58 protein-coding genes (2 of these 58 only partly in view) are annotated in these 55,222 nt (G+C 59.4%); 22 read left to right on the forward strand and 36 right to left on the reverse strand.

The genetic code is table 11. From position 1 onward, the window contains the following. Both K3819_RS14270 and K3819_RS14275 read right to left on the reverse strand, forming a co-directional pair. A protein-coding gene (locus K3819_RS14270; RefSeq protein WP_085611690.1) for a nucleobase:cation symporter-2 family protein crosses the window boundary here: on the reverse strand, positions 1–435 show its 5' portion. It extends 1,032 nt beyond the left edge of the window; the window shows 435 of its 1,467 coding nt (coding positions 1–435); its start codon is at positions 433–435; its stop codon lies beyond the left edge, outside the window. A gap of 99 nt (positions 436–534) precedes the next feature. After that, positions 535–1,434 carry a LysR family transcriptional regulator gene (locus K3819_RS14275; RefSeq protein WP_221399619.1) on the reverse strand — a complete coding sequence of 300 codons (900 nt, stop codon included), beginning with the start codon at positions 1,432–1,434 and terminating at the stop codon, positions 535–537. 99 nt (positions 1,435–1,533) lie between these two features. Here K3819_RS14275 and K3819_RS14280 point away from each other — a divergent pair, with 99 nt between their 5' ends. The 6 genes from K3819_RS14280 (at position 1,534) to K3819_RS14305 (ending at position 6,549) form a co-directional block, all read left to right on the forward strand. Then, a complete protein-coding gene (locus K3819_RS14280; RefSeq protein WP_221399620.1) occupies positions 1,534–2,625 on the forward strand; it encodes a polyamine ABC transporter substrate-binding protein in 1,092 nt (363 codons plus the stop codon). A gap of 26 nt (positions 2,626–2,651) precedes the next feature. Then, a complete protein-coding gene (speB, locus tag K3819_RS14285; RefSeq protein WP_221399621.1) occupies positions 2,652–3,611 on the forward strand; it encodes an agmatinase in 960 nt (319 codons plus the stop codon). A gap of 89 nt (positions 3,612–3,700) precedes the next feature. Beyond that, positions 3,701–4,417 (forward strand): YafY family protein, encoded by a 717-nt coding sequence (locus K3819_RS14290; RefSeq protein WP_221399622.1) that lies wholly within the window; start codon positions 3,701–3,703, stop codon positions 4,415–4,417. Between the two features lie 51 nt (positions 4,418–4,468). Next, positions 4,469–4,810 (forward strand): nuclear transport factor 2 family protein, encoded by a 342-nt coding sequence (locus K3819_RS14295; protein WP_007957516.1) that lies wholly within the window; start codon positions 4,469–4,471, stop codon positions 4,808–4,810. A gap of 22 nt (positions 4,811–4,832) precedes the next feature. Next, entirely contained in the window at positions 4,833–5,951 is a 1,119-nt protein-coding gene (gene zapE / locus K3819_RS14300; RefSeq protein ID WP_221399623.1) for a cell division protein ZapE, read from the forward strand. Between the two features lie 16 nt (positions 5,952–5,967). Next, the gene (locus K3819_RS14305) at positions 5,968–6,549 is read left to right on the forward strand and encodes a DinB family protein (RefSeq protein ID WP_221399624.1); all 582 of its coding nucleotides are present in this window, start codon (positions 5,968–5,970) and stop codon (positions 6,547–6,549) included. A gap of 121 nt (positions 6,550–6,670) precedes the next feature. Here the strand turns inward: K3819_RS14305 and K3819_RS14310 are convergent, their stop codons facing one another. The 4 genes from K3819_RS14310 to K3819_RS14325 all read right to left on the reverse strand — a co-directional run bounded on the left by K3819_RS14310 (position 6,671) and on the right by K3819_RS14325 (position 11,598). Beyond that, positions 6,671–6,877: a hypothetical protein gene (locus tag K3819_RS14310; protein ID WP_085603949.1), complete on the reverse strand. Its 207-nt coding sequence runs from the start codon at positions 6,875–6,877 to the stop codon at positions 6,671–6,673. A 185-nt stretch (positions 6,878–7,062) separates the two neighbouring features. Beyond that, positions 7,063–9,309, reverse strand: coding sequence for a TonB-dependent siderophore receptor (locus tag K3819_RS14315; protein WP_221399625.1), 2,247 nt, complete (start codon positions 9,307–9,309; stop codon positions 7,063–7,065). A 144-nt stretch (positions 9,310–9,453) separates the two neighbouring features. Next, on the reverse strand, positions 9,454–11,205 hold the full coding sequence (locus K3819_RS14320; RefSeq protein WP_221399626.1) for a phosphoethanolamine transferase CptA: 1,752 nt from the start codon (positions 11,203–11,205) through the stop codon (positions 9,454–9,456). A gap of 210 nt (positions 11,206–11,415) precedes the next feature. Beyond that, the gene (locus K3819_RS14325; protein WP_007957508.1) at positions 11,416–11,598 is read right to left on the reverse strand and encodes a DUF6026 family protein; all 183 of its coding nucleotides are present in this window, start codon (positions 11,596–11,598) and stop codon (positions 11,416–11,418) included. A gap of 273 nt (positions 11,599–11,871) precedes the next feature. Between K3819_RS14325 and gnd the strand changes: the two genes are divergently transcribed. The 3 genes from gnd to K3819_RS14340 are packed head-to-tail and all read left to right on the forward strand — an operon-like array spanning position 11,872 to position 15,178. After that, entirely contained in the window at positions 11,872–12,852 is a 981-nt protein-coding gene (gene gnd, locus K3819_RS14330) for a phosphogluconate dehydrogenase (NAD(+)-dependent, decarboxylating) (RefSeq protein ID WP_064596363.1), read from the forward strand. Further along, positions 12,849–14,372: a glucose-6-phosphate dehydrogenase gene (gene zwf, locus K3819_RS14335; RefSeq protein ID WP_221399627.1), complete on the forward strand. Its 1,524-nt coding sequence runs from the start codon at positions 12,849–12,851 to the stop codon at positions 14,370–14,372. Before gnd ends, zwf begins: the two co-directional genes overlap by 4 nt. Further along, positions 14,369–15,178 carry an HAD family hydrolase gene (locus K3819_RS14340; protein ID WP_221399628.1) on the forward strand — a complete coding sequence of 270 codons (810 nt, stop codon included), beginning with the start codon at positions 14,369–14,371 and terminating at the stop codon, positions 15,176–15,178. The genes zwf and K3819_RS14340 overlap by 4 nt, the downstream gene beginning before the upstream one ends. 46 nt (positions 15,179–15,224) lie before the next feature. Here K3819_RS14340 and nhaB read toward each other — a convergent pair whose 3' ends face one another. From nhaB to K3819_RS14355, 3 genes are all read right to left on the reverse strand, one after another. After that, entirely contained in the window at positions 15,225–16,727 is a 1,503-nt protein-coding gene (nhaB, locus tag K3819_RS14345; RefSeq protein ID WP_221399629.1) for a sodium/proton antiporter NhaB, read from the reverse strand. A gap of 74 nt (positions 16,728–16,801) precedes the next feature. Then, positions 16,802–18,091, reverse strand: coding sequence for a hypothetical protein (locus K3819_RS14350; protein WP_064596372.1), 1,290 nt, complete (start codon positions 18,089–18,091; stop codon positions 16,802–16,804). A 284-nt stretch (positions 18,092–18,375) separates the two neighbouring features. After that, a complete protein-coding gene (locus tag K3819_RS14355; RefSeq protein WP_085611679.1) occupies positions 18,376–18,642 on the reverse strand; it encodes a hypothetical protein in 267 nt (88 codons plus the stop codon). A 346-nt stretch (positions 18,643–18,988) separates the two neighbouring features. Between K3819_RS14355 and K3819_RS14360 the strand changes: the two genes are divergently transcribed. Beyond that, positions 18,989–20,314 carry a sigma-54 dependent transcriptional regulator gene (locus K3819_RS14360; RefSeq protein WP_039768186.1) on the forward strand — a complete coding sequence of 442 codons (1,326 nt, stop codon included), beginning with the start codon at positions 18,989–18,991 and terminating at the stop codon, positions 20,312–20,314. 80 nt (positions 20,315–20,394) lie between these two features. Here the strand turns inward: K3819_RS14360 and K3819_RS14365 are convergent, their stop codons facing one another. The 9 genes from K3819_RS14365 to K3819_RS14405 all read right to left on the reverse strand — a co-directional run bounded on the left by K3819_RS14365 (position 20,395) and on the right by K3819_RS14405 (position 28,527). Then, a complete protein-coding gene (locus tag K3819_RS14365) occupies positions 20,395–21,699 on the reverse strand; it encodes a transporter (RefSeq protein WP_011334008.1) in 1,305 nt (434 codons plus the stop codon). 45 nt (positions 21,700–21,744) lie between these two features. Next, on the reverse strand, positions 21,745–22,491 hold the full coding sequence (locus K3819_RS14370) for a hypothetical protein (RefSeq protein ID WP_221399630.1): 747 nt from the start codon (positions 22,489–22,491) through the stop codon (positions 21,745–21,747). A gap of 43 nt (positions 22,492–22,534) precedes the next feature. Beyond that, on the reverse strand, positions 22,535–23,215 hold the full coding sequence (locus K3819_RS14375) for a C39 family peptidase (protein WP_085611677.1): 681 nt from the start codon (positions 23,213–23,215) through the stop codon (positions 22,535–22,537). 62 nt (positions 23,216–23,277) lie between these two features. Continuing rightward, positions 23,278–24,276, reverse strand: a complete 999-nt coding sequence (locus K3819_RS14380) for a heme utilization protein (RefSeq protein WP_221399631.1) — start codon at positions 24,274–24,276, stop codon at positions 23,278–23,280. Between the two features lie 70 nt (positions 24,277–24,346). Beyond that, positions 24,347–24,919: an adhesin gene (locus tag K3819_RS14385; RefSeq protein ID WP_221399632.1), complete on the reverse strand. Its 573-nt coding sequence runs from the start codon at positions 24,917–24,919 to the stop codon at positions 24,347–24,349. Between the two features lies 1 nt (position 24,920). After that, the gene (locus tag K3819_RS14390; protein ID WP_085611676.1) at positions 24,921–25,370 is read right to left on the reverse strand and encodes a hypothetical protein; all 450 of its coding nucleotides are present in this window, start codon (positions 25,368–25,370) and stop codon (positions 24,921–24,923) included. 356 nt (positions 25,371–25,726) lie between these two features. Continuing rightward, positions 25,727–26,251, reverse strand: coding sequence for an AAA family ATPase (locus K3819_RS14395; RefSeq protein WP_221399633.1), 525 nt, complete (start codon positions 26,249–26,251; stop codon positions 25,727–25,729). Further along, positions 26,248–26,811 carry a nicotinamide riboside transporter PnuC gene (pnuC, locus tag K3819_RS14400; RefSeq protein ID WP_221399634.1) on the reverse strand — a complete coding sequence of 188 codons (564 nt, stop codon included), beginning with the start codon at positions 26,809–26,811 and terminating at the stop codon, positions 26,248–26,250. The genes K3819_RS14395 and pnuC overlap by 4 nt, the downstream gene beginning before the upstream one ends. 81 nt (positions 26,812–26,892) lie before the next feature. Beyond that, positions 26,893–28,527: a methyl-accepting chemotaxis protein gene (locus K3819_RS14405; protein WP_221399635.1), complete on the reverse strand. Its 1,635-nt coding sequence runs from the start codon at positions 28,525–28,527 to the stop codon at positions 26,893–26,895. A gap of 303 nt (positions 28,528–28,830) precedes the next feature. Between K3819_RS14405 and K3819_RS14410 the strand changes: the two genes are divergently transcribed. Next, positions 28,831–29,661, forward strand: coding sequence for an undecaprenyl-diphosphate phosphatase (locus K3819_RS14410; protein WP_221399636.1), 831 nt, complete (start codon positions 28,831–28,833; stop codon positions 29,659–29,661). Next, entirely contained in the window at positions 29,658–30,086 is a 429-nt protein-coding gene (locus tag K3819_RS14415; protein WP_039768201.1) for a DUF1294 domain-containing protein, read from the forward strand. Before K3819_RS14410 ends, K3819_RS14415 begins: the two co-directional genes overlap by 4 nt. Here K3819_RS14415 and K3819_RS14420 read toward each other — a convergent pair. Both K3819_RS14420 and K3819_RS14425 read right to left on the reverse strand, forming a co-directional pair. Further along, on the reverse strand, positions 30,083–30,442 hold the full coding sequence (locus tag K3819_RS14420) for an MmcQ/YjbR family DNA-binding protein (RefSeq protein WP_085745773.1): 360 nt from the start codon (positions 30,440–30,442) through the stop codon (positions 30,083–30,085). The two genes, K3819_RS14415 and K3819_RS14420, sit on opposite strands and share 4 nt — an antisense overlap. After that, a complete protein-coding gene (locus K3819_RS14425) occupies positions 30,439–31,347 on the reverse strand; it encodes a LysR substrate-binding domain-containing protein (protein WP_127798053.1) in 909 nt (302 codons plus the stop codon). Before K3819_RS14425 ends, K3819_RS14420 begins: the two co-directional genes overlap by 4 nt. A gap of 127 nt (positions 31,348–31,474) precedes the next feature. Between K3819_RS14425 and K3819_RS14430 the strand changes: the two genes are divergently transcribed. Both K3819_RS14430 and K3819_RS14435 read left to right on the forward strand, forming a co-directional pair. Further along, complete coding sequence (locus K3819_RS14430; protein ID WP_221399637.1) at positions 31,475–32,086, forward strand: FMN-dependent NADH-azoreductase; 612 nt, start codon at positions 31,475–31,477, stop codon at positions 32,084–32,086. Between the two features lie 235 nt (positions 32,087–32,321). Next, entirely contained in the window at positions 32,322–33,359 is a 1,038-nt protein-coding gene (locus K3819_RS14435; RefSeq protein WP_221399638.1) for a dienelactone hydrolase, read from the forward strand. 4 nt (positions 33,360–33,363) lie between these two features. Here the strand turns inward: K3819_RS14435 and K3819_RS14440 are convergent, their stop codons facing one another. Continuing rightward, positions 33,364–34,551: an MFS transporter gene (locus K3819_RS14440; protein WP_221399639.1), complete on the reverse strand. Its 1,188-nt coding sequence runs from the start codon at positions 34,549–34,551 to the stop codon at positions 33,364–33,366. Positions 34,552–34,840: 289 nt separating this feature from the next. After that, the gene (locus tag K3819_RS14445; RefSeq protein WP_221399640.1) at positions 34,841–36,427 is read right to left on the reverse strand and encodes an ABC-F family ATPase; all 1,587 of its coding nucleotides are present in this window, start codon (positions 36,425–36,427) and stop codon (positions 34,841–34,843) included. A gap of 392 nt (positions 36,428–36,819) precedes the next feature. On the opposite strand from K3819_RS14445, the gene lpxO reads away from it, so the two are divergent. After that, positions 36,820–37,719, forward strand: coding sequence for a lipid A hydroxylase LpxO (lpxO, locus tag K3819_RS14450; RefSeq protein ID WP_039768931.1), 900 nt, complete (start codon positions 36,820–36,822; stop codon positions 37,717–37,719). Between the two features lie 42 nt (positions 37,720–37,761). Here the strand turns inward: lpxO and K3819_RS14455 are convergent, their stop codons facing one another. Continuing rightward, positions 37,762–38,622, reverse strand: a complete 861-nt coding sequence (locus tag K3819_RS14455) for a Ku protein (protein WP_085611670.1) — start codon at positions 38,620–38,622, stop codon at positions 37,762–37,764. A 191-nt stretch (positions 38,623–38,813) separates the two neighbouring features. Between K3819_RS14455 and K3819_RS14460 the strand changes: the two genes are divergently transcribed. Next, positions 38,814–39,155, forward strand: coding sequence for a hypothetical protein (locus K3819_RS14460; RefSeq protein WP_085611669.1), 342 nt, complete (start codon positions 38,814–38,816; stop codon positions 39,153–39,155). Positions 39,156–39,205: 50 nt separating this feature from the next. Then, complete coding sequence (locus K3819_RS14465) at positions 39,206–40,351, forward strand: PQQ-dependent sugar dehydrogenase (RefSeq protein WP_221399641.1); 1,146 nt, start codon at positions 39,206–39,208, stop codon at positions 40,349–40,351. 5 nt (positions 40,352–40,356) lie between these two features. On the opposite strand, the gene K3819_RS14470 is transcribed toward K3819_RS14465, so the two are convergent. Further along, on the reverse strand, positions 40,357–41,460 hold the full coding sequence (locus K3819_RS14470; protein ID WP_221399642.1) for a GNAT family N-acetyltransferase/peptidase C39 family protein: 1,104 nt from the start codon (positions 41,458–41,460) through the stop codon (positions 40,357–40,359). Between the two features lie 188 nt (positions 41,461–41,648). Here K3819_RS14470 and K3819_RS14475 point away from each other — a divergent pair, with 188 nt between their 5' ends. Both K3819_RS14475 and K3819_RS14480 read left to right on the forward strand, forming a co-directional pair. Next, positions 41,649–43,127: a RimK family protein gene (locus K3819_RS14475; protein WP_221399643.1), complete on the forward strand. Its 1,479-nt coding sequence runs from the start codon at positions 41,649–41,651 to the stop codon at positions 43,125–43,127. A gap of 7 nt (positions 43,128–43,134) precedes the next feature. Further along, the gene (locus K3819_RS14480) at positions 43,135–44,058 is read left to right on the forward strand and encodes a magnesium transporter CorA family protein (RefSeq protein WP_221399644.1); all 924 of its coding nucleotides are present in this window, start codon (positions 43,135–43,137) and stop codon (positions 44,056–44,058) included. On the opposite strand, the gene K3819_RS14485 is transcribed toward K3819_RS14480, so the two are convergent. The 3 genes from K3819_RS14485 to eco all read right to left on the reverse strand — a co-directional run bounded on the left by K3819_RS14485 (position 44,039) and on the right by eco (position 45,272). After that, positions 44,039–44,377, reverse strand: coding sequence for a DUF2834 domain-containing protein (locus K3819_RS14485; protein WP_085611929.1), 339 nt, complete (start codon positions 44,375–44,377; stop codon positions 44,039–44,041). The two genes, K3819_RS14480 and K3819_RS14485, sit on opposite strands and share 20 nt — an antisense overlap. Before the next feature lie 83 nt (positions 44,378–44,460). Further along, positions 44,461–44,766 (reverse strand): NIPSNAP family protein, encoded by a 306-nt coding sequence (locus K3819_RS14490; protein WP_039768220.1) that lies wholly within the window; start codon positions 44,764–44,766, stop codon positions 44,461–44,463. Positions 44,767–44,786: 20 nt separating this feature from the next. Further along, entirely contained in the window at positions 44,787–45,272 is a 486-nt protein-coding gene (eco, locus tag K3819_RS14495) for a serine protease inhibitor ecotin (protein ID WP_011334035.1), read from the reverse strand. Positions 45,273–45,642: 370 nt separating this feature from the next. On the opposite strand from eco, the gene K3819_RS14500 reads away from it, so the two are divergent. Next, positions 45,643–45,912 (forward strand): DUF1652 domain-containing protein, encoded by a 270-nt coding sequence (locus tag K3819_RS14500; protein ID WP_039768222.1) that lies wholly within the window; start codon positions 45,643–45,645, stop codon positions 45,910–45,912. On the opposite strand, the gene K3819_RS14505 is transcribed toward K3819_RS14500, so the two are convergent. Both K3819_RS14505 and K3819_RS14510 read right to left on the reverse strand, forming a co-directional pair. Next, complete coding sequence (locus K3819_RS14505) at positions 45,909–46,307, reverse strand: hypothetical protein (protein WP_221399645.1); 399 nt, start codon at positions 46,305–46,307, stop codon at positions 45,909–45,911. The genes K3819_RS14500 and K3819_RS14505 overlap by 4 nt on opposite strands. 90 nt (positions 46,308–46,397) lie before the next feature. Beyond that, entirely contained in the window at positions 46,398–46,658 is a 261-nt protein-coding gene (locus K3819_RS14510; protein ID WP_221399646.1) for a DUF2790 domain-containing protein, read from the reverse strand. Here K3819_RS14510 and K3819_RS14515 point away from each other — a divergent pair. Continuing rightward, positions 46,651–46,788: a hypothetical protein gene (locus K3819_RS14515; RefSeq protein ID WP_221399647.1), complete on the forward strand. Its 138-nt coding sequence runs from the start codon at positions 46,651–46,653 to the stop codon at positions 46,786–46,788. The two genes, K3819_RS14510 and K3819_RS14515, sit on opposite strands and share 8 nt — an antisense overlap. A 354-nt stretch (positions 46,789–47,142) precedes the next feature. Continuing rightward, complete coding sequence (locus tag K3819_RS14520) at positions 47,143–47,439, forward strand: hypothetical protein (RefSeq protein ID WP_085611665.1); 297 nt, start codon at positions 47,143–47,145, stop codon at positions 47,437–47,439. 59 nt (positions 47,440–47,498) lie between these two features. On the opposite strand, the gene K3819_RS14525 is transcribed toward K3819_RS14520, so the two are convergent. The 7 genes from K3819_RS14525 to K3819_RS14555 form a co-directional block, all read right to left on the reverse strand. Beyond that, positions 47,499–49,724 carry a lipase family protein gene (locus K3819_RS14525; RefSeq protein WP_085611664.1) on the reverse strand — a complete coding sequence of 742 codons (2,226 nt, stop codon included), beginning with the start codon at positions 49,722–49,724 and terminating at the stop codon, positions 47,499–47,501. 13 nt (positions 49,725–49,737) lie between these two features. Further along, positions 49,738–50,607, reverse strand: a complete 870-nt coding sequence (locus tag K3819_RS14530; protein WP_085611663.1) for a hypothetical protein — start codon at positions 50,605–50,607, stop codon at positions 49,738–49,740. Beyond that, positions 50,600–51,391, reverse strand: coding sequence for a hypothetical protein (locus tag K3819_RS14535; protein ID WP_260329063.1), 792 nt, complete (start codon positions 51,389–51,391; stop codon positions 50,600–50,602). The genes K3819_RS14530 and K3819_RS14535 overlap by 8 nt, the downstream gene beginning before the upstream one ends. A gap of 65 nt (positions 51,392–51,456) precedes the next feature. Beyond that, entirely contained in the window at positions 51,457–52,305 is an 849-nt protein-coding gene (locus K3819_RS14540; RefSeq protein ID WP_221399649.1) for a DUF4123 domain-containing protein, read from the reverse strand. Beyond that, positions 52,302–54,374: a type VI secretion system tip protein VgrG gene (locus K3819_RS14545; protein WP_221399650.1), complete on the reverse strand. Its 2,073-nt coding sequence runs from the start codon at positions 54,372–54,374 to the stop codon at positions 52,302–52,304. The genes K3819_RS14540 and K3819_RS14545 overlap by 4 nt, the downstream gene beginning before the upstream one ends. A gap of 191 nt (positions 54,375–54,565) precedes the next feature. Then, on the reverse strand, positions 54,566–55,114 hold the full coding sequence (locus K3819_RS14550) for a hypothetical protein (protein WP_085646506.1): 549 nt from the start codon (positions 55,112–55,114) through the stop codon (positions 54,566–54,568). Next, positions 55,111–55,222: the final stretch of a lytic transglycosylase domain-containing protein gene (locus K3819_RS14555; RefSeq protein ID WP_064596421.1), read on the reverse strand. It continues 464 nt past the right edge of the window; 112 of the gene's 576 nt are visible here — the last part of the coding sequence; its start codon lies off the right edge, out of view; it ends in the stop codon at positions 55,111–55,113. The genes K3819_RS14550 and K3819_RS14555 overlap by 4 nt, the downstream gene beginning before the upstream one ends.

The following is a 55,222-nucleotide window of genomic DNA, read 5'->3' on the forward strand; positions in this document are numbered from 1 at the left end:
CATGCGCAACTTGCCGATGAACTGGCTCAGCACCACTTCGATGAACGCCGCGAAGAAGCACACGCCGAAGATCGTCGACAGGATTTCATCGGTGCCGCCGCCCCGGGCCTTGACCATGAAGCCGGCGCTGAGAATCACGCTGATAAAGGAAAAACTGGTGCCTTGCAGGCACAGCAGCCCCGAACCGACCGGGCCGAAGCGCTTGGCCTGAACGAAGGTGCCGAGGCCCGAGACGAACAGCGCCATGCTGATGAGGTACGGAATTTCGCTTTGCAGGCCGAGGGCGCCGCCCATGATCAGGGTCGGGGTGATGATGCCGACGAAGCTGGCCAGCACGTGTTGCAGGGCGGCAAACACCGTTGCGGTGAAGTGCGGACGGTCGTTGAGGCCGTAGATCAGATCGTTGTTGCGCGGGGCTTTTTCAGAGACGGTCATGGTGGTCTGCGTGCCGCAATGCGGGGCCGGGTCGGAAAATGGGTGCGCAGGATGCCGTAAGCGGGAGACGAGGGCAACGCATTAAAACTGCCCAAAAGGTCAGGTTCGACCAAAGGCGCAGAGCAGATCCTGCTCAAAGGCTTTCTGCGCCTCGCCGGGTACTTGTGCCCGATGGCGGGCCAGATGGAACGCCACGTCAAAGCTCAACTCGCCTTCGCGGACCGGTCGCAACAGGCCCTTGTCCTGCCATTGGCGGGCGTAATGGTCGGGCAGATAACCGACGTGTTTGCCGGACAGAATGAAGGCGAGGGTGCCTTCGACCTGTTCCGAGCGTGCCGAGCAGACCTTGCCCTGGAACGGCTCGTCACTACGCAGAAACCTGTACGGGTGATCGACCCGGTCGCAGGCCTGCAACGCCGCATCATCGGGCGCATCGTCGGTAAACAGCGGGTGGCCGGGCGCGCAGTACAGATGTTGGGTTTCGCTGAACAGTTCGCGGTAATCGAACGCGCTCTGCACCTGGGAGAAGTAACCTATGGCCAGGTCCAGCCGCTGTTGCAGCAGCAGGCGTTCCATTTCGCCGGGCATGGCGCTGATCAGCTCGATGCGCACCGATTCGTCCCGCTCGCGAAACCGGCGGATCGCATCCGCCACCCGTTGCAGCACCGACTGATCGACCGCTTCCGACAGACCCAGCCGCACTTCACCGATCAATCGTCCGGCGACGCCGTTGGATTGATGGCGGAAGGTTTCGATCGAATCGAACAGCGCCCGGGCGGCAATCAACAGCTGTTCGCCCTTGGGCGTCAGGCTGAAACCGGCCTTGCCACGGTTGCACACCCGATAGCCGAGACGGGTTTCAAGCTTGGCCATTTGCTGGCTGATGCTCGACTGGCTCAGGCCCAGTTCGCCTTGAGCAGCACTGAAACCATTGGATTCGACCACGCCGAGAAACAGCCGCAGAAGCTGAAGATCGACATCGTGGAGCTGACCGAGCATCACATTACTCCGGGATAAAGTCAGGTTAACAAACTTGATATTTCTCGAATGTATCCGACGGCGCATCCTGCCACCACTTCCTTCGGTCAGGTGTTCGTCATGGCTCCCGTCTTCAAGCTGTGTTTGCCCGCGTTGTTGCTTACCGTCTCCATCGCCGCCCAGGCCGAAGAGAAGACGCTCAATCTCTACAGCTGGGCCGATTACGTGGCGCCGGAAACCTTGCAGCGCTTCGAAAAGGAAACCGGCATCCACGTGCGCTACGACACCTTTGATACCTCAGAGGTGTTGGAAACCAAGCTGCTCACCGGTGGCAGCGGTTACGACGTGGTGGTGCCTTCGTCCAGCGTGCTGGCCCGTGGGTTGGCCGCCGGCGCGTTGAAGGAGATCCCCCACGAAGGGCTCAAGGGTTACGCCAATCTTGATCCGGATCTGCTGGAAAAACTGGCGGCGGTCGATCCCGGCAACCGTTACGGCGTGCCTTACACCTGGGGCACGCTCGGCCTGGGCATGAACGTCGACGCCGTGAAGCAGCGGCTGCCCGACGTGCCGCTCAACAGCCTTGATCTGCTGTTCAAACCCGAATACGCCAGCAAGCTCAAGGATTGCGGGATCGCGATTCTCGATTCGCCACAGGAAGTGATCGGCCTGGCGCTGCACTATCTCGGGAAAGATCCCTACAGCACCGACAAGAAAGATCTGGCCGCCGCCGAAGCCTTGTTGCAGCAGTTGCAGCCATCGGTGCTGTACGTCGCCACCGGTCGGCAGATCAATGATCTGGCCAACGGCAGCGTCTGCCTGGCGCTGACCTACAACGGTGACGCGAGTATGGCCGCCGATCAGGCGCGCAAGGCCAACAAGCCGTTCGAAGTCGCTTACCGGATTCCCAAGGAAGGCACGCTGGTGTGGCAGGACAACCTCGCCATCCCGAAAGACGCGCCCCACCCCGAAGCCGCAAGGACTTTCATCGAGTTCATGTTGCGCCCCGAATCCGTGGCGGCGCTGACCAATACGCTGTTCTTCGCCACCGCCAACCAGGCCGCCATGCCGCTGGTGGATGAGGCGGTGCGCAGCGATCCGGACATTTTCCCAAAACCCGAAGTGCGCGAGCGGCTGTACGCCGACCACAGCATGAGCCTCAAGGACATGCGCCAGCGCACACGCCTGTGGACCACTTTCCGTAGCCGCCAATAGCCTTTCATAACAACAGGAGCACACCGATGGACGTGCCAGTGCAAAACGATCAGGCCCTGACCCGTGACAGCCTTTACGGCACTGCTGCCGAAAGCACTTACGCCGGGATCACCAGTTTCATGCGCCGACGCTACAGCCGCGACCTGCGCGGCGTGGACGTGGCGGTCAGCGGTGTACCGTTCGACACCGCCACCAGCAACCGTCCTGGCGCACGTTTCGGGCCGCGCGGGATTCGCGCGGCGTCCACCGGGATTGCCTGGGAACGGCACTGGCCATGGACGTTCGACCCGTTCGATCATCTGGCGGTGATCGATTACGGCGATTGCGACTTCGATTACGGCTCGCCGCACACCATCCCGGAAAGCATCGAGGCTCACGCCGAGCACATCCTCGGTTCCGGCAGCGCCATGCTCACCTTCGGCGGCGATCACTTCATCAGCTATCCGCTGCTCAAGGCCCATGCGCGCAAGCACGGCACGTTGTCGCTGATCCACTTCGATGCCCACAGCGACACCTGGCCGGACGAGGGCGGCAAACGGGTCGATCACGGCACCATGTTCTGGCACGCAGCGCGGGAAGGGTTGGTGGATCCGGCGCGTTCGGTGCAGATCGGTTTGCGCACCACCAATGACGATCATCAGGGCTTTCAGGTGCTCGATGCGCGGCAGGTGCATCGCCGTGGTTGCGAAGCAATTGTTGACGCGATTCGCGCGCGGGTCGGCGATCACCCGGTGTACCTGACGTTCGACATCGATTGTCTGGATCCGGCCTTTGCGCCGGGCACCGGTACGCCGGTGTGCGGCGGCCTGAGCACAGTGCAGGCGCTGGAGATCCTTGGCGGCCTGCGCGGGATCAATCTGGTGGGCATGGACGTGGTGGAAGTGGCGCCGGCCTATGACCATGCGGATGTGACGTCGCTGGCGGCGGCAACCCTGGCCATGGAGATGCTTTGCCTGTACGCGGCCAGGCATAAAGTCGACGCGTGATCCCCTCCGAGCCTGGTGAAAGCTCCTGACAATTTCTGACACCAGGCTCTGCTAAGCTCCGGCAAATTTTCTGCCCAGAGCCTCACACCGTGTCGCGAACCACTCGACTGTTGACCCTGTTGCAAGTGCTGCGTGGCAAGAAGCGCCCGGTCACCGCAGCAACACTGGCCTCCGAGCTGGAAATCTCCGAACGCACCCTCTATCGCGATATCGCCGAACTGACCGCCCTCGGCGCGCCGATCCATGGCGAGGCGGGCATCGGGTATGTGCTGCGCAGCGGTCTGTTTCTGCCGCCGCTGATGCTCAACGCCGACGAGACCGAAGCCATCGTGCTGGGCCTGCGGTATGTCGATCAGCGCGGCGACGAGGTGCTGAGCAAAGCGGCTGCGGATGCACTGGCGAAAATCGCTGCGGTGCTGGACCCGCAGGCCCAGGAGGCGCTGCGCAATCCGACCGTCATGCCCGGGCCGCCGGGTTACGGTTTTCCGCAAAACGCCGTGCCGTTGAACGTGTTCCGCCACGCCATCCGCGATCAGGCCAAGCTGCACATCCATTACGCCGATGCGCAGCAGGTGCAAAGCCAGCGGTTGATCTGGCCGCTGGCGCTGGGCTTTCTCAACGAGGTGCGGATCATCGTCGCGTGGTGCGAATTGCGCGGCGCCTATCGTACGTTTCGCACCGACCGGATTGCCGCCGCCAGCCTGCAGGGCGAGCGCTATCCGGGGCGCCGCAGCGACCTGTTGCGCACCTGGCAGCGGCTGATGCAACTGGACGAAAACGGCCGTTTCACTCCTGACAGGAATTGACGCAGGGCTGTTCTAGGATGGCGACAGAACCCGAAAAAAGGAGCTGCACTCATGTTTCATCCCACCTCGATACTCGCCCCGGCCATCGTTGAGTACATCAATGCTGCCAATGCTCGCGATACGTCCCGGGTCGGCAGTTTTTTTGCCGAGGATGCCCATGTGTTCGATGAAGGCCATCATCAGGTCGGCCCGCAGGCCATCGCCAATTGGATGCAGGACACCGCCCAGCGCTATCAGCCACGGGTCGAAGTGCTCGGCGTCCAGCAGCGCACCGGCAAAGTACTGGTGCAAGGGCTGATCTCCGGAACGTTTCCCGGCAGCCCGCTGGAGCTGCGTTACACGTTCCGCCTCAACGAACAGGGCAAAATCGCTCGGCTGGATATTTCCCTGTAGCCGTCGTGGCATACTGCCGCGCATGACTTTCGACTCCCCCCTGAGCGCCTGGCAATATGCCGTCGACCACAAGGGCTTCATCCAGGATGAAGCCCAGGAACACGCGGTCTGGGCCTTGCAAAAATGCCATGAAGCCCTGCACGCCGGTGCCCGTTCGGTCACCGGCGTTTACCTGTGGGGCCCGGTCGGGCGCGGCAAGACCTGGCTGATGGACCAGTTTCATCAGAGCCTGCGGGTGCCGGCGCGGCGGCAGCACTTTCACCACTTCATGGGCTGGGTGCACCAGCGCTCCTTTCAGTTGACCGGGATCGCCGATCCGTTGCGGGCCCTGGCCCGTGAGCTGGCGGCTGAAGTGCGAGTGCTGTGTTTCGACGAGCTGTTCGTCAATGACATCGGCGACGCAATCATTCTCGGGCGCTTGTTTCAAGTGATGTTCGACGAGGGCGTGGTGGTGGTCTGCACTTCCAACCTGCCACCGGATCAGCTGTATGCCGACGGCTTCAACCGCGACCGCTTCCTGCCGGCGATCACCGCGATCCAGCAGCACATGAAAGTGGTCGCAGTGAATGGTGCCGAAGATCACCGATTGCATCCCGGTGCCATCGAGCGGCGTTACTGGGTCACTCAGCCGGGGCAGGGTAGCGCGCTAAGCCAGGTGTTCGACGCCTTGGCCACCGGGCAAACCGTCAGTGGCGAACCGGTGCCGGTCGGTTACCGTGCCCTGAACGTGGTGCAGGCCAGCGATTCGGTGCTGTGGTGCCGTTACGCCGACCTGTGCGAGCAACCGTTCGCCGCCATGGATTTCATCGCGCTGTGCGACACCTACCGGGCTATCCTGTTGAGCGAGGTGCCGAACCTCAGCGCGAAAAAACGCGAAGGGCGGATCGCCCGTGGCACCGAGGATGGCGCGGAGCGGGTGGTGGCCGGCGATCGCGAATTGCCGCAGTTGTCGGTGCATGACGACGGCGTGCGCCGCTTCATCGCGCTGGTCGACGAGTGCTACGACCGCAAGGTGCCGCTGTTCATCGAGGCTGAAGTGCCGATGGACGCGCTGTATACCGAGGGCTATCTGGAATTCCCGTTCCGCCGGACCCTCAGCCGCTTGCAGGAGATGCAGCTGCAACGCTTCGCCGAGACCTGAAACACGGAGGCGCCACATGACTCAGCCCCTGTCCCACCATTTGCTGACCATGGCTTATCAGAATGCTTGGGCCAACCATCGACTGGCCAAGGCCTGGAGCCAGCTCGACGACACGGAGCTGGCGGCGCCACGGGCCAGTTTCTTCCCGAGCATCCGCCTGACCCTCAACCATATCCTCACCTGCGACTGGTTCTACGTCGACGCGCTGGAGCGGGAGTTGCGCGGTGACGAACCGCATCCCGATTGCTACGTGTTCTTCAACGCTGACGAACCCTTCACCGAGTCACAGGCCTTGCGCCGTGAACAGGCCCATGTCGACCGCAGGCTGATCGCCTACTGCGAGCAACTGCGCGATGCCGATCTGGGGCGCATTGTCACCATCGCCCGCGACACGCCACAGCACGACAGCCGTCTGCGGATGATCTCGCACCTGTTCGAACATCAGATCCACCACCGTGGCCAGGTCCACGCGATGCTCAGCGGCACCTCGGTAAAACCGCCGCAACTGGACGAGTTTTTCTGTGCCGGCGAATCCGGTATGCGAGCCGAGGATTTCGCCGAACTGGGCTGGACCGAAGAGCTTATCTGGGGGCACTGATGTCTTGGATTCTGCCGACCCAGGATCAGCAGGCATAAAAAAGGGCGCCCGCAAAGGGCGCCCAACTGTCATCTGCGAGGCCAGAGCCGGGCCAGCGCAGGTCCATCGGTAAAGCGTTCGCTCAAGGGCGATAGGACTCGGTGACCTGGGCTGTCTGGTCGTCCGGGACCTTGAGTTCGTTGGTCTTCGCCTCAGCCTGCTGGCTCTGTGCGGAATGAACCGGGAAGTTTGCCCAGTAATGTCTCATGCGCTCGGCGCCGCCTTCGGCGAATGCGCTGGCGGATGCCAGGGTGAGTAGACCGGCAAGGATTGCAGTCGTGGTTTTCATGGTGCCTCCTACGAAAAATGTCGGAGCCGTTCATCCATGAATCTAAGCCTCGGGGCGCAGTGTCCGTCGAGGGCATTAACAAGAGGTTAACGCTCGTTCAGTGTAGGTTTTACCGTAAGTTTCCAGGGCGTATCGGATGAACGCTGCACGCGCAAATGACGCGTGCAGGTCGCGGGGGAAGGGCGTCAGAGTTTCCAGTCGAGACTTAGCGTGACGGTGCGTGGATCGCCCCAGTACACGCCGTTATAGAAGCCGACGTTGTCGTAATACTTCTTGTCGAACAGGTTGTCGACGTTGAGGGACGCGGACAGGTGTTTGTCGAACTCGTAGCGCGACATCAGTTTCACCACCGTGTAGGCGTCCTGACTGATTCGCGCACGCTCGGTGATGATCCGGCCATTGGCACCGCGCCCGACCGGGCGGTTGGCGTTGCCGTAGACGTCGCTCTGCCAGTTCACCGCGCCGCCCACGGTCAGGGCATTCCAGTTGCCCGGCAGGCGATAGGCCGTGGACAGGCGGAGCAGGTTCAGGGGCTGGTTGGTGTTGGTGCGGTTTTTCTCGCCGTTGACCGAGTGGGTGTAGGTATAGCCGGCGGTCATGTTCCAGCCATCGAGGATTTCGCCCGAGACCTCGGCTTCGAACCCGTTGACCTTGTTGCCCTTGCCGCCGGACTTGTAGAACTGCTCACCGGTGTCCGGATCGGGCAGCACCGACTCATCGACCTCGGCGACGTTGTCCTGCTTGCTCCAGAACACGGCGGTGGACACGTTCAGGCGCTCCTCCAGCAAGCTACCTTTGAGTCCCACTTCATAGTTGCTGCCAACCACCGGATCGATGTAGTTGCGACTGGCGTCACGCACGGCCTGCGGTTTGAAAATGTCGGTGTAACTGACGTAAACGGTGTACTCCGGTGTCAGGTCGTAGAGCAGGCCGGCGTAGGGCGTCCACATGTCGTTGTGTTGCTGGCTGCTGGCATCGACGCCGGTCAGTTGCAGATTCTGATCGTAGGCGTAGGTCTTGCTCGAGGCCTCCCAACTGCCGTAGCGGCTGCCCAGCACCGCGTGCAGTTCGTCGGTCAGGCTCAGGCGCGTGGCAAGGTAGCCTGCCTTTTGCCGAGTACTGTCCTTGAAGCTCGGCAGGCGGGTGGTGGTGTCGGGGAACTTGTTGATGCCGCCCATGTATTTCCAGTCGCGCACGCTTTCGTAATCGGATGCGCGCGGGCCATCAACGTTGTACGGATCGTTCGAGCGGCGCTCGGCCTCGCCGTAGCCGAACATCAGTTCGTGTTCGCGGCCAAACAGCGAGTAAGGGCCGGACAGATTGAGGTCGTAGGCGCGCATGCTCTGGTCGCCGATCATGTGGCCGATGGTCGCGGTCATGCCGCTGCGGTCAGGCTCCGGGAAGCCGGAGCCGGCGTAGTAGACCTTGCCGTCACCGTCGCTCTTGCGGTGGGTGTAGGCCGCCTTCAAATGCCAGCCGGCCGCCAGTTGCTGATCGAGGGTGGCGAACGCGGTCTTGTCGCGCAATGGCCATGAGCTCCACGAAGTCGCCATATTGGTCGAACGACCGAGACCGGCCTTGCTGCCGTCGGCATTCCAGTACGGCGTGGTGCCCCACGAGGTGCCTTGCACCTGCTTGTCCTGGTAGTCGTAACCGACGGCCAGCACGGTGGAGTCGGTCAGATCCGCTTCGAGGATGCCGTAGCCGACTTCCCGTTGCAGGGCGTACTTGTCTCGGAACGACTGGCTGTCGCGGTAGGCCAGCACACTGCGCCCGCGCAGGCGTCCGTCAAACGCCAGCGGACCGCCCACATCGACGTAGCTGTAGTAGTCGTCATAGCTGCCACCGCTGGCGCCGGCCTGAGCCTGCCATTGTGCGGTGGGGCGTTTGCGCACCATGTTGATGGTGGCAGAGGGGTCGCCTGCGCCGGTCGTCAGGCCGGTGGCACCGCGCACCACTTCGATACGATCGTAGATGATGGTGTCGGCGTCGCTCTTCATGTAGCTGAAGGTATTCAGCATGCCGTCGATCTGGAAATTGTTGATCGAGTAGCCGCGAGACGAATAGTTGACCCGATCCGAATCGTTGTGCTGCACCACGACGCCTGTGGTCTGGCTCATGGCCTCGGACAATGTACCGAGCTTGAAATCATCCATCTGCTGACGGGTGATCACGGACACTGATTGCGGGGTCTCCTTGATCGACAGGTTCAACCGCGTCGCCGTGCTCATCGCGCCAGTGGTGTAGGCGTGGGTGTTTTCGGTGGTACTGCCCAGGCCTTCGGCGGTGACACTGGTGGAGGCCAACTCCAGGGCCGGCGCAGCGGAGGGCGACTGTTTTTCCTGGTCGGTTTCAGCCAGCAAATCCGGGCTCAGTGCAACACTGCACAGACCGAGGGTGAGGGTCATGGAACGGGTGATGGGCGCAAACATCGCAGCCGACTCCTTGTCTTCGAGGGAAAAATTCCGTTTGCTCAAAGACGAAGGCGGGCAGTGCGATTTAGTGTCAAACGAGAAATATTGTTATTTGAAAATGTTTCGCCGATATGAAAAAAGGGCCGTTTCCGGCCCTTTTTGTTACTGCTGCAACACCACTTCCGTGGTCGTGGCCGCGGGTTTTTTCGGCTTCATCAGGCTGAAGTCGATCAGGGCTCGCTGCTCGCGTTCGTAAGGGTTGCCGATCAACAGTGGGCGTGGCTTGAAGCTGTCGCTGACCAGGCTCTTGCTGCGATCCAGTTCATCGAAACTCAAACCGGCCAGGTCCGCCCAGGTGTGGATCAGGTGCGAGCTGCTGTAAGGGCGGCTCAGATCCCCGGCGAAACTCCAGTCGTGGTTTTCACGCCACTTCGGCGACGCCCAGGCCATGAACGGAATGGTGTACATCGGCGCCGTCGGCTTGTTTTCGTTGCGGCCCAGCGTGCTGTGGCCCACCGAGTCGAACACGTCTTCACCGTGGTCGGAGAGGTACAGCAAAAAGCCGTTCGGATCGGATTTGGCGTAATCCTTGATCAGGCTCGAGACCACGAAGTCGTTGTACAGCACCGCGTTGTCGTAGCTGTTGTAGGTCGGCACCTGATCGTCACGCACACCGGCCGGAACGCCGTTGCGATCCTGGAACTTGTCGAAGCTCGGCGGATAACGGTACTGGTAGCTCATGTGCGTACCGAGCAGATGCACGACGATCAACTTGCGCGGCGCCGCGTCGGCCAGGGCCTTGTTGAACGGCTCGATCACGTCGCCATCGTACTGGGCGGCATTCTGATTGCGGTTGTTGTTCAGGTACACCTGCTCGTCGGCCTGTTCGGAGAAGGTCGTGAGCATGGTGTTGCGTTTGGTCATGGTCTGCTGGTTGGTGATCCAGAACGTCTTGTAACCGGCCTGTTTCATCATGCTGACCAGCGACGGCGTGGACAGGTACAGGTCCGGGTTTTCTTCGTCGGCGAAGGTCAGCACCTGTTGCAGCGCCTCGATGGTGTAAGGGCGCGGGGTGATGACGTTGTCGAAAACCGTCAGCTGATCCTTGAGCTTGTCCAGTTCCGGCGTTGTTTTGCGCGGGTAACCGTAGAGGCTCATGCGCTGGCGATTGGTGGACTCGCCGATGACCAGCACCAGAGTCGCCGGCTGATTGGCGGCCGAGTCCTTGAGGTTTTTCAGCGGCGGGATCTTGCTCGCGCTGTGCAGCATGCCCTGCATGTCGGCCAGGGTTTCCTGATAACGGTGATAAGCCACGGCCATCTGCCACGGCACGGCGGGTTCGATGCGGGTTTCGAATTTCTCGAAGCCTTGCTCGAAGCTGCCGGTACGCATTGTCTGCTTGACCAGCGGATAACCGATCACGGCCACCAGGATTGCCATGGCGGCGACGAATGCCCGGCCACGGGGCAGGTATACCGGACGCAGTCGGGTCCACAGGAAATAGGCGAACGCGGTGTGCGCGAGGAACGCCGGGACCATCCACCAGGCGAAGTACTGGGTCATGTACTCGCCAGCTTCGGACACGTTCGACTCGAACATGATGAAGATCACGCTCTGGGAGAATTCCTGCTGGTAGATGAAGAAGTAACCCAGGCTGGCCATCGAGCAGGCCCACAGCACCACGCCGATCAGCGCGGCGAGCAGACGGGTGCGTTTGGGGAACAGCAGCATCGGCGCGAGCCACACGGCGCTCATCACGAAGGCCTGGCGGAACCCGGTGAACCCAGAGGTGCCCGTCAACTGGATCAGCAGTTGGGTGATACCGGAGAAGTACCAGAAGAACACGAACAGCCAGATAAAACCGGCCCAGTCGAAACCTGTCGCAGTCGTATTGCTGCGTTTGAACACCGCCATTCAGCACTCCAGCTCAGTCGTTACATCCACCACCGGGCGTTTCATGCAAAGGACGCATGAGCCCGACGAACGGAGGCCATGCGCACAGACGCACGGCCAGAATGCGCGGGAGTATCAACAAGCGAATGTGAAAACTTTGTTAGTTGCCGAAAAGGGCAGGAGGTGCAGCATGTCGGGAACAGCAATGGCTGCTCCCGAAGCGGGCGGGGATCAGGCGTGGGGCGAGCGCTGTACGCGTGGCAAGGGCTGCGGCTCGGCGCCTTGGGTCAGCAGGCGCAATTGCGCGAGTTCCTGCTTGAGCTGGTCGCGTTCATCTTTCAACTGACGCAATTCATCACGACGGATGGTGACGTACAGGGTTTGTGGCGGCATTGCTGTGTGTACTGTGCCCATTGCTCACCTCGCAAATGGCGTGTCTCAACTGTAGTTCAGCCCCGAATTCGGTTGCTGAAATACTATCGGCGCCGATTTTGATTTCTTTTGCTCGTGAATGGAACTTTTTTATTTTTCATGGTCGTTGTGTCTTCGGCACGTTTCCCGACGTTATCAGTCTGGATCGGGCACAATGCCCGGAAACTTCACACCGACGCTCTGGACTAAGCTCCATGATTCACGTTGGGCTATAACCTTTGACACACTTTTATTTGTAGTAAGGAGCATCAGCACATGCAACTCGGGATTATTGGACTGGGCCGCATGGGCGGCAATATTGCGCGACGTCTGATGCTCAACGGTCACACCACCGTTGTTTACGACCGCAATACCGCCTTTGTCGACACCCTGGCCGCCGAGGGCTCTACCGGCGTCGCCGATCTGCCTGCACTGGTCGCAGGCCTGGCCAAGCCGCGTGCGGTGTGGGTCATGCTGCCGGCCGGCGCACCGACTGAAGACACCATCGAAACCCTGAGCACGCTGCTCGAGGCGGGCGACACCATCATCGATGGCGGCAACACCAACTACAAGGACGACATCCGCCGGGCCAAGACCCTGGCCGAGAAGGGCCTGCACTACATCGACGTCGGCACCTCCGGCGGCGTCTGGGGCCTGGAGCGCGGTTACTGCATGATGATCGGTGGCGATGCCGAGACCGTTAAGCGTCTGGATCCGCTGTTCGCCGCGCTGGCGCCGGGCATGGGCGACATCCCGCGCACCAGGGACCGCAAGTCCGATGACCACCGTGCCGAGCACGGCTACATCCACGCCGGTCCCGCCGGTGCCGGTCACTTCGTGAAGATGATCCACAACGGGATCGAGTACGGGATGATGGCGGCTTTCGCCGAAGGCTTCGACATCCTCAAGACCAAATCCAGCGAGCTCCTGCCGGAAGATCAGCGTTTCGACCTGAACGTGGCCGACATCGCCGAAGTCTGGCGTCGTGGCAGCGTGGTGTCGTCCTGGCTGCTCGACCTGACCGCCGACGCCCTGGCGGTCGACCCGAAACTCGACGGTTTCTCCGGCTCCGTGGCCGACAGCGGCGAAGGTCAATGGACCATCGAAGCGGCCATGGAACAAAAGGTGCCGGTACCGGTGCTGTCCAACTCGCTGTTCTCGCGCTACCGCTCGCGCGGCCAGGGCACTTTCGGCGACAAGATTCTTTCGGCCCAGCGCTTCGGCTTCGGCGGCCACGTGGAGACTCCGAAGAAATGACCCATACGATCCGCAGGAAATCCAAGGCAGAACCCGCGCCACCGACCACGCTGTTTCTGTTCGGCGCCCACGGTGATCTGGTCAAGCGCCTGCTCATGCCGGCGCTGTACAACCTGAGTCGCGACGGCCTGCTGGATGATGGCCTGCGGATCGTTGGCGTTGACCACAACGCCATTACCGATGAAGCCTTCGCGCAGAAGCTCGAGGACTTCATCCGCACCGAAGTGGCAGCGAAAGTAGGCAAGGGCGATCAGATGCTTGATCCGGCCTTGTGGGCCAAACTCGCCAAAGGCATCAGCTACGTCCAGGGCGACTTCCTGGACGACAGCACTTATTCAGCCCTGGCGGCAAAAATCGCCGACAGCGGCACCGGCAATGCGGTGTTCTACCTGGCCACCGCGCCACGTTTCTTCAGCGAAGTGGTGCGCCGTCTCGGCAGTGCCGGGTTGCTCGAAGAAACCCCGGAAGCCTTCAGAAGGGTGGTGATCGAAAAACCGTTCGGTTCCGACCTGCAAACCGCCGAGGCATTGAACGCCTGCCTGCTCAAGGTCATGTCGGAAAAGCAGATCTACCGGATCGATCACTATCTGGGCAAGGAAACCGTGCAGAACATTCTGGTCAGCCGGTTCTCCAACAGCCTGTTCGAAGCGTTCTGGAACAACCACTACATCGACCACGTGCAAATCACCGCCGCCGAAACCGTCGGCGTCGAAACCCGTGGCAGTTTTTACGAACACACCGGCGCCCTGCGGGACATGGTGCCCAACCACCTGTTCCAGTTGCTGGCCATGGTGGCGATGGAGCCGCCGGCCGCGTTCGGCGCCGATGCGGTGCGGGGCGAGAAGGCCAAGGTGGTCGGCGCGATCCGCCCCTGGACTATCGAAGAAGCACGGGAAAACTCGGTACGCGGCCAATACAGCGCCGGTGAAGTCGCTGGCAAACCGGTGTCCGGTTATCGCGACGAGAACAACGTCTCGCCCGAAAGCACCACGGAAACCTACGTGGCGCTGAAAGTGATGATCGACAACTGGCGCTGGGTCGGCGTGCCGTTCTACCTGCGCACCGGCAAACGCATGAGCGTGCGCGACACCGAGATCGTCATCTGCTTCAAACCGGCGCCGTATGCGCAGTTCCGCGATACCGAGGTCGACGAATTGCAACCGACCTACCTGCGTATCCAGATCCAGCCCAACGAAGGCATGTGGTTCGACCTGCTGGCCAAACGGCCGGGGCCGGCGCTGAACATGGCCAACATCGAGCTGGGTTTCGCCTACAAGGACTTCTTCGAAATGCAGCCGTCCACCGGCTATGAAACCCTGATCTACGACTGCCTGACCGGTGACCAGACGCTGTTCCAGCGCGCCGACAACATCGAGAACGGCTGGCGCGCGGTACAGCCGTTCCTTGATGCCTGGCAACAGGACGCCAGTGTACAAACCTATGCCGCCGGCGAAGACGGGCCGAAAGCCGCCGATGACCTGCTGACTCGCGATGGTCGCGTCTGGCATGGTCTCGGATGAGCGAGCCGATCCGTTTTTTTCTGAGCGACATGGACGGCACACTGTTGCTGCCCGATCACAGCCTGAGTCAGCGCACGATTGACGCGGTTCGTTCGCTGCGCGAAGCGGGCGTGCTGTTCAGTCTCGCCACGGGGCGGCCGCCCAAAGCCATGCTGCAACAAATCGAAGCCCTGGGCGTCGATCTGCCGACCGCTGCGTTCAACGGCGGCACGATCGTCAACCCGGATGGCAGCATTCTGGTCGCGCATTACCTGCCGGCCACGGCCGCGCTTACGGCGCTGGCGTTGTTTGCCGATCAGCCGGATGTCGAAATCTGGGTGTTCAGCGGTGGTGACTGGCTGCTCAAGGATCCGCACGGGCCGATGGTGCCGCGCGAGCAGCACGGGCTGGGTTATCCGCCGGTGGTGGTGGAGAGTTTCGAGCCGTATCTGGAGCGCATCGACAAGATCGTGGCCACCAGCAACAACACCGAACTGCTGATCGAGCTGGAGGCGCGTTTGCTGCCGAAGGTCGAGGGCCTCGCGCAGGTGTCGCGCTCGCAACCGGTGTACCTGGACGTGACGGCAGTCGAGGCGAACAAGGGCTCGGCGCTGGTCACGCTGGCTGGACACCTCGGTTTGCCGCTGGCGCAGACGGCTGCGATTGGCGATGGCGGCAATGATCCGGCGATGTTCCATGTTGCCGGGTTGTCGATAGCCATGGGGCAGGCAGAAGACGCGGTGAAGCGTCAGGCCGACGTGGTGACCGGGCCGAACACCGAGGATGGTGTGGCGCAAGCCATCGAAAAGTACATCTTGCCGCATTGATCGAGGCATAAAAAAACGGGAGCCTTTTCGGCTCCCGTTGTTGTTTTTACAGCCAGTAACTCACGGCATACCAGCCAAGCAATCCCATCACGATGGTGTAAGGCAACGCCATCCACACCATCCGTCCGTACGACAACCGCACCAGCGGCGCAATCGCCGACGTCAGCAGAAACAGAAACGCCGCCTGACCATTGGGCGTCGCCACGCTCGGCAGGTTGGTGCCGGTGTTGATCGCAATCGCCAGCGTCTCGAAATGTTCGCGGCTCATGTGTCCGGACAGGAACGCCTGTTTCACTTCAGTTATGTAGATCGTTGCAACGAACACGTTGTCACTGATCGCCGACAGCAAACCGTTGGCGATGAACAGCATCCCCGGTTGCTGCTCCGCCGGCAGTGCCAGCACCCATTGAATCAGTGGCGCAAACAGTTGCTGGTCGTGAATCACCGCCACCACGGCGAAGAACACCACCAGCAGCGCGGTGAACGGCATGGCGTCCTTGAATGCGCTGCCCAGTCGGTGCTCGTCGGTGATCCCGGTGAATGCAGTGATCAACACAATCACCATCAGGCCGATCAACCCGACTTCCGCAATATGGAACGCCAGCCCGGCAATCAGGATCAGCGCAGCGCAGCCTTGTACCAACAGGGCGGCGCGTTGGCGTGGCGTGCGTTCGGCGTTGTCTTCGGCGGCGTAGTTGGCGAGCACTGCACGTACGTTGTCCGGCAGCAGCGTGCCGTAGCCGAACCAGCGAAGTTTCTCCAGCAACAGGCAGGTCACCAGTCCCGCGACCAGCACCGGCAGCGACACCGGCGCGACCTTCTGGAAAAACTCGGCGAAGTGCCAACCCATTTCGTGGCCGATCAACAGATTCTGCGGTTCGCCGACCAACGTGCAGACACCGCCCAGTGCGGTGCCGACCGCGCCGTGCATCAGCAGGCTGCGCAGAAAGGCGCGAAACTGTTCCAGATCCTCGTGGTGTAGTTGGGGCAGATGCCGGTCATCGCTGAATTCGCTGTCCTGGCGCGGGTCGTTGCCGGAGGCCACCCGGTGATAAACCGAATAGAAGCCGACGGCGGCGCTGATGATCACTGCGGTGACGGTCAGCGCGTCGAGAAACGCCGAAAGAAATGCCGACAGAAAACAGAACATCAGGGCCAGCAGTGCCTTTGAACGCACGCCCAGCAGCAGGCGCGAGAACAGGAACAGCAGCAGGTCTTTCATGAAGTAGATGCCGGCGACCATGAACATCAGCAGCAGAATCACCGGGAAATTGTGCTGCAGCTCTTCGTACAGCGCCTGGGGCGTGGTCATCTTCAGCAGCAGCGCTTCGATCAGCAACAAGCCGCCGGGCATCAGCGGGTAACACTTGAGCGCCATGGCCAGGGTGAAAATGAACTCGATCACCAGCAACCAGCCGGCGGCGACCGGACCTGCGGCCCACAGTACCAGCGCATTGAGCAGCAGAAACCCGACGATACACGCCTTGTACCAGCGGGGTGAATGCCCGAGAAAGTTGTGCGCGAACGCCTGGGCCATCGAACCGGACATTGGTTGCTCCTTGTATTAAGAAGCGCGCAAGTTGCCGTAAGCGATGGGCAAGATCAAGTGCAGTCGGATTCGCATCAGTGATTCAGATACCGCGCCACCATCGCACGGTAGTTGCCATCCAGCGAATAGCCGCCCACCAGAATTCCCCCGTCAGGCTGTATCGCCACCGAGGTGGCCGTATCGAGGCTGCGCCCCAGTCGCGTGCGCAACCAGCCATTACCGGAACCGAAGCTTCGATCAAGGCTGCCATTGGCCAGATAGCGGGCGACGATGAAATCGGCTTCAACACCGCCGATCGTCGCGCCAACCGCGATCATGCGTCCGTCCGGCATCACCTGCGCCGCGCTCCACTGGCAGCCGCTGGAGCCGATTGCCAGCAAATGCGGTTGACCACCGTTGCAGTGCAGGTCAGGGCGGCCGTTGCCATGGACAGACTGCGCCATGCATCGAATCGGATCGCGGCTGCTGCCAAAACAATGCAAATGCTCCGCCGACTGGATGACCTGATTGACCAGTGCACTGTGCCCCTGGACTTTGAAGGCCATGAAGCCGTCCACCGCAAAACGTTCATCGAGCTGGCCGTCCGGCAGGTAGCGGGCGAGCAGACCTTCCTGTGGGAAATCGATGGAGCCGGCCACCACGATTCTTCCGTCTCCTTGCAGCAGCACGCTGCCGAGCCAGGTATTGAGCAGCAAGTGGCGAACCATGACGAAGCCGCGACCGTTGAACGACGGGTCGAGTCTGCCATCGGGTGTGAGGCGGATCAGCATGCCGACGTGATCGGCCAGTTCGAAGTGATGGTTGGCGATCAACAGGATACGTCCGTCCGGTTGCACCGCAAAATCGCAGGCTTCGGCGCCCGGAACGCCCGGCGGCAACCATGCGTCGCGGGTGCCCATGGACAGGTCGCCGGGCAAGCGAACGATTTGCCGGCCGTTGTCGCCGAAATCCGGGTCAGGCCGGCCTTGGGCGTCGAACAGGGCCAGGGCGGGAAGGGTGCAGTGTTCCGATTCATAGTGCAGGCCTGCCAGCAGAATCCGCCCGTCGGGCAAGACCTGAACCTTGCTGCCCGTCGCTTCGAATCCGCTGGCGAACCGGCCGATCACGCTGCCTTGATTGCCGAAACCAAGGTCCGCCGATCCGTCCCCGAGCAAGCGGGCCAGACCGAAGCAGTTGCCCTGAGCCGTGCCGACTTTGGCGGCGACCAGAATCCGACCTTGCGCATCAAGTGCCACGCTCTGGGTCAGGCTGGACGTACTGCCGGCGAAGTAAACCTGCGCCACGCCATTACTGGAAAAAGTTTTGTCGAGTTGTCCGGCGTTTTTCGCTAGCGTCGGCAACGCGATGGCGGTCTGGGTTGACATGCATGCTTCTCCTTGCGAGTCGACCGATTTCCGGGAGGCGGAACGGGTAACTGCATGAGCGAGACATTCAATCCCTGAATACGCGCAAGTACAACTGACAGAACTAACAGGTGGAGAGTCGTACTGTGCCAGAACAGTGTCTTTTTGAACCAGTCGCAAGCCTGCCAAGTATTCAGGCGCGAAAGTATCGAGGAAAGTTGTACAAAAGACTGAAGTTGGAAAAAGATTGGCAACTAACAGAAGAGGGCGGATGACTTGAGCGTCATCCGCATTACCCGCAACTATCAGTGTGGCATCGACCAGGATTGCAACGTATAGCCTTCTTCGCTCAGTTCGGCGCGGGCTTGTTGCAACAGGTGTTCAAGTTGCGCTGGATCAGAGTAGGCACTGCTTGGGATCTGGGTGCGACCGATGTGGGAGTTGGTGCGGTCGATCACGGTGAGGCAAAGTTCGCCATTGCCATCTTGTGGGGCCCAGGCGACGCATTGAAACGGTTCAAATGCGCGGTTGGCAATCAAAAGAGCTTCGTTGATACGGAGCGGGGCGGTCATGGGGTCTTCTCTCTTTAAGTGCCCAGTCAAGTGATGTGCCGTCGGTTGGGCTTACCGTTCGGCGAGTTACTTGTACTGATGCACGCAACCCGTTGGCAGGTCACACCGAATTTGAAGAAATTTCGAATTTCTTTCATACCTTCAATATTCCGACCGGTTTTTGAAAGCCTGGCGAAAGAATCAAGTCGATAGCTAACTAATAAAGCGCTTTCTTATAACTGCTTCACTTGTACACCTATAAGCAATCGATACAAGGCCCCGTCAAATTCTTGCTAATGTAACAGTCAGGTTCGCCAAATGACTGTTTTTACGATCATTTCCTAAAATTTGGCGCCAAGGAACAGTCATGAACGAAGCGCCTGCATTACGACGTTTACTGGTCGTCGACCCGTGCGACGACTGTCACCGATTGTTGCCGGGTTTGCGTGCCGTGGGTTGGGACGTCGACAGTTGCAGCCTGGAAAATGCCGCCGACCGAAGCTGCGATGTCGGCTTGCTGCGTTTACAGCCTTTTCACCTGGAACGTCCCGAAGCCGTCAAAGAACTGATCAGCCGCAGCGGCACCGAATGGATCGCCGTGTTGAATCAGGAAGTGCTGCGCTTGCAGAACGTCGGCGACTTCGTCTGCGAATGGTTTTTCGATTTCCATACCTTGCCGTTCGACGTCTCCCGGGTGCAGGTCACCCTCGGTCGCGCGTTCGGCATGGCGCGCCTGCGTGGCCAGGGCACGATTCATGTCGATCAGCCGGAGCACGAGCTGCTGGGCGACAGCAAACCGATCCGCGAGCTGCGCAAACTGCTGAGTAAACTGGCCCCCACCGAGTCGCCAGTGCTTATTCGCGGAGAAAGCGGGACCGGTAAAGAACTCGTCGCCCGGACCCTGCACCGGCAGTCGCAGCGCCACAGCAAACCTTTCGTGGCGATCAACTGCGGGGCAATTCCCGAACATTTGATCCAGTCCGAGCTGTTCGGCCACGAGAAAGGCGCGTTCACCGGCGCCCATCAGCGCAAGGTCGGACGTATCGAAGCAGCCAACGGCGGCACCTTGTTTCTCGATGAAATCGGCGATCTGCCACTGGAACTGCAAGCCAATCTGTTGCGCTTTCTTCAGGAAAAACACATTGAACGGGTCGGCGGCAGTCAACCGATCCCGGTTGATGTGCGGGTGTTGGCAGCGACTCACGTCGACCTTGAGGCCGCCATCGAGAAGAAGCGCTTTCGTGAGGATTTGTACTACCGGCTCAATGTGCTGCAAGTGGTGACCGCGCCGTTACGCGAGCGCCACGGCGACCTGTCGATGCTGGCCAACCATTTTTCCCATTTCTACAGTCACGAAACCGGCCGTCGTCCGCGCAGCTTCAGTGAAGATGCGCTGATTGCCATGGGCAAGCACGACTGGCCGGGCAATGTCCGCGAACTGGCCAACCGCGTGCGTCGGGGGCTGGTGCTGGCCGAAGGACGGCAGATCGAGGCCCGTGACCTGGGGCTGATCAGCCAGCAGTCGATCGCGGCACCCATGGGCACCCTTGAAGACTACAAGACCCGCGCCGAACGCCAGGCCTTGTGCGATGTGTTGAACCGCCACAGTGACAACCTCAGTGTTGCCGCCAAAGTGCTGGGAGTCTCCCGGCCGACCTTCTACCGTTTGCTGCACAAGCACCAGATCCGCTAGGGCGCGGTGTTTCCTGGACAGGGAAGCTGAAAAGACCCGCTGCGACTTGCATCGCAGCGGGTCTTTTTATGGTATTGCGGTTAGAAGTAGTACGGGAATTTCAGGCTGAAGGAGAAGTCCGGGGCATCGTCCGTCATGCCGATGGACAGGTTGGGCACGATAGTCAGGTTGTCGGTAGCCGCAATGGTCATGCCGACGTTGAAGTAACCGGCGTTGGCGTCGCTGGACACCACCGATTCCCAATCTCCGCCATCCTGTTTCAGCTTGCTCTTGCGTTGCACCAGGTCCGAGACAGAGAACGACATACTCATCTTCTCGTTCAGTGCGAAGGCAACACCCGCGCCGATCTGGAAGCTGTCGCCGATGCGGACCTTGCCCGGGTTTTTCTGGTTGACGGTCGAACTGATGTCGTCGAACGATTCCTCGAAGTTATGGGTGTAGGACAGGCTGCCGAACAGCACGGCCGGGTCAAACGTCTTGACCAGCGAGATGCCCGGGGTGATCGACCAGACGCCGTTGCCGGTGGGCAGGGTGTCAGGCACAAACAGGTTCGAGTTGGCATCGGTCTGGCGCAGCTTGATCCCGAACGGGTCCTTGCCCGTAGGCGCCTTGACCCGCAAGGAAACCACGGCGTCCGGGGTATTCACCGACTCGTCCAGGAACTTGTACGCAATGCCGAAGTTGACGTCGCCCAGAGTCGGGTCGCGGCTGACGTCCTGTTCGGTGGTGACGTTGGAGGCGCCCCCGTTGCCGCCGCCGGATTGATAGGTCGATTCACGGTAGACCACCGGTACGTTCAGGTCGAACTGCCAGCGGTTGTCGAAGTTGTAGCGCCCCGTCAGGTCCAGCGTCCAGGTATCGGCCTTGATCCGGTCGAGGTTGATGTTGCCGAGAAAAATCGAGTCCAGGGCGAGGAAGCCGTTGAGAATCAGCTGGCGGGTGTCGTAGCGTGAATAGGTCACGCCGGTTTCAAAGCTGAACTTGCCGCCGCCAAAGAAGCCGCTGGCTTCGTCGTACAGGTTGGACACACTCTGTGCCGGTTGTGAATCGTCGGCCAGCGACTGGCCATAGGATGCGCCACTGCCCCCGGCGGCGCCCCCCGACGCTGCTGCAGCCCCAGTCCCCGCAGCCACCCGGTTGCCTTTCATGTCCGAAGGCGATTTGGCCAGGCGTTTTGGGGGCGGAGAGGCGGGTTGTTCTTCAACCTGGCGGACCCGCTGTTCGAGTACCGCCAGGGCTTTTTGTTGTACTTCGTATCGTTGCTTAAGCTCCAGAAGTTCCTGTTTCAGGGCTTCTACATCGGCGTCGGGTGCAGCTTGCAACATTGCCGCGGGTAGAAGAGTACTCAAACATACAGCAGCACGCAGTGATACTGATCGATACATGAATAAGCCGTCCCTTTAAGCCCAATGATCGAGACTCAGCGTAGTTCAATATCCGATGTTGCGTAGTGCCCTGAGTTGAGTCAGGTTGCAGTCCAGTGCGCCGGCAGTCATGCCGTTATTGTTCAGGACAACGTTGAGTTGGGTCAGGTTGTTGACTACGTTCGCGTTACCCAGCAAGCGGGTATTTTGCAGCAGTCCGCCCTGGGCGACCTGTTGCAAGGCTGTCCCCTGATTGCCGGAGGCCTGAATGGCCATTTGCACACCGCCATTTGTGGCTGAAACCGCGACGCTGCCGGCACCGTTGCTGCCGGAAATGGTCTGGCCGGCCATCAAGGCCTGGCCTTGTGCAGGCATCAGTGCAGGTGCCTGGCTGGCTTCTTTGACGTTGATCGCAACGTTGTTGTAGGCGGAGTTGCCGTCGCCAGCGGCGCGCACACTCTGCGTCACACCCTGGCTGGAGTTGAGTCCCGCACCGCCAACGACCGAACCAGTGCCCAGTTCCGGGGTACTGCCATTGCCGTGTTCCTTGATGGTCGAGACGTAGAATTCAGGTTTAACCGAAGCGGCCTGCAATTGCATGGTGGCCGAGGCCCCGATCAGATCTCCACTGGCGTTGCGCCAGGTACTGCTCATGACGACACCGAAGCTGATGATCCGCCCCGGCATGACATAGCGACCGCGTAGCTCTGCGAGCTCCTGGTCCTTGATTTCGATGGGTTTGAATCCTGCATTGGCATAGCCTGACACGCTCGCTGCCAGGCAGGCGGCGGCCAGCCAGTATGAGGTTTTCATCTGCTGCTCCCGGGACATCCAGCCCCACTCTTGTAATCGGCGATTAAAAGAAGTCGCTCTGTATGAACCCGAAGTCCATCAATTCAGCATCTTTGACCGGGTTGAAAGCATCCAGCGTGTTTTTGGCTGTCAGCGGTACCGGAGGACTGCGCAATGCATTGGTCTTGTCGTATCCGGGGCCGACGATGGCAAAGACAATGCCGTTCCAACCTTTGACAAAGTCATCATGGGAGTAGCGTTTGTGTCCTAAAACCGGGTCTCCGATGTAAACCCAATCCTTGTCCGCCCGCTGCATCACCACGAAATGCTTGTAGCCGCGAATTTCCATCAGTACCACCACCGGGATCGTGACTGCGTCGAGTTTTTCCGGTGGGATCTTGTAGCCCCTGGCGCGCATGCCGATGCTTTCTATGTAGCGCTTCATGTCGAGCATGGAGAAACCTTGAGTACGAACAAGGTCCTGGTCAGCGTTGACCAGCATGCCTTTGATGATGTGCTCTTCATCGACGTCGAGCCAATAAGCCTGGCGCAATACCGTTGCCAGTGCGGCGGCGCCGCAGCTGAAGTCGGTTTTCTGTTCGACGATGTCGGCAAACTTGCGCTCACGAATGCTTTGCACGTTCTTGTAGACGAGCGTGCCGCCAGGCAGGGCAGCAACAGGCATCTGGGCAGCCTGGGTCAGGCCGCAGAAGCAAAGCAGAGCGAGGAGGGCAGTCTTACGCATGATCGATACGCCTTTGGGACTGAGGAAAAGCCCCGTTTCCGGGGCTTTCGTTTCGATCGCGATTACATGCAGGCTTTGCAACCTGCAGCGATGGACAGCGAGTTGCTTTGTTGGTTGCCCACACCCGCCGAGACGTTGGCTCCGCCGTTGCCGGAGAAGTTGTTCATCGAGTTGGTCATGTTGGCATTGTTCACAACAGGTGCTTTCCAGCCATCTTTGGTCAGCACTTGCTGAGTGGTGACGCCAGCGAGGCCAAAGGTACCCACGGCTTCGAACTTGGCTTTCTGGTCATCGTTGCCGCCGTGGCCGCCGCCACGATTGCCATAACCACCGTGGTGGTCATCGTCTTCGATGGTCGCAGTGCCTTTGGCCTTGAACACGCCAGCGGCTGCGAAGGTACCGGTAAGGGTGTCTTTTTTGTAGGTCTGCACGCCTTTGTTGTCGACGACCAGGCCAGTGGAGGACTGGTTGGCAGCAGCAGCGGCAGTGGCTACACGACCACCCGATACAGCGATTGCCAGGTTGTTTTTCTGTTGGTTGAAGTTGCCGGAGGTCACGTTGATACCGATGTTGCCGGAACCATTGTTGCCTGCATTGTTGAGCGTGGCGTTATTGAAGGTGGACGAGTTTTTCACATAGTTGTTGTTGTTGACTTGAGTGGCACTCGAGGCAGCAACAGCGGTGCCGAAGATGAAGCTTTCGTCGGCGGTAGCCAGGGCGGCGGCGTTGTCTTGTTGGTTGCCGTCACCGGCTGCAACGTTGGCGCCCATGTTGCCGTTAGAGCTATTGAGCGAGTCACTGGCGTTGGCATTGTTGACGGTGCCCTGGTTTTTCACCACGTTGCCATCGCTGTTTTGTGCATCGAGCACTGCAGCGCCGGCGCCGGCGGTAATTTGCAGCAGTTGTTCCAGGGTTGGGCCTTTCGGACCATGGTTGCCATGACCGTTGCCGTGCCCGTTACCATGACCGTGATCATCATCACGACCGCCTGCCTGTGCTGCGATTGCCATCACTGCTGCGAGTGCGAAAACCAGTGGTTTGAGGGCCATTGTAGGTTTCATGGTGTTTCTCCGTGCTTATTAGTTGGTTAAGTGTTGGTACTTTCTAATTGCACTGCTTTTGTTGTTTGGGTCAGTCAGCGACCCGGATGCTCAGGGTGTTAGCCATTCGGTTCCCCACCCCGGCACTCTGGTTCACCTGGATTACCCCTCGGCTGCCGGTGAAGGCCTGATCACTTGTCGTGACCTGGCGACTGCCGGGTGAGGTGCCAGTTGCTCCTGAGCTCGGTAACAACGCCACGTTCTGTTGGGAAAGGGCGCTATCGTCAACGGCCTGCGGGCCAGCACTGATGCTGACGCGCGTGACGTTGGCCATCTGGTTGTTGGCCCCGGCGCCCTGGTTCACGCCAAGGATCCCGTTGCCGTTACTGAAAGAGGTGCCGCCGATGTTGGCGCTCGCGTTGATCGAGCGGTCGGCGGGGGTGTCGATTTTCTGCTGCACGCTGGTCTTGGCGTGGGACTCGGTGCCAATGGCAATCGCCTTGACGTTGGCCTGCTGCATCTGATCGCCAGCGGCCTGGTTGACGTTGAAGTTGCCGCGGTATTGAGCACCGGAGTCTTGAATGTTCGCGTTGTTCACAGCGCTGGGATCGGCCATCACACTGGAGCAGCCGAGCAGGGCAAGCAGGAGCAGGGAACGATTCATGTCACTGACCTCCAGCCATGCGGGTCAACGGAGCGAGACCGGAACTCATCGCGCGGTTTACGGTATTGGAAATCGAGCTGCCGGCACCGCCGCCATGACCGCCGCTCATGCCGGGCAGGCCGTTCTGGTTGGTCAGGTTGTTCATGCCGGGCAGGTTCGAGCTGGGGGTGTTGATGTTGCCGCGGATGGAAGAGCCGCTGGCTACACGGGCAAAGTCACCATCACTGAGTTCGGTATTGCTGAGCGTCGAATTGATGCGGGCAGACGGGTTGGCATTGACAGTGGTCGGATAGGGGTCTTTGCCACCGCTGCGACCGATCGGGATCGGCTGGACATCACGATTGAGCACGATCACGCCATTGCCTTCGGCATGAACGTTGAAACTGAGAAACGGGCTGGCGGCTGATCCGATCAGCAGAAGGCAGGTAAAGGCTTTTTTGATATTCCCCACGGCGGCAATTCCTTCTTCAGTGGGCTGAGCCTGTTCAGCGTTGTGAAGGAGAGAGCGAAAGCTGTGCCGCTTTTGAAATGTCTTTGAGTTTCAATGTGTTGAGTGGATTGAGCGTGGGGCTGATACAACAGCTGTTTCATCGATGAAACAAAACACTGCCTGCGCAACCCGTTAAAGACAGTGCAAAGCTCTGGACCAAGGGTTTGCGCGCAGGTGTTTCAGTGGCGTAACAAGTCGGATGACAAAGGGATGAAGGGCCTTGAGACGGGCACTTTGCACCTGAAGGAGTGTTTCAGGAATGGACACTTTCCCCCAAAACAGGGGGATACAGCGGGTCAAACACCCCGCAAATCGGGTCAGCCCGCGAGCAGGGTGTGCACCGCGTCGAAGGCTTGCTGCTGGCGCTCGAGCCAGTTGCCCTGAATGATCTGCAAGGGTTGGTGATGGGTTTCCAGCCAGGTTCGGGTGGCCTGATAGAACGCGAGCCGTTCGCTCAAGTCGGGCTGGCAGCGCTGACCGTCGTCCGTCCATTCGATCTGCTCCGGGGACAGGAGCAGGTGCAGGTCGTAATGACGGGCCAGCAACTCGGTTTCCAGCCAGGGCGGGCACTCGCCGAATAACGTCTGGCTCCACAGCATGTTGCTCAGCAGATGCGTGTCGAGAATCAACAGGCGCGGCTGCTGCGCGCGTGCTGCGTCTTCCCATTGCAACTGGCCGCGCGCGATCTCGGGGACGTCGGCCAGGCAGGTATCCCGAGGGTTCTGCTCGATGAACCAGCGCACATATTCGTCCACCCGCAAACCGCCGAACTGCTGTTGAATCCCGGCCGCCAGCCAGCTCTTGCCCGTAGACTCGGGACCGGTCAGGACAATCACTTTCATCGTTGCAACGCCGGATCGGCACGCCATTCGCGCCAGCCTTGCACCGCGATCAGGGTGAACAGGGCATACAGCGCCGCCGTGAGGTACAGCCCTTTATAGAGGAACAGTCCGACGAAGATCACATCCAGCACGAACCACAGCGCCCAGCATTGCAGGCGTTTGTGGGCCATCCAGAATTGCGCGACCAGGCTGAAACCGGTCAGCGCTGCGTCGAGCCACGGTTGCGCCGCGTCGGTCCAATGGGCCATGGCCGCGCCCAGCAGCAGACTGCCGACCGCACCGATGGCCAGGCCCTGCGCAATCGAGCGATTGTCGAGCCGGCTGACTTCACGCCCGTCATGCATCGTCCCGGCCCGCGTCCATTGCCACCAGCCATAGATTTGCAGCCCGGCATACACGACCTGCAGCAGCATGTCCGAATACAGTTTCACTTCGAGGAAAACCCAGGTGTAGAGCGACACCATGACCAGTCCGATCGGCCAGCACCACGGATTCTGTTTGACCGTGAGCCACACGGCGATCACGCCGAGGGCGGCGGCAAACAGTTCTAGCCCGGACATGCAGGATCCTTGGGGGAGTTGGGAAGGGAGCGGATTGTACCGAAAAACAGGTGGGAAACGAGTTCCCACCTGTTGCAGGGATCAGACGCGGAACTGGCGCAGCAGCCCGTTCAGTTGTTCGCTGAGCTGGCCGAGTTTCACACTCGCCACGCTCGACTGCTCGGCCGCCAGTGCCGTGCTGTGAGACAAGCCCGCCGCCTGGGTAACGTTCTGGTTGATGTCTTCGACCACGTGCGCCTGTTGCAGCGTTGCGCTGGCAATCGAGGCGTTCAGACCATTGAGGTTGCGCAGGGCCTGGCCGATGGCATTCAGGCTCGCACTGGCCAGGCCGGCCTGTTCGATGGTCAGCTGCGAAGCCTTGCTGCTGTCGCCGATCACCTTCACGGCGGCTTCGGAGTGGTTTTGCAGGCGTTCGATCATCGTCTGGATTTCCGCCGTGGACTTCTGCGTACGCTGCGCCAGCAAACGCACTTCGTCGGCCACCACTGCAAAACCGCGACCCTGTTCGCCGGCCCGAGCCGCTTCAATGGCGGCGTTGAGGGCCAGCAGGTTGGTCTGCTCGGCGATCGAGCGGATCACCTCCAGCACGCTGCCGATCTGTGTGCTTTCAGTCGCCAGCGTGCGGATGACTTCCACCGCTTGATCGATGGTGCCGGAGAGCTTGTCGATCTGTTGCAGGCTGCCGTCGATGTTGATCTGGCCCTGCTGGGCCTGGGCTTCGGCGTCACGCATTTCGCTGGCGGCGTGTTCGGCGTTCTTCGCCACGTCCTGTACGCCGTAGGTCACTTCGTTGACGGCAGTGGCTACCAGCTCCATCTGCTGCGACTGCTGCTGGCTGCGTTGCTGAGCCTGCGCAGCATCGTTGCCCAGCTCGCTGGACGATTGGCCCAATGCACTGGCGGATAGCTGCAAGTCCCCGATCACCCGGCGCAGTTTGGCGGTGAAGGCATTGAAGTGATGCGCCAACTGAGTGACTTCGTCCTGGCCGTGGGTGTCGAGGCTGCGGGTCAGATCGCTTTCGCCGCTGGCGATGTTGGCCATGGCGTTCACGGTTTCCTGCAACGGACGAACGATGCTGCGGGCAATCAGAATCACCAGCAGCGCCATGATCACCGCGATGACCAGTCCGACCACGGATGCCTTGATCACCTGGTCCTGGAACTCGGCCTGCACGTCGTCGACGTACACGCCCGAACCGATGACCCAGCCCCATGGCTCGAACAATTTCACGTAAGAGGTCTTGGCCACCGGTTCACTGGCACCGGGCTTGGGCCAGCGATAGTCGACCATGCCGGCGCCCTTGGCCTTGGCGATGGCGACCATTTCATTGAACACCGCAAAGCCGTCCGGGTCGCGGATCGTCGAGAGGTTCTGGCCTTCGAGTTTGGGATTGGTCGGGTGCATGACCATCACGGGCGTGAGGTCGTTGATCCAGAAATAGTCGTTCTGGTCATAGCGCAGGCCACGGATCGCGGTCAGCGCCTGTTTCTGTGCCACATCGCGGGTCAGGGTTCCTGCGGCTTCGAGGCCTTGGTAGTAAGTCAGCAAACCGCTGGCGGTCTGCACCACATGCTGGGTTTTCTGGGCCTTGGCGTGGTAGAGGTCATCATGGATCTGCTTGAGCATCAACACGCCCAACGTCAACAGCATGACCACGGCCACAATCAAGATGAGCCACAAGCGTCGGCTGATCGACACACTGCGCAAGCTGTTCATAACGCTGTCACTCCGGATTCTTTTTCTTGTAATAAACCACCGCCAGCATCCAACCACGTTTCGGTGACCGGGCATACGCGACCCAAGTCGTAGAACGCGGCAGCGCTATTACGGCTTGTCTGTTAGGATTTCGGCCCCGCGCGTGAAAACCTGAATCGAAATTGATTTTTCACGGAATTTTGACTGTTTCGTGCGGATCCTGTGCGCGCGGAATCGGTACAGCTTTAACCAGCTACGCTGAACGCAGTGAACGTAAAAAATACTATCGGGGCATGCCTCTGTGCATCGCTCTCTGGGGGATTGATGGATCTTTGGACGACCTTGCAGGCACTGATTCTAGGAGTTGTAGAGGGGCTGACGGAGTTTTTGCCCATTTCCAGTACCGGACACCAGATCATTGTTGCCGACTTGCTCGATTTCGGAGGCGAGCGGGCCATGGCGTTCAACATCATCATCCAGCTCGGCGCGATTCTCGCGGTGGTCTGGGAATTCCGACGCAAGATTCTCGACGTGGTCATTGGCCTGCCGACCCAGCCAAGTGCGCGGCGTTTCACCGCCAACCTGCTGATCGCCTTCCTGCCCGCCGTGGTGCTAGGTGTGGTCTTCGCCGACTTGATTCACCACTACCTGTTCAACCCGATCACCGTGGCCGCCGCGCTGGTGGTGGGCGGCATCGTGATGTTGTGGGCCGAGCAGCGTCAGCATGAAGTGCACGCCGAAACGGTCGACGAGATTCGCTGGACGGATGCGCTGAAGATCGGCTTCGCCCAGTGCCTGGCGATGATCCCCGGCACTTCGCGCTCCGGCTCGACCATCATCGGCGGCCTGTTGTTCGGCCTGTCGCGCAAGACCGCCACCGAGTTCTCGTTCTTCCTGGCGATGCCGACCATGGTCGGTGCGGCGGTGTATTCGGGCTACAAGTACCGCGACCTGTTCGTACCGGCGGACTTCCCGGTCTTCGCCATCGGTTTCGTCACCGCGTTCATCTTCGCGATGATCGCGGTGCGCGGCCTGCTCAAGTTCATCGGCAGCCACAGCTATGCGGCGTTTGCCTGGTACCGGATCGTCTTCGGTCTGGTGATTCTGGCAACGTGGCAGTTCGGCTGGGTCGACTGGACGGCAGCCAAGCCATGAGCGACTCCCGCGCACGCCGCCCGGATCGCGGTCCTTCCGGTGGCAATATCCAGCACTTGAAATTGAAACTGGTGGTGCTGCTGATCGTCTGCGCGCTGCCACTGTTCGGCTCATTGTCGATGTGGCTGCGCGGGATTTCCCTGGTGCCGTTGACGGCCTACGGGCTGGTCAGCGTACTGGCGTTTTTCCTGTACTGGGCGGACAAGCGCAAGGCGCGCGCCGACGCCTGGCGTACGCCGGAGAACATTCTGCACGCGGTGGAACTGGCCGGTGGCTGGCCGGGCGCATTGATCGCCCAGCAGGTCTTCCGGCACAAGACGCGCAAGGTGTCGTTTCAGGTGTTGTTCTGGATGATTGTGGCTTTGCATCAGGTGTTCTGGATCGATCAGTTGTTTCTCGGTTCGAACCTCCTGGCGTTGTTCTAAAGCAGCAGCCCGACCTGCACGCGCTTGGGCAGCTTGCTGACCACCAGTTGGTGGGAACGCTGCAGCAAGCCTTGCAGTTCCTCGGCGCCCAGCGGGTAGGGCGGGTGCATGATGATCCATTGCGCCCGGGCAAGGTACGGCGCCGGGTGAATGCCCGGCCGGTCGCAATGACCGAGAAACAGGTCCTTGTCGACCTTGAACGCCAGCGAATCACCGCGCAGCCCCTGCAAGGCGAACATCTTGTTGCCGGCAATCGAAAACACTCGCACGCCACCCCATTTGTAGTCTTCCCTGGCACCGGGCAGGGCCAGGCAGAAGTCCGCGACATCCTGTTCGCTCATCTTTCCTTGTTTCATAACAGCCGTTCTCCACAGGCATTGAACGATTCGACCAGATGATCGATCCATGCGCGCACCGCCGGCATCACCCCGCGCCGATGCGGATACACCGCTTGCAGCCAGCCGCCGGGCAGTGACCAATCAGGCAACAACTGCACCAGCGTGCCGTTGTTCAGTTCCGTTTCGCAATACATCATCGGCAGCAGGGTGAAACCCTGGCCGGCCAGCACACAGGCCTTGCGCACGATGAAGTCGTCGATGCCCAGTCGTGCCTCCAGCGCCAAATCGCAACTCTTGCCGTGCTGATCGAGCAGGCGCACATGCACCATGCGATCGGCCTCCAGGGCGCCCAGCACCGGCAGGTTCTTCAAGTCCTGCGGATGATTGATTTCCACGCCCTGTATAAAGGAAGGGCTTGCGACCACCACCATCTGCGCCTGACGCAGGCGGCGGGTCACCAGCATCGGTTCTTCATCGCCGTGTTCGCGCACGCGCAGGGCCACGTCGATGCCTTCGGTGATCAGGTCGACCCGTCGATTGATCAGGGTGACTTCCAGTTGCACCTGAGGATATTTGCCAAGGAAATTGCTGATCACCACCGGGAGCATTTCATGGGCCAGCCCCGTGGGACTGGAAACCCGCAAGCGTCCGCGAGGCTCGCTGGACATGCTGGCCACTGTTTCATCGGCCATTTCCGCTTCCAGCAGCATGGCCTGACAGTGACGCAGATAGCGTTCGCCGACCGCCGTCAGCTTCAATTGGCGGGTGGTGCGTTGCAGCAAACGTGCGCCGAGGCGTTCTTCAAGCTCGGCGATGCGCCGCGAGAGCCGTGACTTTGGAATGCCGAGCAAGCGGCCGGCGGCGGCGAAACCGCCAGCCTCGACCACTTTGGCGAAATAGTAGAGATCGTTGAGGTCTTGCATCTGGAAGTCCGACTGTTCTATCAGTGGGACAAACTATCGCATTGTTGCCGTCTAATCAGCTATTGGTTTCGTCGGTAGGATTGTCTCCATTCCGTCGCCACCGGCGATTCATTCCAGGAGATTCCACATGAAACTGCTGCACATCGATTCGAGCATTCTGGGCGACAACTCCGCTTCCCGTCAGCTGAGCAGTCAAGTCACTAAAGCCTGGCAAGCCGCCGAGCCAAGCGCTGTTGTGACCTACCGCGATCTGGCCGCTGATGCCATCAGCCACTTCTCGTCGAACACCCTGGTTGCCGCCGGCACCACCGCTGAACTGCGCAACGCCGCACAACAGCACGAAGCCGAACTGAGCGCCACCACCCTGGCCGAATTCATCGCCGCTGACGCCATCGTCGTCGCTGCCCCGATGTACAACTTCACCGTGCCGACCCAGCTCAAAGCCTGGATCGACCGCATCGCCGTCGCCGGCCAGACCTTCCGTTACACCGAAGCCGGCCCTGAAGGCCTGTGCGGCGGCAAGAAGGTAGTGATCGTTTCCACCGCTGGCGGCATCCACGCCGGTCAAGCTTCGGGCGTGGCACACGAAGACTACCTGAAACTGGTCTTTGGCTTCCTCGGCATCACCGACATCGAAGTCGTGCGTGCCGAAGGCCTGGCCTACGGCGAAGAAGTGCGCAACAACGCCATGAGCGCCGCTCAGGCGAAGATCAGCGAGCAGCTGTTCGCCGCCGCGTAAGGCTTGCGTAAAGAACAGCTCCTGTTCAGGCAAATCTCCAAAAACTCTGTATTCTGGTTCCGCAAGGGCCAGATACGGAGTTTTTTGTTTCTGACTGTTACATAATCTGGCCCGGGTTATGCAGTCTGATGATCAACGTCTGAGTGCAACGCCGCGCCGGGTAACCGAATTTCGGAATTTCGGGCGTCGAACACAACGGATCTTTCGATTGAGTAACAACAGGGTGGGGCATCCCATGATGCGTCTTTGTGCAGCGTTACTGATTTGCCTGCTCGGCAGCCTGAATTCAGTGCACGCTGCGCCCGGGCAGCACCCGCGCTGGAGCGTCGGCTATCACGAGATGACGTTCCTCGACCCGCTCGACCTGCAACCGATGCGCGCCATCGCGTTCTATCCCTCCAGCGACCGCGAACACCTGAGCCTGCTCGAAGGTTATTCGGTCGAGGCCGGCGAAGACACCAAAGTCGCCATCGGCCGTTTCCCCATGCTGATGCTCTCTCACGGCAACACCGGCACGCCGCTGGCGCTGCACGACCTGGCTACGTCACTGGCACGCAAGGGGTTCGTGGTGGTGGCGGTGATTCACCCCGGCGACAACTCCAAGGATCACAGCCGCCTCGGCACGTTGAGCAATCTCTACGGCCGGCCGATCCAGATTTCCGAAGCCATTACCGCCACGCTGGGCGACCGCATGCTCGCGCCGTATGTGAACGCCGAGCAGGTTGGCGTAATCGGCTATTCGGCGGGCGGCGAAACGGCGTTGATTCTGTCCGGTGCGCAGCCGGATCTGGATCGTCTGCGCCGTTACTGCCAGGAACGACCGGACGATCACGACGCCTGCAACACTCAGGGCGAATTGATTGTCGACCGCGACGATCTGCAACCGGTGGCCGATCCGCGCGTGCATGCGTTGCTGCTGATGGCGCCGCTGAGCCTGAAGTTTGGTCGTCACACTTTGGCTGATGTGCATGTGCCGGTGCTGCTCTACAGCGGTGATGGCGACAAACTGGTGGCCTTCGATAAAAACGCTGCCGCCCTGGCGCGCAAGCTTCCGACCGCACCCGACTTCAAATTGCTGGCCGGGGCAGGGCACTTCGTGTTCATGGCGCCATGCAATGAAGAGCAGATCCGGGCGATGCCGGCGCTGTGCACCGACGCGGACGGGGTCGATCGAGAAGACATCCACCGCAACCTGATTTCCAAAGCCGGACGGTTCTTCTCCCATGCCTTGGGCAGGCCGACCCGCGCGGGGATGCAGACGGCGGATCAGTGAGCGTTTACGCCATGGCCCGGCGCTTGAGCAGCAAGGTCAATCCCAGTCCGGTCACGGACAGCAGCGCCGCACTGAAGAAAATCCACGAATAGCCCAGGTTCAATGCCACCGCGCCCATCAACGGCCCGGCAATCGCCAGCGCCAGATCGAAAAACACCGCATAAGCACTCAACCCGGCGCCACGACTGGAGTTGGGCACCTGCTTGATCGCCTCGACGCCCAGCGCGGGGTATACCAGCGACAGGCCGAACCCGGCCAGACCGGCGCCGACCAAGGCATACGCGGTCGAGGGCGCCAGCCACAGCATGACCAGGCCGACGGTTTCGATGGTCATGCAGGCAATCGCCGAGGTGAATCCGCCAAAACGGCCGATGGCGGAAATGAACAGCAGCCGCGAAAGGATGAAACACACACCGAACACCGTCAGGCAATACGCAGCGCCGCTCCAGCCGCGATTGAGGTAATACAGGGTGATGAAGGTGGTCAGCGTGCCATAGCCAATCGACGCCAGGCTCAGACTGGCGCCGAACGGCGCAATCCGTCCGAACACCGCCCAGAACGGCAGGCGTTCACCGCGTACCACCGGCACCGAGGGTTTGTTGCGAATGAGCAGCAAGGCGCCGGCCGCGAGCAGCGACAGCGCAATGCCAAGGCTTTCGAAACCATAGTCGGCCACCATCACCACGCCCAACGGCGCGCCAATGGCAATCGCGCCATAGGACGCGATGCCGTTCCACGAAATCGAGCGCGCCGTGTGTTCGGCACCGACCTGGCCCATGCACCAACTGATGGTGCCGACGCCGATCAGGCCCTGGGCAATCCCCAGCAACAGGCGCCCGACAATCAGGATCGACAGGCTCAACAGCGGCAAGCTCTGCAACAGCGTCGAAACCAGCGTCAGCACACCGCTGAGCACGATCCCCGACAAGCCATACACAATCGCCCGCTTGGTGCCGACGGTGTCCGACATGCGCCCGGCCATCGGCCGACTGAGCAGGGTGGCCAGGTATTGTGAGCCGATCACCAGCCCCGCGATCACCGCACTGAAACCCAATTGTTCGTGCACATAGCCGGGCAGTACCGCTATCGGCAGGCCGATGCAGAGGAAGGCAATAAAGGTATAGAAAACGATGGAGACGATCTGCAGGGTGATCGCCAGGGAGCTTTGCGGTGGCTGTTGCTGCGCAGACATGAGGACTCGTTCGCGGGCGGCGGTGGGAGAGTCCGCATCATGGCGTGGCGCCGAAATAAAAGAAAGCAGGCTAACGATCCTTTCCTCGTTTCCCCGTTTCCCCGTTTCCCCGTTGATCGTTCCCACGCTCCGCGTGGGAATGCAGCCCGGGACGCTCTGCGTCCCTTCCAGAGCTGGAACGCGGAGCGTCTCTTGAGGCATTCCCACGCAGAGCGTGGGAACGATCAGAAATGAGCGAAAAAAAGCCCTGTCACAAGGACAGGGCTTTCTGCTTACCGCTCGATTCGACTCAGAACACCACGCCTTGGCTGCGCAGGTAGTCGTCGTAGGTGCCGCTGAAGTCGGTCACGCCGTTCGGGCTCAGCTCGATGATGCGGGTGGCCAGGGACGATACGAACTCACGGTCGTGGCTGACGAAAATCAACGTGCCCGGGTAGTTTTCCAGCGCCAGGTTCAGCGCCTCGATCGACTCCATGTCCAGGTGGTTGGTCGGTTCGTCCATTACCAGCACGTTCGGCTTTTGCAGGATCAGCTTGCCGAACAGCATACGACCTTGCTCACCACCGGAAATCACCTTCACCGACTTGAGGATTTCGTCGTTGGAGAACAGCATGCGACCGAGGGTGCCACGGATCACTTGTTCGCCCTGAGTCCACTGACCCATCCAGTCGAACAGGCTGACGTCGTCTTCGAAATCGTGGGCGTGGTCCTGAGCGTAGTAGCCCAGCTCCGCGCTTTCGGTCCACTTCACGGAACCTGCGTCCGGGGTCAGTTCGCCCATCAGCGTGCGCAGCAGGGTGGTCTTGCCGATACCGTTCGGGCCGATGATGGCTACGCGCTCGCCGGCTTCAACGGTGAAACTGAAGTTCTTGAACAGGGCCTTGCCGTCGAAGCCCTTGGACATCTGCTCGATGGTCACGGCCTGGCGGTGCAGCTTCTTGGTCTGTTCGAAACGGATGAACGGGCTCACGCGGCTCGATGGCTTGACTTCGGCCAGCTGGATCTTGTCGATCTGCTTGGCGCGGGAAGTGGCCTGCTTGGCTTTCGAGGCGTTGGCCGAGAAGCGGCTGACGAACGTTTGCAGTTCGGCAATCTGGGCTTTCTTCTTGGCGTTGTCCGACAGCAGCTGCTCGCGGGACTGAGTCGCCGCGGTCATGTACTCGTCGTAGTTGCCCGGGAACAGACGCAGCTCGCCGTAGTCCAGGTCGGCCATGTGGGTGCAGACGCTGTTCAGGAAGTGACGGTCGTGGGAAATGATGATCATGGTGCTGTTACGCGCCGTCAAAATCGTTTCCAGCCAGCGGATGGTGTTGATGTCCAGGTGGTTGGTCGGTTCGTCGAGCAGCAGCACTTCCGGATCGGAGAACAGTGCCTGAGCCAACAGAACGCGGAGTTTCCAGCCCGGCGCGACTTCGGTCATCGGGCCGAAATGCTGTTCCAGCGGAATGCCCAGACCCAGCAGCAGTTCACCGGCGCGGGATTCGGCAGTGTAGCCGTCCATCTCGGCGAACTCGGTTTCCAGCTCGGCCACGGCCATGCCGTCTTCTTCGCTCATTTCCGGCAGCGAGTAGATGCGGTCGCGCTCGGCCTTGACCTTCCACAGCTCTTCGTGACCCATGATCACCGTGTCAATCACGGTGAATTCTTCGTAGGCGAACTGATCCTGGCGCAATTTACCCAGGCGTACATTCGGTTCCAGCATGACCTGGCCGCCGGACGGCTCGAGGTCGCCGCCGAGGATCTTCATGAAGGTCGACTTGCCGCAACCGTTGGCGCCGATCAGGCCGTAGCGGTTGCCGCCGTTGAATTTGACCGAAACGTTTTCAAACAGCGGCTTGGCGCCGAACTGCATGGTGATGTTAGCTGTAGAAATCAAAGGTTTTTCCTGCGAAGCGTGCTGAGTAGCGAGGGTGCAGCCGGAGCGCTTGGCCCGAGTCGAAGTGCGCTGAGGCGGGGCAATCCCGTCATCAACCAAGGGGGGCGCGTAAAGTTTGGCGGCGATTGTACTGGTCTGGCTCTTTAAACGATAGGGCGGTGACATTCCGATTGCCGGTTGGTGCTATCGCGAGACAGTTTTTCACAGATGAAGGTTCACTATTGGTTACAAACTGTGGCTAAAATGCCATCCATTCACCCAATGCCTTGTCCGGCATGGGCTCAAGGATGCGCCACCGGGACGTTTTTTTTGATTTCAGACCACTGCCACAGACCTTGGGCCACAGCCCGAAAGGCGCGCAGTTTGTTCACTTCTGACGTGTGACGATTTCCGTGAAACTCATCATTGCCGCTGTATATGTCATTTCCATTGCGTACGTTCACCTGCGCGGTCGCGTACGCCACAAACTCGGTCGTCAACTGAGCGATCACTCCTCGTTCCTGGCACCGATCAACTGCTTCCTTTATCTGTTCTCGAAAAAGCCCAACACGCCTTACCTTGATCCAAAGGACTTTCCCGATCTGACTCCGTTGCAGACCCACTGGGAAGAAATCCGTGAAGAAGGTCGTAACCTGCTGCGTGCCGGCGAGATCAAGCGCTCTAACCAGTACGACGACGTCGGTTTCAACTCGTTCTTCAAGACTGGCTGGAAGCGTTTCTACCTGAAGTGGTACGGCGACAGCCACCCGTCGGCGCTGCAACTGTGCCCGCGCACCACCGAACTGGTGCAGAGCATCGGCTCGATCAAGGCTGCGATGTTCGCCGAGCTGCCGCCGGGCTCGAAACTGGTGCGTCACCGCGACCCATACGCCGGTTCGTACCGCTATCACCTTGGCCTGGAAACGCCGAACGACGCCGGTTGCTACATCAACGTCGATGGCGAGAATTATCACTGGCGTGATGGCGAAGCGGTGATGTTCGACGAGACGTTCATTCATTACGCGGAAAACACCACCGACCAGAACCGCATCATCCTGTTCTGTGACATCGAGCGCCCGATGAAGTATCGCTGGGCGGCGGCGTTCAACCGCTGGTTCAGCCGCACCGTGATGTCGGCGGCCGGTGCGCCGAACGATGCGGGTGACCGCACCGGTGGCATTAACCGGTTATTTACCAAGATCTACAAGATTCGCCTGCGCGGAAAAGAGCTGAAAAAGCGCAATCGCAAACTCTACTACATGGAAAAGTGGGCGATCTTCGGCGGTCTGCTGGCGATCTTCATCCTGATCTGACGAATCGGGCGACTGTTGAAAGACAGTCGCCCGATTTCATTTTCACGACGCTTTTTTGGTCTTCTTCGCCGCTGTTGTCTTGCTGGCCGTCTTCTTCGCCGGTTTGGCCGGGGCTTTCCCGCCGAGGCTGCGCTTGAGCAGTTCGGTCAGGTCAATAACATCGGCCGATTTGCGCTCTTCTTCAGCGGAAACGGTTTCAACGTCTTCGATCTTGCCTTCATGGGCCTTCTTGTCCACCAGCGCCATGATTTTGTCTTCGAACTCGTCGTTGTAATCCTCGGGCGTCCAGTCCGCTGTCATGTCTTCCACCAACCGTTTGGCCATGTCCAGTTCGCCCTTGGCCAGTTGCGGCTTGGTCACTTCGCTGCCCAGCTCAAGTTCGTCCAGGCTGCGCACTTCCTGCGGCCAGCGCAACTTCACCAGCACCAGCGCCGACTCCAGAGGCATCAGCGCCGCCAGGTATTGGCGCGTATGTAAAACCACTCGGGCGAGGGCGACCTTCCGGGTTTTGCTCAGGGTTTCACGCAGCAAGGCATAGACCTTGCCGCCACGCTTGTCCGGCGCCAGGTAATAGGGCGTGTCGATGTTCTGCAGCGGGATCTGTTCACTGTCGACAAAGGCGAAGATATCGATGGTCTGGGTTGAAACCGGGTGTGCCGAGCGGATTTCTTCTTCGCTGAGCACCACATAGCGGCCCTTTTCGAACTGCACACCTTTGACGATGTGCTCCTTGGTGACTTCCTTGCCGGTCACCTTGTTGACCCGTTTATAGCCGACCGGGTCCATGCTGCGGCTGTCGAGCCAGTCGAAGTCGACGCCTTGGGATGACGTCGCCGAGACCAGCGCCACGGGGATGTGGACCAGACCGAAACTGATTGCGCCTTTCCAGATTGCCCGAGCCATGTGCTGTTCTCCGAGTGATGTTCGGGTGACCCGTGGCCCGGCGTAAAAGTTTCCGTTGTTTGCTGGGGGCCGCTAAACGTCAGGTCAAGCCGTGTTACATCTTGTTTAGCGGTGACGGGTTAACAAATGCGAACCCACGGCGTAGCGTGGACTCGAAGGCTCTAGTCCCTGCGCACCGAAAGAGGCCGTTCATGAACCGTTTCCTGCTTGGCATTGCGTTGCTCGCCCTCAGTGGCGGGCTGGTTCACGCCGATGGCGCAATAAGCCATACATCGCTGTTGCTGGCACAAAGTCCGACCGGCAACAGCAACAACCCCTACAACAGCCCGATCCGCCGGGCGAACCCCAACAGCATGCAGGGCACCCAGCCCGGCACTCCGCCCATTCGCGGGCCGAACACCGTTCCCGTGCCGCGTCCGCCGACCCTGGAGAATCGCGGTATCGGCAATGGCCAGCCGCTGCGCTCCGTGCCGAGCACGCCACCCACCTTCATCCCCAACCCTCCAGCCCGTGACAGCGGGAGCAACCGTTGAATGGCAGAACCGCTTCTGTCAGCCCTTCAAACGAACAAAAGGAATCGTGCATGTTGCGTAAAACCCTTCTGGCCGGCCTGTGTGCCAGTGCACTGATCGCCGCCCCGGCATTCGCTGCGGCTCCCAAAGAGCTGCAAAGCGAGCAGGGCACCCTTGAAGTCACAACGATTACCCAGGGCCTCGAGCATCCATGGGCTCTGGCCTTTCTTCCTGATCGCCAGGGCATGCTGGTGACCGAACGTCCCGGTAACCTGCGCGTGGTGGATGCCGACGGCAAGCTGTCTGCGCCGATCACCGGTGTGCCAGACGTCTGGGCCAAGGGGCAGGGCGGATTGCTCGATGTGGTGCTGTCACCGGATTTCAAACAGGATCGCCTCGTGTACCTGTCGTACGCCGAGGGCGGCGGTGCGGGTGACAAGGCCGGAACGGCGGTGGGGCGCGGGCGCCTATCGGACGACCTGAAAACCCTGAAGGACTTCAACGTGATTTTCCGTCAGGAACCGAAACTGTCGGTCGGCAATCACTTCGGCTCGCGGCTGGTGTTTGACCGGGACGGTTATCTGTTCATCACTCTGGGCGAAAACAACGACCGCCCGACCGCGCAGGACCTGGACAAGTTGCAAGGCAAGGTCGTGAGGATCTACCCCGACGGCAAGGTGCCGGACGACAATCCCTTTGTCGGCCAGTCCGGCGTGCGCCCGGAGATCTGGTCCTACGGCCACCGCAATCCCCAGGGCGCCGCACTCAATCCATGGACCGGCACCTTATGGGAAAACGAGCACGGCCCGCGCGGCGGCGATGAAGTGAACATCATCGAGCGCGGCAAGAACTACGGTTGGCCGCTGGCAACCCACGGCATCAACTACTCCATGCAACCGATCCCGGAAGCCAAGGGCAAGACAGCCGAAGGCACGGTCGGGCCGCACCATGTCTGGGAAAAATCCCCGGGCGTCACCGGCATGGCTTTTTACGATGCCGATCGCTTCAAGCCGTGGCAGCACAATCTGTTCATCGGTGCGCTGGTGACGCAGGAGCTGATCCGCTTGCAATTCGACGGCGACAAGGTGGTGCATGAAGAACGCTTGCTCGGCGAACTGAAGCAACGGATTCGTGATGTACGCCAGGGGCCGGATGGTTACCTGTATGTGCTGACCGATGAGTCCGACGGTTCGCTGTACAAGATCGGACTCAAATGAACCCTTCACGCGGGTGAGCGAGCGTAGAGCACCACCGCCGCCCGCAACTTGCCACGACCAAAGCGGCACATCTTCTCGAACTCCCCATGGCTGACCGGCACGTGCTGGCAGTCCATGGGCTGGCGATGCTGGCTGTGGTCGACATCCGGGTCGTGCAGGTAGACGAAGTCTTCGTCGCAGTCGGTGACGATCACCCAGTGCGGCGACTTGGAGCGGGTGAGGCGATAGCTGCTGATCAGCACCAGGGGTTGTCCACCGTTGGCCAGCAGCGTGGGTAAATCCAGCGTTACGCCGATGACCTGATCGACATCGGTGTCGTTCAGTTGCGCCATGAACTCGTCATGGACCAGGCGCATGACGTCTTTTTTATGCGCATCGCGCACGCCGTCGAGAAACAGCGGCCCGGTCATGCTCAGTTGCAATCGCACTCTGAAACCCCGGCGCCAAGCCGCCAGAGCCAGGCCTTGCGGGCTGCAACCGCCATGGCCGGCCGTCATGAACACCGTGGTTGCTTCGCGCCACAACTGCAATTCCTCGCGCCGCTCCAGCAAACGATCGGCCTGCAACGCGCCCATGGCCATCAGCAGGCAGGCCGGGCCGCAGGTGAAATCGGTGGTTTGTCGGTAATAGGGGACCTTGATATTGCGTGAATCGCGATGCTGGAGAATGCGTTTCTCCAGACGCAGCGCGTCGGCGTGATCCTCGTAGTAGTCATGGATCAGTGCAAAGCGCCGGTAGCCGTTACGCTCGTACAGGGCGATGGCGGCGGGGTTGTCGGTGCGCACTTCCAGCCGCAGATAGGCGCAGTCGTGCTCAAGCGCACAGGCCTCGATCCGTTGCAGCAATTGCTTGCCCAGACCACCGCCGCGCGCCTCGGGAGCAATCGCAATGGAATACAGACGGGCCAGCGAGGTGCCGCGATGAAACAGCACCAGCGCATAACCGGCCAGTTGACCCTCGCGTAAGGCCACCCACAATTGCCCGTGGGCCCGGGTGATCATCCATTGGAAACTGCGGCGGGTGAGCCGGTCCGTGGTGAAACAGTGCATCTCCAGCGTCAGCAACGCGGGCAAATCATCAACGACCGCCAGGCGAAAAACAGCATTCATATGACCACCGTAAAAGTTGCGTAACGAAACGGGACTTTCGAAAAACTTCGTGCTTAATAGAAAAGGTCTTGTTCTCCAACGGATCAATTTCTATGTCAGCGGTACAGGGTCATTGGCGCGAAGTATCCAGTCAAAGTTTGCCACCGGCAACTTATTTAAAACCGCAGATCAGAACGTCCAGTCAAGTGATGATCATCGTCGAACGCAAGGAAGACTGGGCCTCGTACTTTCCCAGCGAAGACATCCTGACGGCCCAGGAATATCTCGAACAACCACCCGACAGCGAGCCGGGAAAACGCGTTCAGGTGATCAATCTGTGCCGCAGCTACAAGTACCTGGGGCACGGCTACTACTGCTCGCTGCTGGCTGAAGCCCGAGGCCACAAGGTGATTCCGTCGGTACGCACGATCAGCGAACTGACCCGAAAATCCCTTTACGGTCTGGCGCTGGATGACCTGGATAAAACCCTGGAAAAAGCCCTCAGCCATCATCTCTACAGCGACACTGAAGGTTTTACGCTGACACTTTATTTCGGCAGAACCCATATAGAGCCGTTGCAGGATCTGGCCCGGCAATTGTTTGAAGTATTCCCGTGTCCGATTCTATTAGTTGAGTTTCGTCGAACTAACGGCTGGCACATCGAAGGTATAAAGTCTGGCGCCTTGCACAAGTTGCGCGACGATCAGGAAGATCAGTTCGCCAATGCGCTGGACGGCTTCAGTCGCAAGATCTGGCGTGTACCGCGTTCGCCGCAAGTGGCGCGATATGACCTGGCGATCCTGCATGATCCGCAGGAAGCCTTGCCGCCATCCAACGCCCGCGCACTGGAAAACTTCGTGCGGGTCGGCAAAAGCATGGGCATCGATGTCGAGCTGATCGAACGCAAGGACTACGCAAGGCTGGCCGAGTACGACGGCCTGCTGATCCGCGAGACCACCAGCGTCGACAACCACACTTATCGCTTCGCCAAGAAGGCCGAAAGTGAAGGGCTGGTGGTGATGGACGACCCGACGTCGATCCTGCGCTGCACCAACAAGGTCTACCTCACTGACCTGCTCAACAGCCATCAACTGGGCATGCCCGCCACGGAAATTCTCTACAAGGAGCGCCCCGAAGACTTCGAACGGGTCGGCGAACGCCTCGGTTTTCCGCTGGTGCTGAAGATCCCGGATGGCTGTTTCTCCCGTGGCGTAATCAAGGTCGAGAGCCAACAGGCCCTGCTGGAAGCCACCGCCGAGCTATTCGAACATTCGGTGCTGTTATTGGCCCAGGAATTCTTCTACACCGAGTACGACTGGCGCATCGGCGTGCTCAACCGCAAACCGATCTTTGCCTGCCAGTACTTCATGTCCAAGGGCCATTGGCAGATCTACAACCACAAGGCCAAGGGCCAGGACGTCAACGGCGAATGCCGCACGCTGGCGATCCACGAAGCGCCGCGCGCGGTGGTGGAACTGGCGGTGAAGACCGCCAACCTGATCGGCGACGGCTTGTATGGCGTCGATCTGAAACAGGCCGGCGACAAAGTCGTGGTGATCGAGGTCAACGACAACCCGAACCTCGACGCGGGCATCGAAGACGCCTACCTGCAAGACGATCTGTATTCGCTGGTGCTGGAAGAATTCGTGCGCCGTCTCGAGCTCAAACGCCGCGGCCAGGCTTGGTGACCGGCCGATGATCAACAGCTTTGCACTCAATCACGGCGCCTTGCAGCGGGTCGAGCGGCTGGACGCCGAGGTGATGCTGTTCAGCGACCCCGACGCCGCCGAGCGCGACCTGCTCCACAGTCACTTCAAACTCGATGAACACGCGCTGGCCTCGGCGCTCGACCCGGACGAGGTATCGCGGATCGAGTTTCACCCCGATCACCTGTTTCTGATCTGGAAACGCCCGGAGAACTATTCCGGCGGCGGCAGCCTGGCGTTCGAGGTGTCGTCCTGTGGTTTGCTGTTCTCACCGGGTCAGTTGCTGGTCATCGCCACGGACGACACGCCGTTGCACGGCATCGGTACACGTCAGCCACCGAACACACCGCTGGATGTGTTGCTGGACCTGCTGTTCAACAACATCCATCACTACCTAGGGCATCTGAAGGTGATCAAACTGGTCGCCCGGGAGTTGCAGCAGAAATTCAACGCCTCGATGCAAAACCAGCATCTGGTGCAGATGTTCAACCTCAGCGAAAGCCTGATCTATTACATTAACGCCCTGCACAGCAACGGCGCGGTGCTCACGCGGCTGCGCAATCACGCGGAAAAACAGCACTTCGGCAGCGAAGCCATCGGCCTGATCGACGACCTGATCATCGAAAACAACCAGTGCTACGAGCAGGCGGAAATCTATTCGACGGTGTTCTCCGGGCTGATCGACGCCCGTGGCAACCTGATGAACAACAGCATGAACAACCTGCTGCGCAAACTGACGCTGATCAACGTGGTATTCCTGCCGCTCAACCTGATCGCGAGCATTGGCGGCATGTCGGAATTCAGCATGATGACCGCCGGCACACCGTGGTGGGTGTCGTACCCGTTGTTTCTGGCAGCGATGCTGCTGGGGGCGGGCGGGATGCTGTTCGGGCTCAGGCGTCTTGCGAAGTGACCGGGGCCGAACGCTTGCGATCCTGCAGGCCCCGAACAACCAGGTACATCAGCGGCCCGATTGAAACAAATACCGCCGTCAGCAACAGATAAGGCACCACCGACCAGCCCGACTGCCCACGCTTGCGCGCGTCCTTGTACATCCAGACGCCCGCCAGGGTTGCCAGCAGATAGAGATCGATCACCACCTGCGCAGTGTCCGGACGCGACATCAGGCTGATGCCGAAGTCGATCAGCGACTGTTCCGCCTGAAGCATCACGGAGACGGTGTAGCCGCTGAAGGCAATCAACGCGGTGAGGGGCAGGGCGATGGACATCAGGTATTCCTTCCTTGGGCAGATGAGTCGGAATTTCAAGTTGCGCAGCTATCAGCCGTTGGCAGTTGCCAACGGCGTTGAAGCGTTCAGGGCAGCAGTGGGCGTAGAAAACTGCGCTCGTAGCTGATGATGAACTTCTTTTCGACCAGATCGGCCACCAACGCCGTGCTTTCCGGGTCGGTCAGTGCAATGTGGCGATAACTTTCGTAATCCGCCAGCGACGGGAAACTGAACAGGCAATACGCGATATTGCTCGCGCCTTCCGAGGGCAGGAAGTAACCATGATGCGTTCCTCCCAGCCGTTCGACGATGCCGAGCCAGGTCTTGGCGTAGGCTTCGAATGCGTCCAACTGATAGGGATCAATCACGTATCTGACGTGGCAGGTAATCAAGGCTGCGGCTCCTTTGCAGATTATTCAGGTATTGCCACGCCAATCTTGTCCGAAGCCGACCAGATACGGAAACGCACTTCAACGTCCTGCGGTGCGTAAACCACGATCGGCAGCTTGCTGTTGTAGCGCACGGTGAAACCGTCACCGATCACCGGCACGAATACGCGTTTTTTCTGGGTGCCGGGCGGGCAGGCCATCAGCGTGCTCATCGGGCCGCTGACTTTTTCCAGGCGGTAGAACGGATAGCCCCAGCCTTCGAGGTTTTTCTCTTCGAGGGTGCCGCCCAGACGCTGGCGGTTGCAATCGACTTCGAGGGTTTTGCCGGCGAGGATTTCGACTTTGAAGTTTTCTTCCTGGGCCTGTTGCGGCAGGTGGATGACCTGGCGCGTGAAGCCCGCTTCGGCCTTCGGATAAGGCGCGGTGTCTTCAAGCTTGGCGGCGTGGGCGAGGGTGGACAGGCTGGCGAGCATCAGGCCGGCCGTCGCGCGGACGGTGAAATTTCCCATTGAAGCCTCCTGGCGGGTGTACGTTGGTTGACGGGCATTCTCACTGTCGCAGGCGATGAATGCAAACCGCCAGCCGCTTGCAAATTGCAGTGCCTGCACGATCGAATCTTGCATTTTGCAACTGGCCAGTTGCCTGCGTTTTGGCCAAGTCATTGATTTGCAAGGAGGTGAATGCAACCTGATGAAAGGCACGTTTTATGCGTTTATTTGGTGCAGCGCACCGAGTTCGGGCGCCTACACTCCAATGGGCATTTCGCAGTACAGCCGCTTGTCACACCCAAGGATTCAGCGGGGACACACCCGTGGGAACCGTGGCATCGGTCGACGTGAATACTTGATTGGCAGTCTCACAGTAAGGAGAGGTTTCGCCATGTTTCTGTCTGCCTTGGAACTCCGCAACATCATTGAAAGCAGCTTTCTACCGAAACGCTGCCAGTGCACGCTGTCCCCGGATCTGTCGATGACCGTCAAGGTGTATGGCGATCACCAGACCGATCAGGTTGAGCTGCAGGTGAGTGGCATCGATGCCAGTCATTTGAACAGCTGTCGCGAAATCAACGGCCTGATCGCCGGGTTGCGCTCGGATCTTGCGCAACAAACGGCAACCCATCATTCAGTGCCGCGATCCCGAGTCGTCTAACCGACTGTTTCACCCAGTTCGACCGTCACGCGCCGGGCCTGCAAGAAGCCAAGGCCCAGCGCGAACTCGACCAGCACCGCGAGCAGAATCCCGGGGCCGGCGTGGCCGTTGAGCCATTCAGCAAACCCCAGCACCGCCAGGCCAACACAGCCGACGATAAAGCCGTTACTCAGCGCATTGCGCGCGATCGACACAGGCGCGTTGCGCACCAGATAAAACATCACCCCCAAGGCTGCAAACAGCACCGCGCTGCGTCGTGCGACGAATCCGGCTGCCTCCGAATACTCGATACTCCAGATCGCCAGCAACATCTGTGGCGCCAAACCCCAGGCCAGGGACAACAGAAAACACAGGGAGAAGGTGAGGGTCGACAACGTGCGAAACGACAACTGCATGGCGAATCCTTGCGGCAGTGAGGAGGGGCCCGAGCATACTCTTCGAGACCCGTGCTCGCCTACCGCAAAGCCGCAAATCAGAGCTTTCTGTCAGTTTTGGAAACTGCACGCGTCAGATAATTTCCGGTAACTGATTTCTTCCGGTTTACCGGTGTTGTCGAGGTACTTCATGTCGGCGGTGATGACCTTGCACTCCTGCGTCGGCGGCTCGGTCAGGGAAACCACTTTGGCTACGTGCAACGGCATGCCGTATTCATAGGGAACAGCCTTGGAAGTGTCATTGGCCTGGGCCAGCCCGGCAAACGCGGTGCAGACGAGGGCGGTGGTGAGCAGGAACGGACGAATGTTCATGATGGACTCCGGTGCGACGGAAATGGAGTTCGGCATGTTGCAAGCCAAACCTGCCGCACTGGGCGTCAGCCAGGGGCTGAGGGTGTGCGGTTCAGTAAAGTTTTTGACCGCGGCGTTAAGCGATGGTTAACCGGGCTGAACGCCGGCTGTCTGGGCGGGATTGTTTCGTGGGGGAGTCTCGGCGGATTCCTACAAGGGTGGATGCCTTGTCTGCTTTCGGGGGCTGGAGTGGGGCGGTTATGGTTTGGCGTCGCTGCAAAATCAGCGACTTAGGTTTGGTCACCTGAAAAACTCAACACATCTGTGCCATGATTCGCGCCGCGGACATTCATGTCTTCGGAGTACATTGCTGTGGCGGCTGTGTGCAGGGGCGCCTTCGGGCGAGCTGATCGGGTTTCTCAGTTGACCAAGCCTTGCATACAGTCCGCCTCCCATCGTTTGGTCACGGTGTCGGCGGGTCATTGAAGCCTATCGAGTAATGACAATGCCAATACTGAAACTAAGCTCCGCTCGCTACCTCCCGCTCAACAGCGGCGTCACTGACAGCGCACCGCTGGTCATCGACACCCAAGCCAACCCAAAAGACCTCTTCGAAGCCGCCGTGCAACGTATCCGCGCCGCAGCCGACCTGCTCGAAACCCTGCACTGCCTGTGCTTCAAACACGCCGACGTCCAGGACATTCCCCACATCACCCATGCGCTGTACCTGCTGACGCAGGATGGCAGTGATTTGCTGCAGGTTGCGCAGCAGAAAATGTTGAACTGGACTGCACCTGCCTGACATCCGTAAGGATTTAACGGGAAACAGACTGTTTTCCCGTTAAACCCCACGTTTTCACTTCAAGCCATGCTGGCAGACGTAGAAGAAGGAATTTGCGCGAGACGCACAGACTCCTGGTTCTCACGATGTTCAGCCCATCTGTCGATGTGGATTTGCAACTCTGGCAGTGAGCTGCAATCGCCATAGAGGTCCGTCATCGTGAGTTTGGTTTTGCTCAGGGTGATCACCGTTTGCAGCGTACCCTCAAGGGCTTTGAGTTCTTTTTCATTGTGTCGAATGGCCTGGCGGATGGCTGTCTGGCGATCCTGAAGGTCCGACATGGTCGAGCGACGTTGCAGCGCAGTAGCGCGATCCTGGGGCCGGCTTTCGATTGTGCCGCCCGGGAACTCGGCACTGGCTTCACGCTGCCATTTCTCCAGTTCCGTGCGATACGTCTCGATTTCCAGCTTCAGACGATTGGACTCCGTCGTACTGATGATGTAGCCGCCGGTTTGCTGTGTGTCCTGCCAGCGGCGAAGCGATGCCCAACACGCTGGAATATAGCCGTCCAGCATCTTGTGGTCGGCGCCGTTGGCCGCCTGAGTCAAAAAGTTCTTGCGGTCTGGCGTGTCGTTGTTTTTCAGCTGCTTCAGACAGCGATTCATGGCGGCTTCTTCATAGCCTTCGCATCCCGGGGTCCACAGAACGGAGGAGAGCTGTCGGCCGGGCAGTTGCAATGGCATGAAATAGCGCTGCTCGCCATGGTGCCAGTAAGGCTTACCGCCGAAGCGCCCCATACCGACCGCCATAACCACTCCGCCTGCGGCTGGCGTCAGAACGCCGGATACCGTTGCGGCGAGGCCGGTGATCCAGATCGGTTTTTTGGTGTCCATCCAGCCGGCCGGGACGCTGGGAACCGGGTCGTTCTGGTTGACGATTCGGTGGTGAGTCAACCCGCTCGCTGACTCGACAAAATCTTTGTCACCGGCGCGGGGAGAACCGAAGGTATAGAGAATGACGTCATCGGTGATCTCGCGGTGCAGCCATTCGGAGAGCAGCAACGCGATGGCACCGCCGAGGCTGTGGCCGCAGACGAGGATTTTTTGGTCGGTGCGGAAGCGAAGAACGTAACGCTCGATGAATGGACGCAACGCCATGAATGCTTCGTAGAAACCTTGGTGCGCTTTACCCGTTCCACCCTCAATCGGCACTTGTTGGGCATCGACATCACGCCAGGCGTCCCAGCCTTCCGCTGTACCTCTCACACCGATGAGAATTACCCGGTCATCGTGAGTGGCATAGGCCTGGGTGTCGGTGTTCTTCCAGTCAGTGGAGCCCTTTCTCGAATCGTTGAAAAAGTGCACGCTCATTGGCGTTTCCAGCTCTTCACCGGAAGATGGGTCGTTTTGTGGGTAAAGCTCAGGGTCGAAAGGCACTATTTCCAGGCGCTTTGAATAGGGAACATCCTCGACCAGTGGGAACGATGGTTTCTTGGAGTCCGCGTAACTTGACGGCTCTTCGAAGCAAGCAAGGCAGGTATTCAGCACATGGCCAATGGTGCCGCGCTTGGGATAGGTGAACTCGAAATCTTTTTTGGGGGCTGTGTCAGGTTTTTCTGGCGTCTGACCAAAAGCACCGTAGCTCAATGTGGCGAGCAACGATAGTTGATACAAGTTCAGCGCACTAAACTCGGGGGCCAAAGACAAAAGTGGCCTGAACGCGCGCAAGGCGCGTACTTCGAGAACGTAATGTTTCTCAGGAAGTAGGCCCACTCCAAAACTTGGAACTTTGTCTCCAGCGAAATCACGGGCGAGTTTGGCGCAACCTGCGGGCACAGGGCTGGAAAGTTTGGCGGCAGGAGGCAAATGCTTGGTGAACTCGACAAGGTCGCGGACTTCGACGTTGTGATATTCGCCTTTTTCGGCCGAGGCGCGGTAAGCGCCTGTTTTGCCTGTGCTGCCGATTGGGCGTCTAAGTGTTTGCTCAGCGGCGGCTTGAAACTCAGTTACAGGTATATTGTAATAATCGCGACCTGAAATAAACTTATAAAATTTGTCTGCGCCATTATATGTTTTGTTTAATGTGAGAATCGCTGGGCCTGCATAACTGCCTTCTATTTTTGCATACCCATCTGCATCCAGTGTCCCAGATTTTTTTTCGCCTTCGGTGTCTGAAAGCTCATAGGATAGGCCCGCATATGGCTTGCCTTCTCCAAACTCGTCTACTAAACGGAAACTGATCCAGTTCCCTCTTAAAGGGCACGAACGTCGCTGATCGCTGAGTTGTGAAGCTTCATTTTTATCCATCGATTTAATCCCTTTAATTGCAGCCCGGATAAACCGTGCATTCCTTTCCATTCAGTTTGAAGGTTCTAAACTTGTCAGTTAGTCCACCGCAAAATCCATATGGATCATCCTGTCCCTCTCCGAGGCATGGCTTCCAGCCTTCGGGAACCTTTATCCATGTGTCATTTATCGCTGGGCGCTCTTCAGCTGAGAGCCGAAATTCTATTTTTACGGTTTTATTCGCCAATTCCGCTCTCTGAATTGCGCCACCTGGTTTACGCCGTTTAGACCTATTGTCGGAGATTTCCCAGTTTTCATTGGCTGCATAGCAGGACAGAATTTTCTCGACTTGTCCTTTTGTTATTTTTGAATTGCTGATTTTAAAGAGCCAGGAACATAGTCCTCTCTGCTCGACCGTTCTTTCGTGTGCTTCTGGATTGGCTCTGGTTTTTGTAGATGTTGCCGAAATACCTCCAGCCAACTCTAAATCACTATCCAGCGACCCCGTCCCATATCTGGCGCTCACCTCGTAGCTAACGCGCGTAAGCTCCATTGAACAATCAGCAATGTGGTACTCCAACGGAATGTCTGTGGATACTGTTTGCTCGATGTCTTTGGCGTCAGTTGTATTCGAATTTTGTTGCTGGCGAGTAACATTTCCACCGAGGCCTGGGCTGTAGGTCTCGCATTTTTCACCACTTTTAGGCGAGTAGATGGCTTTGGATGTGAAACCAAATTTAGCAGGAATCGTGGCAACTAACGTGAAGTGTTCCCGGCTGTAATAGCTGGTAGCTCCTTCAACGGAGTCCTTAGCAATCTGTCCCGCAAAGCTGCATGCACCTACCAATGGCAGAGCAAGGAAGAACACGGCTTGAGGACCACATGAAAAATACTTGCTAGTCATGAACTACTCCCTGTTCAACGCAATTAGGATAGATGGTGCACTCGCGTTTATTCATTTTGAAGGTTCTGAAGTTTCTGTTGTTTTTAGTGCAGAATCCATAAGGGTCATTGAGCCCATCTCCAAGGCAAGGCTTCCAGCCTTCAGGAAATTTCAGCCAAGTATCGCCCACCGATGGATACTCTTCAGTGGATAGGCGAAAGTCGACTTTTACAGTTTTCCCAACTAATTGACTTCTTGCGAAGGAGCCACCCGGGTTACGTTTTTCGTATTTTTTCTTTGAGACTGACCAGCGTTCATCGGCGGCCTTACATGAGAGAAGCTTTTCTATTTCGTCGAGTTTCGCCTTGGACTTGCTGATCTGAAACATCCAAGCGCAGAGTCTTCTTTGTTCAATAAGATCTGGAACTGGCGTTTCAACGACGCTTGGCGGTGCTTCGCTTACTGATAGTCCCCCAGCCACTGCCAACCCGTGGTCCCAAGCGTCCGGCCCATAAGTCGCATTTACTTCATAAATAACCCCACCAAGCTCCATAGAACAATCTGCAATATGAAACTCCAGTGGTATTTTAGTGGACACTGTCTGCGCTACATTCTTTGCCACCGTGTTATTGGACATCTGTTGTTCACGAGTCACCATTCCACCCAGCCCAGGACTGTACTTTAAGCAGCTTTCACCCGCCTTCGGGTAATAGTGGGCCTTGGAGGTGAAGCCAAACTTGGCAGGCACCGTAGCAACAAGCGTGAAATGATCCCACGAGTAGTAACTCACGCTGCTTTCAGCCATCTGACGCGCGAAGCTGCAACCACCGAGTATTGGCACCGCCGCGACTGCAATCCACAGTCGAGCCCTCAAGCCGTGGCACCTGCTTTCGGATCCGCGAACACGCGTTGGCATCGGTCGAAGTGTTGTTCCGGCGTTTCCCCGGGGATGGGCTCCCAGGCAATGTCAGCGGCGCAGGGTGGCGAAAGGCGCAGGCTCAGCATCAGCTGTCGTTGCTCTTCGGTTCGCCAGCCCCACTCATCAAGCAAATCCATCTGTTCTTCCAGCCATTCACTGACCACGCGGGTTTCTGCCAGTGCAGCGGCGGCGTCGACGTGGTAAGTCAGCAACCAGCGCTTGAGGTTGTCACGCAGGATGCTTCTGGCCTGTTCGCCTGACTCGGGAGTACGGAGCCACGGCGCGGGATTCGGTACCGGATACAGATCCGGTCTGGCGTTGGCCGCGCTCTTCCACTGATCTTCATCCCAATACAGCACACTGCTGATCGGTCCGAGCAGCAGCGGCCATTCAGTTTCTTTCATGTTGGCCAGGCAACGGGCGAGTACGCGGTTGTCCTGAAAGCGGAACAGTGAGCGGTCGCCATCCTCATCGATGACCATGCGTGCGATCCAGTGCTGGGTCAGGCTGTCGAGATCGGCCTTGTCCATGCTGCCGATCCAGCCCCAGTTACGCTGTGGATCATCCAGCAGCTTGCGGAACGCTTCGTTGCCCGAGTTTTCGAGTTCAGTCAGCCATGGGCTGATGGACGCGAACTGGGCGAACTCGGTACGTCGGTAGAGTTGCACCGAGCGCTGCATTACACCGGCGCTGTACAACGGCGTGACCGGGTTCGGTTCGGCGAGGCTGTCGAGAGCGAGGATCAGGACGCGATTGAAGCGAGACTGTTCGCCCAGCCAGTTATTGAACGCATCACTCATGCCACGACTCCCAGATCACATTTGCCTTCGCGGCAGGCCTCACAGATAGGGCAGCGGGTGTCACCGGCCTTGCGCGCAGCTTTGGCCAATGCCATTTGGGCGGCAGCCGGGACGAGCAAGGCGCCAGCCTTGTCTTTGGCCGCTAGCCACGGGATAACGGGTTCGAGAATCCCGATGCCTGTTCCGACACCCGGCGCACCGCCGGTGTTGGCCTTCACTTCCGCACCGCTGATGGTCACGCCACCCGCATCGACCTTGACGAAACTGCCGCCAGCCTTGGCCGTCAGCTCCATGCCACCCTCGATCACGACCTTGTCGCCGGCGTGGTAGTGAATCTCCGTGCCCGCCTCCACGAACTGCCCGGTGCCGACCTTCACATGCTGTGTCACGCCCACGGTCAGGTGATCGTTGGCGCGCATTTCGCTCTTGCGGTCCAGGTGGGTGATGCGGTGTTCCTCGACTTTGAATTCACTTAAAACATTGGCTTCGACCGTGTCATGCCGTTCATTGCCAACGCGGATTTTCTGGTCGTGCTCAATGTTCTCGTCCCAGTCGCGCTGGGCGTGGATGTAGATCTGTTCCGCGCCTTTCTTGTCTTCGATGCGGAATTCGTTATAGCCCTTGCCGCCCGGTGAGCTCAGGGTCTTGAAGGTGCTGCGGGTCTTGTTCGCCGGCAGGTCGTAGGGGACGACGTTTTCCTTGTGGTACAGGCAGCCGGTCACCAATGGTTGGTCGGGGTCGCCTTCGAGGAAGGTCACCAGCACTTCCATGCCGATGCGTGGGATGGCGATGCCGCCGTACGCTGCGCCGGCCCAGCCGCTGGCGACGCGCAGCCAGCAGGTGGTCTTGTCGTCGGCCTGGCCGTCGCGGTCCCAGTGGAATTGCACTTTCACGCGGCCGTACTGGTCGCAGTGAATTTCTTCGCCAGCGGGGCCGGTGACGATGGCGGTCTGGCTGCCGAGGACTTTCGGTTTCGGGTGTTCGAGGGCAGGGCGGTAGTGGGCGTCCCACGGGGTGGCCACGAAGCTGTTGCGGTAGCCCTGGTGGAAATCGCTCTTGTTGTCGGTGACGTCGCTGGTGACGTTTTCGCCCAGCACTTGCGGCTGTTTGCCTTCGTGGAAGACTTCCAGCAGCAGCCACAAATCGTTCCACTCGGCGCGCGGGTGTTCGGCCAGGGTCATGAAGTGGCCGCTGGTCAGGGTCGGTTCGTCACCTTTGCCTTCGGCGAGTTTGTAGTCGCTGCGATGGCGTTCCAGCGCGCGGGTCGAGAGGAACTTGCCGCGCTCGCGCGTGGTGAAACGGCCGGGGTAGTCGTAGTCTTCCAGGTCCGGCATGAACGCGGATTTGACGGCACTTTCGGGCAGGATCTTCGGTTTTTCGAAATCGTAATCGCGGCGGCTGACGCGGCTGGTACGGGTTTCCAGGCGCAGGTTGAAGCGCTTGATCACCGGTTTGTCGGCGGTCATGCCGGAGTCTTGCTGGTAGTTGACCGGTTTCAGTTTGCGGAACACGGTCTGGTCGTCGCCGAACACCAGTTTGTGACCGCTGCTGCTGTGCTGGAAGTGGAAGTGAATGCCTTCCTCTTCGCACAGGCGCTGGATGAAATGCAGGTCGGATTCGTCGTACTGCACGCAGTAGTCGCGTTCCGGGTATTCGGCGCCGAGCTGGAAGCTGTAGGCATCGGCCAGGATCCCGCGATCTTCCAGAACGCGGGCGATGATCTTCGGCACCGTCAGTTGCTGGAAGATCTGCTGGTCATGGTTGTGCCGCAGGTAGGCCAGTTGCGGCACCAGGCTCAGGCTGTAGCGGGTCAGGGTCTTGCCGGAATCGCCTTGCTCGATGCGATACACCAGACCGTGAATCTTGCCCTCGCCAGTGGCGCCGAACGTCAGGCAGCCAGGCTTGTGCAGGAGTTCTTCAAGGTTGAGGTCGGGACGGGCGCTGACCAGTTCGATGTCGAAACGGAACGGTTCGTTGAGGGCTTCGCGACCGGTGAAGCTGAGGACTTGCAGGTCGGCCGAAGCGCCTTCGAGCGTGAGGGTAATGTGGGTAGCGTTGGCGTCCAGCATGCCTTTATTTCCGTCCATTGAATAAGCAAGGGACGGATGGTGCAGGATTAGCCGGGCTCGTACAACCCGCAAATGCCCTTCAGGGGCGTAGGGTATTCCCTTAGAACGGGCATTTGACTCAGTGAAATCGGGGCCGTCAGAGTCGTCTCACCCATCGGATCAGTCCAGACAGCCCGACTTGTACCGAAGCATCAGGGCTCAAGTTCTGTCAGCGTTTCTCCCTTGGCAGGGTCGGGCACCGGAAGCTCGTCGATTTCCAGAAAAGCGTCATTTCTACCGTAGCTCAAGAACTTGTGAGAGCTTTCGTTCCCCTTGTTCTCGAAAATGACCTGAGGCCCTTGCTGAGTCAGCAGGATCCAGCCGGGCCGATTTCTCTCGGCAAAGTTCAGGCGTTCTACCTGCGCGCTGTCTCCATCGAAGTAAAACAGCGCACCTTGCAGGTAGTTCGAGGTGAACTCTCCCGAAATCACGAGTGCGTTCACATCTTTTGTCAGATTGACGCATTGCCAATGAACGTTGCTGCCTCTGGAAGCGTCCGAGTCTTCGTACAGATAGTTCGTTTTCTGTGACTGGCGGATCTTGTAAACATGCGAGTCGAGAATGGGATGGCCACTGAGTAGCGAAACCGCACTTTCAGCACTGGAGAGATCGCAGCGGGTTACGGTGGAAAATTTGAGCTCGGCAGCCGACACCTGCAGACTCACCAGTCCGATAATCAAGCCTGTAAGAAGACCCTTCACTTGGCCATATCTCTCAATACCTGCATTGAATTGGGCGCTGCACGCAGCTTGTCTGCACAGGCCTTGATTTTGGTGTAGTACCGGCCGTCAGTCCTGCCGCGATACTTT

Source organism: Pseudomonas sp. 3-2, from assembly GCF_019710535.1.
Classification (GTDB): Bacteria; Pseudomonadota; Gammaproteobacteria; order Pseudomonadales; family Pseudomonadaceae; genus Aquipseudomonas; species Aquipseudomonas pharyngis.

What these genes read in the sequence shown, in the direction of transcription:
- K3819_RS14275 (WP_221399619.1), bottom strand. Translation starts at nt 1,434, where the DNA reads ATGCTCGGTCAGCTCCACGATGTCGATCTTCAGCTTCTGCGGCTGTTT.
- K3819_RS14280 (WP_221399620.1), top strand. Translation starts at nt 1,534, where the DNA reads ATGGCTCCCGTCTTCAAGCTGTGTTTGCCCGCGTTGTTGCTTACCGTC.
- speB (WP_221399621.1), top strand. Translation starts at nt 2,652, where the DNA reads ATGGACGTGCCAGTGCAAAACGATCAGGCCCTGACCCGTGACAGCCTT.
- K3819_RS14295 (WP_007957516.1), top strand. Translation starts at nt 4,469, where the DNA reads ATGTTTCATCCCACCTCGATACTCGCCCCGGCCATCGTTGAGTACATC.
- zapE (WP_221399623.1), top strand. Translation starts at nt 4,833, where the DNA reads ATGACTTTCGACTCCCCCCTGAGCGCCTGGCAATATGCCGTCGACCAC.
- K3819_RS14305 (WP_221399624.1), top strand. Translation starts at nt 5,968, where the DNA reads ATGACTCAGCCCCTGTCCCACCATTTGCTGACCATGGCTTATCAGAAT.
- K3819_RS14310 (WP_085603949.1), bottom strand. Translation starts at nt 6,877, where the DNA reads ATGAAAACCACGACTGCAATCCTTGCCGGTCTACTCACCCTGGCATCC.
- K3819_RS14315 (WP_221399625.1), bottom strand. Translation starts at nt 9,309, where the DNA reads ATGTTTGCGCCCATCACCCGTTCCATGACCCTCACCCTCGGTCTGTGC.
- K3819_RS14320 (WP_221399626.1), bottom strand. Translation starts at nt 11,205, where the DNA reads ATGGCGGTGTTCAAACGCAGCAATACGACTGCGACAGGTTTCGACTGG.
- K3819_RS14325 (WP_007957508.1), bottom strand. Translation starts at nt 11,598, where the DNA reads ATGGGCACAGTACACACAGCAATGCCGCCACAAACCCTGTACGTCACC.
- gnd (WP_064596363.1), top strand. Translation starts at nt 11,872, where the DNA reads ATGCAACTCGGGATTATTGGACTGGGCCGCATGGGCGGCAATATTGCG.
- zwf (WP_221399627.1), top strand. Translation starts at nt 12,849, where the DNA reads ATGACCCATACGATCCGCAGGAAATCCAAGGCAGAACCCGCGCCACCG.
- K3819_RS14340 (WP_221399628.1), top strand. Translation starts at nt 14,369, where the DNA reads ATGAGCGAGCCGATCCGTTTTTTTCTGAGCGACATGGACGGCACACTG.
- nhaB (WP_221399629.1), bottom strand. Translation starts at nt 16,727, where the DNA reads ATGTCCGGTTCGATGGCCCAGGCGTTCGCGCACAACTTTCTCGGGCAT.
- K3819_RS14350 (WP_064596372.1), bottom strand. Translation starts at nt 18,091, where the DNA reads ATGTCAACCCAGACCGCCATCGCGTTGCCGACGCTAGCGAAAAACGCC.
- K3819_RS14355 (WP_085611679.1), bottom strand. Translation starts at nt 18,642, where the DNA reads ATGACCGCCCCGCTCCGTATCAACGAAGCTCTTTTGATTGCCAACCGC.
- K3819_RS14360 (WP_039768186.1), top strand. Translation starts at nt 18,989, where the DNA reads ATGAACGAAGCGCCTGCATTACGACGTTTACTGGTCGTCGACCCGTGC.
- K3819_RS14365 (WP_011334008.1), bottom strand. Translation starts at nt 21,699, where the DNA reads ATGTATCGATCAGTATCACTGCGTGCTGCTGTATGTTTGAGTACTCTT.
- K3819_RS14370 (WP_221399630.1), bottom strand. Translation starts at nt 22,491, where the DNA reads ATGAAAACCTCATACTGGCTGGCCGCCGCCTGCCTGGCAGCGAGCGTG.
- K3819_RS14375 (WP_085611677.1), bottom strand. Translation starts at nt 23,215, where the DNA reads ATGCGTAAGACTGCCCTCCTCGCTCTGCTTTGCTTCTGCGGCCTGACC.
- K3819_RS14380 (WP_221399631.1), bottom strand. Translation starts at nt 24,276, where the DNA reads ATGAAACCTACAATGGCCCTCAAACCACTGGTTTTCGCACTCGCAGCA.
- K3819_RS14385 (WP_221399632.1), bottom strand. Translation starts at nt 24,919, where the DNA reads ATGAATCGTTCCCTGCTCCTGCTTGCCCTGCTCGGCTGCTCCAGTGTG.
- K3819_RS14395 (WP_221399633.1), bottom strand. Translation starts at nt 26,251, where the DNA reads ATGAAAGTGATTGTCCTGACCGGTCCCGAGTCTACGGGCAAGAGCTGG.
- pnuC (WP_221399634.1), bottom strand. Translation starts at nt 26,811, where the DNA reads ATGTCCGGGCTAGAACTGTTTGCCGCCGCCCTCGGCGTGATCGCCGTG.
- K3819_RS14405 (WP_221399635.1), bottom strand. Translation starts at nt 28,527, where the DNA reads ATGAACAGCTTGCGCAGTGTGTCGATCAGCCGACGCTTGTGGCTCATC.
- K3819_RS14410 (WP_221399636.1), top strand. Translation starts at nt 28,831, where the DNA reads ATGGATCTTTGGACGACCTTGCAGGCACTGATTCTAGGAGTTGTAGAG.
- K3819_RS14415 (WP_039768201.1), top strand. Translation starts at nt 29,658, where the DNA reads ATGAGCGACTCCCGCGCACGCCGCCCGGATCGCGGTCCTTCCGGTGGC.
- K3819_RS14420 (WP_085745773.1), bottom strand. Translation starts at nt 30,442, where the DNA reads ATGAAACAAGGAAAGATGAGCGAACAGGATGTCGCGGACTTCTGCCTG.
- K3819_RS14425 (WP_127798053.1), bottom strand. Translation starts at nt 31,347, where the DNA reads ATGCAAGACCTCAACGATCTCTACTATTTCGCCAAAGTGGTCGAGGCT.
- K3819_RS14430 (WP_221399637.1), top strand. Translation starts at nt 31,475, where the DNA reads ATGAAACTGCTGCACATCGATTCGAGCATTCTGGGCGACAACTCCGCT.
- K3819_RS14435 (WP_221399638.1), top strand. Translation starts at nt 32,322, where the DNA reads ATGATGCGTCTTTGTGCAGCGTTACTGATTTGCCTGCTCGGCAGCCTG.
- K3819_RS14440 (WP_221399639.1), bottom strand. Translation starts at nt 34,551, where the DNA reads ATGTCTGCGCAGCAACAGCCACCGCAAAGCTCCCTGGCGATCACCCTG.
- K3819_RS14455 (WP_085611670.1), bottom strand. Translation starts at nt 38,622, where the DNA reads ATGGCTCGGGCAATCTGGAAAGGCGCAATCAGTTTCGGTCTGGTCCAC.
- K3819_RS14460 (WP_085611669.1), top strand. Translation starts at nt 38,814, where the DNA reads ATGAACCGTTTCCTGCTTGGCATTGCGTTGCTCGCCCTCAGTGGCGGG.
- K3819_RS14465 (WP_221399641.1), top strand. Translation starts at nt 39,206, where the DNA reads ATGTTGCGTAAAACCCTTCTGGCCGGCCTGTGTGCCAGTGCACTGATC.
- K3819_RS14470 (WP_221399642.1), bottom strand. Translation starts at nt 41,460, where the DNA reads ATGAATGCTGTTTTTCGCCTGGCGGTCGTTGATGATTTGCCCGCGTTG.
- K3819_RS14475 (WP_221399643.1), top strand. Translation starts at nt 41,649, where the DNA reads ATGATCATCGTCGAACGCAAGGAAGACTGGGCCTCGTACTTTCCCAGC.
- K3819_RS14480 (WP_221399644.1), top strand. Translation starts at nt 43,135, where the DNA reads ATGATCAACAGCTTTGCACTCAATCACGGCGCCTTGCAGCGGGTCGAG.
- eco (WP_011334035.1), bottom strand. Translation starts at nt 45,272, where the DNA reads ATGGGAAATTTCACCGTCCGCGCGACGGCCGGCCTGATGCTCGCCAGC.
- K3819_RS14500 (WP_039768222.1), top strand. Translation starts at nt 45,643, where the DNA reads ATGTTTCTGTCTGCCTTGGAACTCCGCAACATCATTGAAAGCAGCTTT.
- K3819_RS14505 (WP_221399645.1), bottom strand. Translation starts at nt 46,307, where the DNA reads ATGCAGTTGTCGTTTCGCACGTTGTCGACCCTCACCTTCTCCCTGTGT.
- K3819_RS14515 (WP_221399647.1), top strand. Translation starts at nt 46,651, where the DNA reads ATGTTCATGATGGACTCCGGTGCGACGGAAATGGAGTTCGGCATGTTG.
- K3819_RS14510 (WP_221399646.1), bottom strand. Translation starts at nt 46,658, where the DNA reads ATGAACATTCGTCCGTTCCTGCTCACCACCGCCCTCGTCTGCACCGCG.
- K3819_RS14520 (WP_085611665.1), top strand. Translation starts at nt 47,143, where the DNA reads ATGCCAATACTGAAACTAAGCTCCGCTCGCTACCTCCCGCTCAACAGC.
- K3819_RS14525 (WP_085611664.1), bottom strand. Translation starts at nt 49,724, where the DNA reads ATGGATAAAAATGAAGCTTCACAACTCAGCGATCAGCGACGTTCGTGC.
- K3819_RS14530 (WP_085611663.1), bottom strand. Translation starts at nt 50,607, where the DNA reads ATGACTAGCAAGTATTTTTCATGTGGTCCTCAAGCCGTGTTCTTCCTT.
- K3819_RS14535 (WP_260329063.1), bottom strand. Translation starts at nt 51,391, where the DNA reads ATGGCTGAAAGCAGCGTGAGTTACTACTCGTGGGATCATTTCACGCTT.
- K3819_RS14540 (WP_221399649.1), bottom strand. Translation starts at nt 52,305, where the DNA reads ATGAGTGATGCGTTCAATAACTGGCTGGGCGAACAGTCTCGCTTCAAT.
- K3819_RS14545 (WP_221399650.1), bottom strand. Translation starts at nt 54,374, where the DNA reads ATGCTGGACGCCAACGCTACCCACATTACCCTCACGCTCGAAGGCGCT.